This window comes from Pseudomonas sp. SA233 (assembly GCF_054792385.1).
In genome coordinates this window covers 4462501-4518849 of the sequence record NZ_CP096449.1, presented here as the reverse complement: position 1 = coordinate 4518849, position 56349 = coordinate 4462501, and the positions used below count along the sequence as shown (strand labels likewise).

The 56349-nt window shown below is 63.8% G+C and carries 53 protein-coding genes (2 of these 53 cut by a window edge); 25 read left to right on the top strand and 28 right to left on the bottom strand.

All coding sequences use genetic code 11. The features are described 5' to 3' along the window. Nucleotides 1-860: the 3' portion of an iron-sulfur cluster carrier protein ApbC gene (gene apbC / locus M1D87_RS20760; protein ID WP_015271554.1), read on the top strand. Its footprint begins 235 nt before the window's first position; only the last 860 of its 1095 coding nucleotides appear in the window; its start codon lies beyond the left edge, outside the window; its stop codon occupies nt 858-860. 185 nt (nt 861-1045) lie between these two features. On the opposite strand, the gene M1D87_RS20755 is transcribed toward apbC, so the two are convergent. Continuing rightward, on the bottom strand, nt 1046-1255 hold the full coding sequence (locus M1D87_RS20755) for a cold-shock protein (protein ID WP_003254922.1): 210 nt from the start codon (nt 1253-1255) through the stop codon (nt 1046-1048). 328 nt (nt 1256-1583) lie between these two features. Between M1D87_RS20755 and dcd the strand changes: the two genes are divergently transcribed. Both dcd and M1D87_RS20745 read left to right on the top strand, forming a co-directional pair. Beyond that, the gene (gene dcd, locus M1D87_RS20750) at nt 1584-2150 is read left to right on the top strand and encodes a dCTP deaminase (RefSeq protein WP_003258001.1); all 567 of its coding nucleotides are present in this window, start codon (nt 1584-1586) and stop codon (nt 2148-2150) included. A 93-nt stretch (nt 2151-2243) separates the two neighbouring features. Beyond that, nucleotides 2244-2471, top strand: a complete 228-nt coding sequence (locus M1D87_RS20745; protein ID WP_003254918.1) for a hypothetical protein — start codon at nt 2244-2246, stop codon at nt 2469-2471. A gap of 10 nt (nt 2472-2481) precedes the next feature. On the opposite strand, the gene pdeM is transcribed toward M1D87_RS20745, so the two are convergent. The 8 genes from pdeM to M1D87_RS20705 form a co-directional block, all read right to left on the bottom strand. Then, on the bottom strand, nt 2482-3135 hold the full coding sequence (gene pdeM / locus M1D87_RS20740) for a ligase-associated DNA damage response endonuclease PdeM (protein ID WP_024087661.1): 654 nt from the start codon (nt 3133-3135) through the stop codon (nt 2482-2484). After that, nucleotides 3132-5585, bottom strand: a complete 2454-nt coding sequence (locus M1D87_RS20735; protein ID WP_322264928.1) for a ligase-associated DNA damage response DEXH box helicase — start codon at nt 5583-5585, stop codon at nt 3132-3134. The genes pdeM and M1D87_RS20735 overlap by 4 nt, the downstream gene beginning before the upstream one ends. Nucleotides 5586-5652: 67 nt before the next feature. After that, nucleotides 5653-6768, bottom strand: coding sequence for a succinylglutamate desuccinylase/aspartoacylase family protein (locus M1D87_RS20730; protein WP_421091831.1), 1116 nt, complete (start codon nt 6766-6768; stop codon nt 5653-5655). A gap of 223 nt (nt 6769-6991) precedes the next feature. Further along, entirely contained in the window at nt 6992-8650 is a 1659-nt protein-coding gene (locus M1D87_RS20725; RefSeq protein WP_322264927.1) for an ATP-dependent DNA ligase, read from the bottom strand. Further along, entirely contained in the window at nt 8647-9663 is a 1017-nt protein-coding gene (locus M1D87_RS20720; protein WP_123084189.1) for a ligase-associated DNA damage response exonuclease, read from the bottom strand. Before M1D87_RS20720 ends, M1D87_RS20725 begins: the two co-directional genes overlap by 4 nt. Nucleotides 9664-9761: 98 nt before the next feature. Beyond that, the gene (locus tag M1D87_RS20715; RefSeq protein ID WP_123084190.1) at nt 9762-10103 is read right to left on the bottom strand and encodes a hypothetical protein; all 342 of its coding nucleotides are present in this window, start codon (nt 10101-10103) and stop codon (nt 9762-9764) included. A gap of 105 nt (nt 10104-10208) precedes the next feature. Further along, the gene (locus M1D87_RS20710; protein WP_421091832.1) at nt 10209-12650 is read right to left on the bottom strand and encodes a penicillin acylase family protein; all 2442 of its coding nucleotides are present in this window, start codon (nt 12648-12650) and stop codon (nt 10209-10211) included. A gap of 378 nt (nt 12651-13028) precedes the next feature. Further along, nucleotides 13029-14369, bottom strand: coding sequence for an aminotransferase-like domain-containing protein (locus M1D87_RS20705; protein WP_123084192.1), 1341 nt, complete (start codon nt 14367-14369; stop codon nt 13029-13031). 155 nt (nt 14370-14524) lie between these two features. On the opposite strand from M1D87_RS20705, the gene M1D87_RS20700 reads away from it, so the two are divergent. After that, the gene (locus M1D87_RS20700) at nt 14525-15721 is read left to right on the top strand and encodes an MFS transporter (protein WP_123084193.1); all 1197 of its coding nucleotides are present in this window, start codon (nt 14525-14527) and stop codon (nt 15719-15721) included. Between the two features lie 54 nt (nt 15722-15775). On the opposite strand, the gene M1D87_RS20695 is transcribed toward M1D87_RS20700, so the two are convergent. The 4 genes from M1D87_RS20695 to M1D87_RS20680 are packed head-to-tail and all read right to left on the bottom strand — an operon-like array spanning nt 15776 to nt 17442. Continuing rightward, nucleotides 15776-15973: an SEC-C metal-binding domain-containing protein gene (locus tag M1D87_RS20695; protein WP_003258907.1), complete on the bottom strand. Its 198-nt coding sequence runs from the start codon at nt 15971-15973 to the stop codon at nt 15776-15778. A 7-nt stretch (nt 15974-15980) separates the two neighbouring features. Then, nucleotides 15981-16466 (bottom strand): LEA/WHy family protein, encoded by a 486-nt coding sequence (locus M1D87_RS20690; RefSeq protein ID WP_025340373.1) that lies wholly within the window; start codon nt 16464-16466, stop codon nt 15981-15983. Between the two features lie 2 nt (nt 16467-16468). Next, on the bottom strand, nt 16469-16945 hold the full coding sequence (locus M1D87_RS20685) for a YchJ family protein (RefSeq protein WP_015271542.1): 477 nt from the start codon (nt 16943-16945) through the stop codon (nt 16469-16471). 2 nt (nt 16946-16947) lie between these two features. Continuing rightward, the gene (locus tag M1D87_RS20680; RefSeq protein WP_123084194.1) at nt 16948-17442 is read right to left on the bottom strand and encodes a DUF6231 family protein; all 495 of its coding nucleotides are present in this window, start codon (nt 17440-17442) and stop codon (nt 16948-16950) included. Nucleotides 17443-17601: 159 nt separating this feature from the next. Here M1D87_RS20680 and M1D87_RS20675 point away from each other — a divergent pair, with 159 nt between their 5' ends. The 4 genes from M1D87_RS20675 to M1D87_RS20660 all read left to right on the top strand — a co-directional run bounded on the left by M1D87_RS20675 (nt 17602) and on the right by M1D87_RS20660 (nt 20228). Further along, on the top strand, nt 17602-18294 hold the full coding sequence (locus M1D87_RS20675; protein WP_003258902.1) for an OmpA family protein: 693 nt from the start codon (nt 17602-17604) through the stop codon (nt 18292-18294). An 89-nt stretch (nt 18295-18383) separates the two neighbouring features. After that, the gene (locus M1D87_RS20670) at nt 18384-19103 is read left to right on the top strand and encodes an OmpA family protein (RefSeq protein WP_123084195.1); all 720 of its coding nucleotides are present in this window, start codon (nt 18384-18386) and stop codon (nt 19101-19103) included. Nucleotides 19104-19201: 98 nt separating this feature from the next. Then, complete coding sequence (locus tag M1D87_RS20665; protein WP_013973933.1) at nt 19202-19477, top strand: DUF1145 domain-containing protein; 276 nt, start codon at nt 19202-19204, stop codon at nt 19475-19477. Next, nucleotides 19470-20228, top strand: coding sequence for a hypothetical protein (locus M1D87_RS20660; RefSeq protein WP_024087646.1), 759 nt, complete (start codon nt 19470-19472; stop codon nt 20226-20228). Before M1D87_RS20665 ends, M1D87_RS20660 begins: the two co-directional genes overlap by 8 nt. A gap of 150 nt (nt 20229-20378) precedes the next feature. On the opposite strand, the gene M1D87_RS20655 is transcribed toward M1D87_RS20660, so the two are convergent. After that, entirely contained in the window at nt 20379-20843 is a 465-nt protein-coding gene (locus M1D87_RS20655) for a CopD family protein (protein WP_061550340.1), read from the bottom strand. Between the two features lie 98 nt (nt 20844-20941). On the opposite strand from M1D87_RS20655, the gene dinG reads away from it, so the two are divergent. The 5 genes from dinG to pdxH all read left to right on the top strand — a co-directional run bounded on the left by dinG (nt 20942) and on the right by pdxH (nt 28518). Continuing rightward, the gene (gene dinG / locus M1D87_RS20650; RefSeq protein WP_013973931.1) at nt 20942-23086 is read left to right on the top strand and encodes an ATP-dependent DNA helicase DinG; all 2145 of its coding nucleotides are present in this window, start codon (nt 20942-20944) and stop codon (nt 23084-23086) included. A gap of 81 nt (nt 23087-23167) precedes the next feature. Continuing rightward, entirely contained in the window at nt 23168-25402 is a 2235-nt protein-coding gene (locus tag M1D87_RS20645) for a beta-galactosidase (RefSeq protein WP_123084196.1), read from the top strand. A gap of 227 nt (nt 25403-25629) precedes the next feature. Continuing rightward, nucleotides 25630-26775, top strand: coding sequence for an EstA family serine hydrolase (locus tag M1D87_RS20640; protein ID WP_023660953.1), 1146 nt, complete (start codon nt 25630-25632; stop codon nt 26773-26775). Nucleotides 26776-26874: 99 nt separating this feature from the next. Then, entirely contained in the window at nt 26875-27852 is a 978-nt protein-coding gene (locus M1D87_RS20635) for an OmpA family protein (RefSeq protein ID WP_031324384.1), read from the top strand. A gap of 18 nt (nt 27853-27870) precedes the next feature. After that, nucleotides 27871-28518 (top strand): pyridoxamine 5'-phosphate oxidase, encoded by a 648-nt coding sequence (gene pdxH / locus M1D87_RS20630; protein WP_061304842.1) that lies wholly within the window; start codon nt 27871-27873, stop codon nt 28516-28518. A gap of 40 nt (nt 28519-28558) precedes the next feature. Here pdxH and M1D87_RS20625 read toward each other — a convergent pair whose 3' ends face one another. Then, complete coding sequence (locus tag M1D87_RS20625) at nt 28559-28792, bottom strand: hypothetical protein (RefSeq protein ID WP_123084197.1); 234 nt, start codon at nt 28790-28792, stop codon at nt 28559-28561. Nucleotides 28793-28938: 146 nt separating this feature from the next. Here M1D87_RS20625 and M1D87_RS20620 point away from each other — a divergent pair, with 146 nt between their 5' ends. Then, a complete protein-coding gene (locus tag M1D87_RS20620; protein WP_013973925.1) occupies nt 28939-29403 on the top strand; it encodes an outer membrane lipoprotein in 465 nt (154 codons plus the stop codon). 69 nt (nt 29404-29472) lie between these two features. Here M1D87_RS20620 and nhaA read toward each other — a convergent pair whose 3' ends face one another. The 8 genes from nhaA to M1D87_RS20580 all read right to left on the bottom strand — a co-directional run bounded on the left by nhaA (nt 29473) and on the right by M1D87_RS20580 (nt 38448). After that, a complete protein-coding gene (gene nhaA / locus M1D87_RS20615; protein ID WP_123084198.1) occupies nt 29473-30648 on the bottom strand; it encodes a Na+/H+ antiporter NhaA in 1176 nt (391 codons plus the stop codon). A gap of 311 nt (nt 30649-30959) precedes the next feature. After that, nucleotides 30960-32567 (bottom strand): NAD(P)/FAD-dependent oxidoreductase, encoded by a 1608-nt coding sequence (locus tag M1D87_RS20610; RefSeq protein ID WP_015271531.1) that lies wholly within the window; start codon nt 32565-32567, stop codon nt 30960-30962. A gap of 103 nt (nt 32568-32670) precedes the next feature. After that, nucleotides 32671-33345, bottom strand: a complete 675-nt coding sequence (locus M1D87_RS20605; RefSeq protein ID WP_123084199.1) for a COG3650 family protein — start codon at nt 33343-33345, stop codon at nt 32671-32673. Between the two features lie 159 nt (nt 33346-33504). Next, nucleotides 33505-34206: an ABC transporter ATP-binding protein gene (locus tag M1D87_RS20600; protein WP_013973921.1), complete on the bottom strand. Its 702-nt coding sequence runs from the start codon at nt 34204-34206 to the stop codon at nt 33505-33507. Then, the gene (gene livG / locus M1D87_RS20595; RefSeq protein WP_013973920.1) at nt 34207-34974 is read right to left on the bottom strand and encodes a high-affinity branched-chain amino acid ABC transporter ATP-binding protein LivG; all 768 of its coding nucleotides are present in this window, start codon (nt 34972-34974) and stop codon (nt 34207-34209) included. Beyond that, complete coding sequence (locus M1D87_RS20590; protein WP_013973919.1) at nt 34971-36227, bottom strand: high-affinity branched-chain amino acid ABC transporter permease LivM; 1257 nt, start codon at nt 36225-36227, stop codon at nt 34971-34973. The genes livG and M1D87_RS20590 overlap by 4 nt, the downstream gene beginning before the upstream one ends. Beyond that, complete coding sequence (gene livH, locus M1D87_RS20585; RefSeq protein WP_013973918.1) at nt 36224-37147, bottom strand: high-affinity branched-chain amino acid ABC transporter permease LivH; 924 nt, start codon at nt 37145-37147, stop codon at nt 36224-36226. Before livH ends, M1D87_RS20590 begins: the two co-directional genes overlap by 4 nt. A gap of 185 nt (nt 37148-37332) precedes the next feature. Next, the gene (locus M1D87_RS20580) at nt 37333-38448 is read right to left on the bottom strand and encodes a branched-chain amino acid ABC transporter substrate-binding protein (RefSeq protein WP_024087643.1); all 1116 of its coding nucleotides are present in this window, start codon (nt 38446-38448) and stop codon (nt 37333-37335) included. A gap of 359 nt (nt 38449-38807) precedes the next feature. Between M1D87_RS20580 and M1D87_RS20575 the strand changes: the two genes are divergently transcribed. Both M1D87_RS20575 and M1D87_RS20570 read left to right on the top strand, forming a co-directional pair. Then, entirely contained in the window at nt 38808-39119 is a 312-nt protein-coding gene (locus M1D87_RS20575) for a DUF2288 domain-containing protein (RefSeq protein WP_123084201.1), read from the top strand. A gap of 265 nt (nt 39120-39384) precedes the next feature. Next, nucleotides 39385-40272, top strand: coding sequence for an NAD(P)-dependent oxidoreductase (locus M1D87_RS20570; protein ID WP_003258940.1), 888 nt, complete (start codon nt 39385-39387; stop codon nt 40270-40272). Here M1D87_RS20570 and M1D87_RS20565 read toward each other — a convergent pair. Together M1D87_RS20565 and rapA are read right to left on the bottom strand one after the other, a co-directional pair. Then, on the bottom strand, nt 40172-42436 hold the full coding sequence (locus M1D87_RS20565) for a putative bifunctional diguanylate cyclase/phosphodiesterase (protein WP_123084202.1): 2265 nt from the start codon (nt 42434-42436) through the stop codon (nt 40172-40174). The two genes, M1D87_RS20570 and M1D87_RS20565, sit on opposite strands and share 101 nt — an antisense overlap. A gap of 292 nt (nt 42437-42728) precedes the next feature. Then, nucleotides 42729-45575, bottom strand: coding sequence for an RNA polymerase-associated protein RapA (rapA, locus tag M1D87_RS20560; RefSeq protein WP_421091833.1), 2847 nt, complete (start codon nt 45573-45575; stop codon nt 42729-42731). Nucleotides 45576-45736: 161 nt separating this feature from the next. On the opposite strand from rapA, the gene M1D87_RS20555 reads away from it, so the two are divergent. The 7 genes from M1D87_RS20555 (at nt 45737) to M1D87_RS20525 (ending at nt 50642) form a co-directional block, all read left to right on the top strand. After that, nucleotides 45737-46432, top strand: a complete 696-nt coding sequence (locus M1D87_RS20555) for a M949_RS01915 family surface polysaccharide biosynthesis protein (protein WP_039614774.1) — start codon at nt 45737-45739, stop codon at nt 46430-46432. A gap of 63 nt (nt 46433-46495) precedes the next feature. Further along, on the top strand, nt 46496-46825 hold the full coding sequence (locus M1D87_RS20550) for a hypothetical protein (protein WP_003258942.1): 330 nt from the start codon (nt 46496-46498) through the stop codon (nt 46823-46825). A 67-nt stretch (nt 46826-46892) separates the two neighbouring features. Beyond that, nucleotides 46893-47054 carry a hypothetical protein gene (locus M1D87_RS20545; RefSeq protein ID WP_003258944.1) on the top strand — a complete coding sequence of 54 codons (162 nt, stop codon included), beginning with the start codon at nt 46893-46895 and terminating at the stop codon, nt 47052-47054. 135 nt (nt 47055-47189) lie between these two features. Beyond that, nucleotides 47190-47306: a cytochrome c oxidase subunit CcoM gene (ccoM, locus tag M1D87_RS20540; RefSeq protein WP_421091834.1), complete on the top strand. Its 117-nt coding sequence runs from the start codon at nt 47190-47192 to the stop codon at nt 47304-47306. 272 nt (nt 47307-47578) lie between these two features. Next, entirely contained in the window at nt 47579-49567 is a 1989-nt protein-coding gene (locus M1D87_RS20535) for an FUSC family protein (protein WP_013973911.1), read from the top strand. Then, nucleotides 49554-49760, top strand: a complete 207-nt coding sequence (locus M1D87_RS20530) for a DUF1656 domain-containing protein (RefSeq protein WP_061304861.1) — start codon at nt 49554-49556, stop codon at nt 49758-49760. The genes M1D87_RS20535 and M1D87_RS20530 overlap by 14 nt, the downstream gene beginning before the upstream one ends. A 12-nt stretch (nt 49761-49772) precedes the next feature. Next, complete coding sequence (locus M1D87_RS20525) at nt 49773-50642, top strand: efflux RND transporter periplasmic adaptor subunit (RefSeq protein ID WP_015271522.1); 870 nt, start codon at nt 49773-49775, stop codon at nt 50640-50642. A gap of 142 nt (nt 50643-50784) precedes the next feature. Here M1D87_RS20525 and M1D87_RS20520 read toward each other — a convergent pair whose 3' ends face one another. Beyond that, on the bottom strand, nt 50785-51543 hold the full coding sequence (locus M1D87_RS20520) for an SDR family NAD(P)-dependent oxidoreductase (protein ID WP_013973908.1): 759 nt from the start codon (nt 51541-51543) through the stop codon (nt 50785-50787). 112 nt (nt 51544-51655) lie between these two features. On the opposite strand from M1D87_RS20520, the gene M1D87_RS20515 reads away from it, so the two are divergent. Next, entirely contained in the window at nt 51656-52564 is a 909-nt protein-coding gene (locus tag M1D87_RS20515; protein WP_061550328.1) for a LysR family transcriptional regulator, read from the top strand. Between the two features lie 123 nt (nt 52565-52687). Continuing rightward, nucleotides 52688-53017, top strand: coding sequence for a DUF2025 family protein (locus M1D87_RS20510; protein WP_015271519.1), 330 nt, complete (start codon nt 52688-52690; stop codon nt 53015-53017). A gap of 42 nt (nt 53018-53059) precedes the next feature. Here the strand turns inward: M1D87_RS20510 and M1D87_RS20505 are convergent, their stop codons facing one another. Together M1D87_RS20505 and M1D87_RS20500 are read right to left on the bottom strand one after the other, a co-directional pair. Then, the gene (locus tag M1D87_RS20505) at nt 53060-55645 is read right to left on the bottom strand and encodes a bifunctional diguanylate cyclase/phosphodiesterase (RefSeq protein ID WP_123084204.1); all 2586 of its coding nucleotides are present in this window, start codon (nt 55643-55645) and stop codon (nt 53060-53062) included. 51 nt (nt 55646-55696) lie between these two features. Then, nucleotides 55697-56349, bottom strand: the 3' portion of a protein-coding gene (locus M1D87_RS20500; RefSeq protein WP_421091835.1) for a diguanylate cyclase. It continues 421 nt past the right edge of the window; 653 of the gene's 1074 nt are visible here — the last part of the coding sequence; the start codon falls outside the window, past its right edge; its stop codon occupies nt 55697-55699.

Here is a 56349-nt window from a genome sequence, read left to right as displayed (position 1 = left end):
TCGACTGCGTGGTGGCTGCGCACAAGGCCCAGGCTCAGGTGCCGGCAATGGCCAACGTCAAGAACATCATCGCCGTGGCCTCGGGCAAGGGCGGTGTGGGCAAGTCGACCACCGCGGCCAACCTGGCCCTGGCGCTGGCTCGCGAGGGCGCGCGGGTGGGTATTCTCGATGCCGATATCTATGGCCCCAGCCAGGGCGTGATGTTCGGCATCGCCGAAGGCACCCGCCCGCAGATTCGCGAGCAGAAGTGGTTCGTGCCGATCAAGGCCCATGGCGTGGAAGTCATGTCCATGGCGTTCCTTACCGACGACAACACGCCGATGGTATGGCGTGGCCCTATGGTTTCCGGCGCGCTGCTGCAGCTGGTGACCCAGACTGCCTGGGACGACCTGGATTACCTGGTGATCGACATGCCGCCGGGCACCGGTGACATCCAGCTGACCCTGGCGCAGAAGGTACCGGTTGCCGGTTCGGTGATCGTCACCACCCCGCAGGACCTGGCCCTGCTGGATGCCAAGAAGGGCGTGGAGATGTTCCGCAAGGTCAATATCCCGGTGCTGGGCGTGGTGGAGAACATGGCCGTGCACATCTGCTCGAACTGCGGTCATGCCGAGCACCTGTTCGGCGAAGGCGGTGGCGAGAAGCTGGCGAGCCAGTATGGCGTCGACCTGTTGGCGTCGTTGCCGCTGTCGATGCTGATTCGCGAGCAGGCCGATAGTGGCAAGCCGACGGCGATCGCCGAGCCGGAAAGCCAGATTGCGATGGTCTATCAGGAGCTGGCCCGTCAGGTGGGCGCGCGGATCGTGCTGCAGGAAGCTGCTGCGCCGGCGATGCCTAGCATTACCATCAGCGAAGATTGACTGGCAGACCGAGTCGCCTGCTTCGCGGGTAAACCCGCTCCCACAGGTACAGCGCAGACTTCAAGTACCGCGCTGTCCCTGTGGGAGCGGGTTTACCCGCGAAGAGGCAGACTCGGTCTTTCGACCAGGCATAAAAAAACCCGCCGGAAGGCGGGTTTTTTGAAAGCTAGGAAGCTTCGATCGACTTAGGCGATCTGAACTTCTTCAGCCTGCATGCCTTTCTGGCCGCGGGTAGCGACGAAAGTAACAGCCTGGCCTTCTTTCAGGGTTTTGAAGCCGTCAGCTTGGATGGCTTTGAAGTGCACGAACAGGTCGTCGCCCGACTGAGGGGTGATGAAGCCGTAGCCTTTCTCATCGTTGAACCACTTAACAACACCGGATTGACGGTTGGACATTTTTCTGTCTCCTTGGACAATTTGATAACGGTCAGGAAAAACCCTGGCCGGGACTGAGCGCAAAGAGAGCAGAAAATTCAGCGATGGGCCGATCAGGATCGTGCATCAAACTAGAGATTCTCGGTGTCACGTGCAGCACAGTGGCGCCACCTTACCCCACTTTCCGCAACCTGCCAATGGTCAGAAGGCGCTTTACGCAAATTCGGATCGACGGCGGCTGAAGCCCCCGCCCGGCGCGGGATGAGGCATGGAACTTTAACCTGGGCGCCGGGACCGGTAAGATGCGCGTCTCGAATTTTCACCTCGCAACTCTTCAGGACACCCCGCCATGAGCATCAAATCGGACAAGTGGATTCGCCGCATGGCGCAGGAACACGGCATGATCGAACCGTTCGTCGAGCGCCAGGTGCGCGGCGAACAGGACAGCCGGGTGATCTCCTTCGGCGTCTCCAGCTACGGCTACGACGTGCGCTGCGCCGACGAATTCAAGGTGTTTACCAACATCAACTCGGCCACCGTCGACCCGAAGAACTTCGATGCAGGCAGTTTCGTCGACATCAAGAGCGACGTGTGCATCATCCCGCCGAACTCCTTCGCCCTGGCGCGTACCGTCGAGTATTTCCGCATTCCGCGTGATGTGTTGACCATCTGCCTGGGCAAGAGCACCTACGCCCGTTGCGGCATCATCGTCAATGTCACCCCGCTCGAGCCCGAGTGGGAAGGCCATGTGACACTGGAGTTCTCCAATACCACCACGCTGCCGGCGAAGATCTACGCCAACGAAGGTGTGGCCCAGATGCTGTTCCTGCAGTCCGACGAAGAATGCGAAGTGTCGTACAAGGACCGTGGCGGCAAGTACCAGGGCCAGCGCGGCGTCACCCTGCCGCGTACCTGAGCCGACAAGCGCGGGGAATTCCCCGCGCCTTTGGCACTCCAACTGGATAACGCCGGTACGCATGACGCGTAGCGGCCTTGCCAGGAGCAGCCAATGAAACTCCACCCCGCAATCAGTGCCAAGCTGGCAGGCCTGCAGCCCAACCACGTCGGGTTGCTACCATGGTCACTGCTGGCACACCCGCTGCCGATGCAGGCGGGGGGCGTGCCCCACCAGCCTGACCCGGATACCCCACAACCGCCGGAGCCCGGTGAAACACCACCCATGGAGCCGGGCGAGCCGACCCTGCCGGACGAGCCTCCACCGGCACCTGTAGCCTGAGTGATCTGGGCTAGAGCGGCCAGACGCGGTCTGCACCGGTCAGGAACACCCGGCTGGCGCCCGTGGGGGCAATTTCCCAACCCCCGGTAAATTCACCGAACGCCGGCAGCAGGCTGACCTGTCCATCGATCAGGAAGCATGGCAATCGCAGGCGTTGCCGGGCCTTGCCGCGCAGGACGAATACCGGGTGTACGTGCCCTGCCAACACCGGTTGGGTCGGGTGGGGGCGGGGTTCGTGCTGTAGCGCAAAGGGTCCCAACAGCCAGGGTTCGCTCACGACTTCGATACCGAGTGACGCGGGCGGGTCACCGGCGTTTCGATCATGATTGCCGCGGATCAGCACGATTTTCAGGGTTCTGTGGCGCTCTCGCCAGGCCTGCAGCGTTGCCAAAGTTGCCGGTGCCTGCGCTGCGCGCGCATGCAGAAAATCGCCAAGAATGATCAGTTGCTCGCAATCATGCCTTGCCAGCAATGCATCCAGGCGAGCGAGTGTCGCCTCGGTGGTGCCGCGCGGTACCGGTTGGTGCAAGGCGCGATAGCTTGCTGCCTTGCCGATGTGCAGGTCGGCCACCAGCAGGGCATGACGGGCTGGCCAGTAAATGGCCTTGTCCGAAAGCAGCCAGAGCACTTGGCCATGGTGTTCGATGGGTAAAAGGTTGGTCATTCCGTAGCGTCCGCCGCACTGTTCAGCTCCGCGACCATCCTCGCAATCCGGTCCGCCAGTCTCTCGGTGCTCAACGTTTCGCGCATGCCTTCCACCAGCAAGGCAAATGCCAACGGTCCGGGCCGTTTGAGTGGTCGCAGTTCCAGCTGTAACTTGCCCATCTTCAGCAATTGCCGGTGCAACCGCTCGATCTCCAGTTCCTCATTCAGCACCTCGTCCCGTGCCTGGGCCAGCAGCAGGTTGCCGGTGTCATGCTTGCGAAATACCTCATAAAACAAGCCGCTGGAGGCCTGGATCTGCCTGAGGCTTTTCTGCGCCGCCGGATACCCGCCAAACACCAACCCGGCAATCTGTGCGATCTCGCGAAAACGACGCAACGCCATTTCTCCTGCGTTGAGGCTGGCCAGTACATCATCCAGCAGGTGTTCGGTACCAAGTGCCTGCGGAAGGTGTGTGGCCCAGTCCACGTTGCCCGGGCTGAGCAGTTCGAACCCGTAGTCATTGACCGCAATCGAAACCGAAAGCGGCTGCACGCGGCTCACCCGCCAGGCGATCAGGTTGGCCAGGCCAAGGTTGGCCATGCGCCCGGCGAACGGATACAGGAACAGGTGCCAACCCTGGCGCGACTTGAAGGTTTCTGCCAGCAGCGTTTCGGGGGTGGGCAGCGCCGACCATTGCGCCTGCAAGGCAAGCAGGGGGCGTACTGCACGCATCTCCGGGCTTTGAAAGCGCCCTTGGGATGCTGCGCCGAGCTGCTCGACCAGTGCGTCGGCCAGTTCGCTGGAGAGCGGCATGCGGCCACCATTCCAGCGTGCAACCGCTGCCTTGCGCGCGGTACTGCGGCGTACGTAGGCCGTCATGTTTTCCACGCGCACCAGTTCCAGCACTCGCCCGGCGAACACCAAGGTGTCGCCAGGGCGCAAACGGGCAATGAACGCCTCTTCGACGCTGCCCAGCGCCTTGCCCCCACCGCCCTTGCTCCAGTACTTGAGCTGCAGGCTGGCGTCGCTGACGATGGTACCGATACTCATGCGGTGGCGACGTGCCAAACGTTCGCTGGCAACCTTGTAAGTGCCGTCGGGCTGGCGCTCGACGCGCTGGTAGTCTGGGTAGGCGCTGAGTGAGCTGCCGCCATGGCAGACGAAGTCCAGCGCCCATTGCCACTGGCTGTCGCGCAATTCGCTGAAGGCCCAGGTACTGCGCACTTCGGCCAGCAACTGCTGCGGGTGAAAGCCGCTGCCCAAAGCCATGCTTACCAAGTGTTGCACCAGCACGTCCATGCACAAGCGTGGCGAATGCCGGGCTTCGATGTGCCCGGCTGCCAGGGCGTGCCTGGCGGCGGCTGCTTCCACCAGTTCCAGGCTGTGGGTGGGCACCAGAGTAACCCGGGAGCGCCGCCCCGGCGCATGGCCGGAGCGCCCGGCCCGTTGCACGAGACGGGCAATGCCCTTGGCGGAACCGATCTGCAGTACTCGCTCCACGGGAAGGAAGTCCACCCCCAGGTCCAGGCTGGAGGTGCAGATCACTGCCTTCAGGTTGCCTTGCTTGAGGCTGCGCTCGACCCAGTCACGGGTATCGCGGGCCAGTGAGGCATGGTGCAAGGCAATCAGCCCGGCCCACTCGGGGCGTACCTCGAGCAGGGCCTGGTACCAGAGTTCGGCCTGCGCCCGAGTGTTGGTGAAGACAAGGCAACTAGTGCTGGCATCTATCTCCCGGCTGACCTGATCGAGCATCTTCAAACCCATGTGCCCAGCCCAGGGGAAGCGCTCGATGGCCGTTGGCAGCAGGGTATCGATCTGCAACTGCTTGTCCTGTCGGCCTTGTACCAGCAGGCCGCCTTGTGGCTGCAATACGTCCAGCGCATATTGGAGATTGCCGAGGGTCGCGGACAGGCCCCAGGTCGGCAGGCTCGAGTGCCAGTGGCGCAGGCGGGCCAAAGCCAGTTGCAGTTGTACCCCACGCTTGTTGCCCAGTAGTTCGTGCCATTCGTCCACCACTACCAGGCGCAGTGTGGCGAAGTCTTCGCGAGCTTGTGCCCGGGTCAACAGCAGCGTAAGGCTTTCAGGTGTAGTGATCAGTACACTGGGCAGGCGCCGTGCTTGCCGGGCACGTTCGGCACTGCCGGTGTCGCCGCTGCGAATGCCCACGCTCCAGGGCAGGCCCAGGTCGTCCAGCGGCATTTGCAGTGCGCGGGCGGTGTCGGCGGCCAAGGCTCGCATGGGGGTAACCCACACCACCTGCAAGGGTGCAGCATGACGTCCTTGGGCTTCGGCCTTGAAGGCCCTCAGTGCGGCGAGCCATACCGCGTAGGTCTTGCCGGCACCGGTACTGGCATGCAGCAAGCCGGATTCGCCCCGTTCCACGGCGGCCCAGACACGGCGCTGGAAAGCGAAAGGTTTCCAGCCACGCTTGGCGAACCAGGCCTTGGCAAGGTCGGTGGCGGCTGGCATGGGGCATAGGGTCCTTCGGTGGCTGTGTTTCTACAGACAACCAGCCAGGCGCAATGGTTTTACCGGATCAGTTTGCCAGCAGATAGCCGCTGCGGCACACCTGCTCGCCTGCGACGTGGGCGATGACCATGCCTGCGGTAGCCATGCGCCGTACGTTACGTGCATACAGCAGGCCGGGCTGGCTGTTGCGGATGGCCGTCACCCGGTCGTTGAGCGGGTCGATGACTTCAGCGATCAGCTGGCCCGCTTCCAAGTGCTGGCCTGGCCGGGCGTGGTACACCAGCAACCCGCCCAGTGGCGTTATCACCGGTTCTACTGCGGCCAGTGGCGTGGCCGGGCAGCGGTAGGCGGGCAGGGCCGGGCTTGCGCCTTCGATGACCCCCGCATGGGTAAGGAAGTCGAGGATCGCCTGGCAGTCCTTGCTGGCCAGGTCGTGGCTAACATCGGCCTGGCCGCGCAACTCGACGGTGACCGAGCAGCAGCCCAGCGGAATCGGGAAACGTTTGCCGAAGCGTTGTTGCAGCTGCCACCAGACCAGGCTGAAGCATTCATCGAACGACTGCCCGCCAGAGTCGGTGGCAAGCAGGCTGGCTTGGGCACCCAGGTAGCGGGCCAGAGGTTCGATCTGCGGCCAGGCGTCTGGCGTGGTGTACAGGTGCTCGACCGCCTCGAAGTCGCAGTGCAGGTCCAGCACCATGTCGGCATCGCAGGCAAGGCGCTGCAATATCAGGCGTTGGGCCTGCAGCGGTGTGCGCGCCGGGTGTGCGTCCAGCCCCCGCCGCAGGTATTCGCGGATCAGCGCGAGGTTGTGTGCCGGGTCTTCGGTCAGGTGTTCTTCGATCTGGTCGCCGATGCTGTCGGAAAGATCGACGAAGTTACGGTTGAAGTTCTCGCCGCTTTGCAGTTCGAAACGCCCCAGCGGCGCGTCCAGCAGCACTTGTTCCAGGCCGACCGGGTTGGCCACCGGCACCAGGATGATCTCGCGCTGCAGGCGGTCTTGCTGTTCCAGTTCACCCAGGCGGCGCTTGAGGTGCCAGGCCACCAGCATGCCGGGCAGTTCGTCGGCATGCAGCGAGGCCTGGATATAGACTTTGCCGCCACCGCGAGGTCCGAAGTGGAAGCTGTGCAACTGGCGGGTGATGCCCGGAACGGGCGAGAGCAGGTCGTGAGTTGAGTGGTGCATGGTGGTCCTGGGTGCGTGGCGAAAACGGTCTGCGACACGGGGCGGCACACAGATAGAAGCACAGTTTTTGGCCTTGCGCCTGCATCGGTGCCCTCCTGGCCACCGTGCTGGCTTCTTCGCGGGTAAACCCGCTCCCACAGGGATCGCACAAAACTCAGCTTTTGTGCATGACCTGTGGGAGCGGGTTTACCCGCGAAGAAGCCAGCACGGTCCAGAAATTGTTTCAGGCCAGCAGCGCCTGCAATGTAGCCAGGTCATCCGCTTCTTCCACTGGCTTGTCCAGCCGCCAGCGCAGCATCCGCGGAAAGCGCACGGCAATGCCGCTCTTGTGCCTCCTGGACAGGGCGATGCCCTCGAAGCCCAACTCGAACACCAGCGTCGGCGTCACGCTGCGCACCGGCCCGAAGGTTTCAACCGTGGTCTTGCGGATGATGGCGTCGACCTTGCGCATTTCTTCGTCACTGAGCCCTGAATAGGCCTTGGCAAAGGGGACCAGTGCCCGACCCGGCGTACCGGCTGGCGCGTCCCACACGGCGAAGGTGTAGTCGCTGTACAAACTGGCCCGCCGGCCGTGGCCGCGCTGGGCATAGATCAGCACGGCATCGACGCTGAACGGGTCGATCTTCCACTTCCACCAGGTGCCCATGTCCTTGGTGCGCCCCACGCCATACAACGCCTCTCGCTGTTTCAGCATCAGCCCTTCCACCCCCAGGCTGCGGGACTGTTCGCGCTGGTGGGCAAGGTCGGCCCAGTCCTGGCCTTCGAGCAGAGGCGAGAGCAATACCGGGGCCAATGGGTGCTGCTCAAGTACCTGCTCCAGCTGCTGGCGGCGTGCATGCTGCGGGCGGCTGCGCCAGTCCTCGCCTTGCCATTCCAGCAGGTCGTAGGCCTGCAGCACGACCGGTGCGTCGCTCAGCAGCTTCTTGCCCAAGGTCTTGCGTCCCAGGCGCTGCTGCAACAGGGCAAATGGCTGCACAGCCAGCTCAGCCGCTGAGCCACCAGGTTTCCAAACCAGGATCTCGCCATCGAGCACGACACCGTCGGGTAATGTCTGCGCCAGGCTGTGCAATTCGGGGAAGCGTTCGGTGACCAGTTCCTCACCGCGCGACCAGACCCACAGCTGGCCTTCGCGCTTGACCACCTGGGCACGAATGCCGTCCCATTTCCACTCGATTTGCCATTCGCTCGGCGGCCCGAGCAGTGTATCGAGCTGTTCGGTTGATACCTGCAGGGGGTGGGCCAGGAAAAACGGGTAGGGCTGGCCGCCACGCAAGCTATGTTCATCGTCTGATTCCGGGGCTATCAGCCGTTGATAGCTGGCTGCCGTCGGGCGGTGGCTGATGTCGGTGTAGCCAACCAGGCGCTGGGCCACGCGTTTGGCATCCAGCCCGGCCAGTTGCGCGAGTGCGCGAGTGACCAACAGTTTCGATACGCCCACGCGAAAGCTGCCAGTGATGAGCTTCAGGCAGAGCATCAGGCTGGGGCGGTCCAGCTGGGCCCAAAGAGGCGGCAGGCGTTGCTGGATCTCCTCGACTGGCAGGCCGCGCAATGGCAGCAGATGGGCTTCGACCCAGCGGGCGAGGCCGTCGTCGCCAGGGTGGTGGCTTTCCGGTACCAGCAGGGAAATGGTTTCGGCCAGGTCGCCAACGGCCTGGTAGCATTCCTCGAACAGCCAGTCAGGCAGCCCCGCCAACCTGCCGGCCAGCTCCCGCAGCACGCGTGTAGGCACCAGTTGGCGAGGGCGGCCACCTGCCAGGAAGTACACCGCCCAGGCGGCATCCCCAGCCGGGGCGGTGCTGAAATATTCGCGTAGCGCCGTGAGCTTTGCAGTGCTGGAGGTAGTCGCATCCAGCCTCAGGTACAGCTCGGCGAATGCTTTCATGCGTCTGGCTCCGCGGCTACCACGTCATCTTCCTCGCCGTACTCGGTCACGAAGGCGCGGGCATCAAGGCCTTGTTCGATGAGGTAGCGCACCAGCACATTGACCGAGCCATGGGTGACCATCACGCGTTCTGCGCCAGTCTGGCCGATGGCCCAGAGCAACCCCGGCCAATCGGCATGGTCCGAGAGCACGAAGCCTCGGTCTACCCCGCGCCGGCGGCGGGTGCCGCGCAACAGCATCCAGCCACTGGCGAAGGCATCGCTGTAGTCGCCGAAACGGCGCATCCAGCTGCTGCCACCCGCCGAAGGCGGTGCCAGGACCAGTGCCTGGCGCAGCAGCGGGTCGTTGCGTGGGATATCGCCCACATAGCGGGTTTGCGGAAGGTAGACGCCAGCGTCCCGGTAAACCCGGTTGAGCGGTTCGACAGCGCCATGCACGAGGACTGGGCCAATGTTGGCGTCCAGCCCGTGGAGGATTCGCTGGGCCTTGCCGAAGGCATAGCAGAACAGCACGCTGGCTTTGCCCTGTTCGCAATTGGCGCGCCACCAGGCATTGATGCCGGTGAAAATCTCGCCCTGGCTGGGCCAACGATAGATGGGCAGGCCGAAGGTCGATTCGGTTATGAACGTGTGGCAGCGCACCGGTTCGAACGGCGTGCAGGTGCCGTCGGGTTCCACTTTGTAGTCGCCAGAGGCGACCCAGACCTCGCCCTGGTACTCCAGGCGCACTTGCGCCGAGCCCAGTACATGCCCGGCCGGGTGCAGGCTCAGGGTTACGCCATGGTGCAGCAGGCGTTCGCCGTACGGCAGGGTCTGCAGGTCGATGTCCTGGCCCAGGCGGCTGCGCAGGATGCCGGCGCCTGGGGCGGCGGTGAGATAATGGCGGTTGCCTACGCGGGCATGGTCGCCGTGACCATGGGTAATAACAGCGCGGTCTACGGGGCGCCACGGGTCGATGTAGAAATCACCGGGCGGGCAGTACAGGCCTTCGGGGCGGGCGATGACGAGGTCCATGGCTCAACGTCTGGAGTAGGGCTTGCTAGGTCAGAGTGTCGAGGCCTGCGACAAGTTCTATGTGTGAGGCAGCCCTCTCGAGGGCTGCCAGACCCGCGTCAGGAAATAGCGACCTTCCAGCCCGATTTTCGGGCTTCTTCGATGCTGATCTTGGCGACGCGGGCGATGTTCAGGCGTTTGCCGCCATGCATCAGATATGGCGAAGCACGGAAGTGATCCCAAGTGGTATCGACGCTGTCGGGCAGCAGGTCCTCGGTGTCATAAGCGATTTCCAGGGTGACAGGTGAAGAAACCGCAGGGGCGCTGGCATCTCCGTCGCTGATCATGCGGTAGTCGGCGATTGCGGTTCCCACCCAAAGTTGTGCATTGATGGTAGCGCCAGCTGGAACTTTGAGCGTATCAGGCCAGGAAATTTCAATTTTCAGGGTTTCTGTAGCCATGTTCATCATCCTCTTGATGGAAAGTGCGCCGCACCTGTCCGGGAACAGTGCGGCACCGAGGATGCTAGGTAGCTGGGCGGCTGCCGGTAAGCAGGAAAGGCTCCACTAGCGCCCAGGCACCAACGTCAAACGCTGGTTGCCATACGCCCGCCCGAAGTTCTGCTGCTGCAGTGGCAGGCTCATGAAGCGCCCTTGGAACCAGGCATCCAGCCCATCGCTGTAATGCGTGCTGGCCGGGTTGCCGGACTGCCCGCTGCTGGTCAGCACCTGCAACGGCTCGGCCTGGCCGAAGTCGACGATCATCCGTGCCGAGGCCGGCAGGCGGGTGTCGAATTCGCTGCCCCAGGCATATGGCGTCAGGGCCAGGGTGGTGAAGTCGCCACCGGCAGCCAGCGGCGGGCGACCGAGGGCATCGCCCAGGCCATGGTAGGCCGGTGCAGGCCAGCGGTACTGGTGCAGCTTGCCCCACTGCCAGGCGCGGCGGTCGGCGCCCAGTTGCGCGGTGCCGGCATCCACAGCGCCCGCCAGGCTGCGGGCGAGAATGGCCGGCTTGTCTTCTTTCTGCGGGGTATTGCGGTCATCCCAGAACGGGCTGTCGTCGCGGCCCAGCAGGTGGTCGGCCTGCGCCGAGAACGACAACCGCGCATTGCTGACGAAGGCCTGCCAGGCCGGGCCGGATTCCGGGCCCAGGTCGTCGAGGAAGGTTTGCCGGGCCATTTCCTGGAGGAACAGTTCGTACAGTGCGGCATCGGCCGACACCGGGCTCAGGCGGCCATCGAAGGCCTTGAGCCGGGCCAGCGCGTCGCGGGCCTTGTCACGCTGTGCGGCGGGCAGGGCATCGATCGCCTGCTTGAGCGGCTGGGCCATGCCCGGGGCGTCGAACATCTGCTTGAGCTTATCAGCCAGCAGGGTGGTCTGGTCGTTCTGCAGGGCCATCAGGCTGCGGCTGTCGTGGCGGCCATTGCCGGCCTTCTGGGCCAGGCGCTCGGCGCGTTCTGGGTAGTACCAGGTGCTGGACAGCTGCATGCCATAGCCGCGCGGCAGGCTGCGCTGGTTGGCGTGGCCGATCCAGCCGGCGGGCGGGTCCTGGTCGTAAGGGTGCAGCATCGGGTCGGCATAGCCGTCCCAGTCGTAGCGCCCGTCCCAGCCCGGCGAGGGCAGCAGGCCCTGGCCTTCGCGGCGGTTGGGGTAGCGGCCACTGACTTGCCAGCCGATGTGCTCGGGTTCGGCGAAGATGAAGTTGAGGGCGGCGGCGGTCACTTCACGGGTGCTGTCGAAGGCACGCTCCACGCTCTTGGCACGGGTCAGGTCGAACAGCGCATCCAGGCTGCGGTCGCCCTTGAACTGTGGCAGGTTCAGCGCCAGGCCCAGGCTGGCATTGCCTGGCTGGGCCAGCAGGGTGCCGTGGCGGGTGTCGTACATCACCTCGCGCAGCGGGCGCTGGCCGCGGACGAAGAAGGTTTCGCTACGGGCACGGGCCGGCAGCCATTTGCCGTCGGCGAGGTAGCTCAGTTGGCTGCCCTGGTAGCGCAGTTGCTCCAGATACAAATCCTGGTTGTCGGCCATGACCGCGCTGCTGCTCCAGGCCAGCTTGCCGTTGTAGCCGGCCAGCACGATCGGCAGGCCAGGCAACGACAGGCCGGCGACCTGGTACTTGCCGGTGTGGATCTGCACCGGGCTCAGGGCCCAGGCGGCTCGGCTGTCGCTGGCCAGCAAGCTTTTGCCGCTGCGGCTGCGCTGCGGCGCCAGGGCCAGGTTGGCCGAGCCCGGGCTGCCCAGAAGGTCGAGGTCGGCCAGCTTCTGGCTGGCGGCTGCCAGGGCTGGCAGCCCCGGCAACTGGCTGGCCAGGTTCAGGCCCTTGAGCTTGTCCACTTCGGCTTCGGCCAACGGCTCGTCCGGGGCGCCGGGTAGCAGCCAGGCCAGCTTGTCGCTGCCGGCTTTTTGCGCCAGGGTCAGGGCGCTCAGTTCTTCCTGCAGGTTCACCGACTGGCTGAACGCATACAGGGTGAAGATCAGTGCCGAGTCCTCGGGCTTCCAGTATTCGGGGCGGTAGCCACTGCTGGCCAGGCCGGCGGGCAGCTTGTCGCGGTAGCGGAACAGGTAGGCGTTGACCCCGCGTGCATACACTTCGAAGAAGCGCTTGAGCCGTGGCGACGCGTCGGCGTACTGCTGGGCGGCGCTTTGCTTGAGGTTGGCCGCGCGCATCAGGCGGTCGATGTCCAGCGCGTCGCTGCCGGCCAGTTCTGCCAGGCGGCCCTGGGCCAGCAGGCGCATGGCGACCATCTGCTCGATGCGGTCGCCGGCATGCACATAGCCCAGGCTGAACAGGGCGTCATGGAAGCTGCTGCTTTCGATCAGTGGTGCGCCCATCGCGTTGCGCCGTACCGAGACGTTCTGCGCCAGGCCCTTGAGTGGCTGCACACCGCTGGTCGGCGGCACGCTGTCCTGGTAGCCGCCCGTCTGGCAGCCGGCCAGCACGAGCATGCCGAGCAGCGTGGCAGTGGTTGCGAACCGCGGGCGGAATGGAGGAAAGGCGGAGGCGGCCATGACAAGGGCTCCTGCAAGGCGTGGCGGGTTTCGAAAGGCGCTAAGGTAGTGAGCGCGCAGGCGCCGTGCAAGGTCCCTGGGCGGTTTATTTTTTGTGCTTGGCGTGGGGTGTGTGGTGCCTGTGAGATCGAGCGCCGCCCGCGCGGCGCTTCGCAGCGCAAGGCTGCTCCTACATCTATTTCGGGCCAATTATTCCTGTGAGGTTTGTGCGCGAACGCTTTGGCGCATGGCTCGATATCGCGTTGTACGAACAAGGCGGTCGCGTGCACTGGCATAGGCATTACTGGCCCGAAACAGATGTAGGAGCAGCCTTGTGCTGCGAAGCGCCGCGCGGGCGGCGCTCGATTTGCGCGCCACCTCAAAAATCAAGACATGCACTCAAACCTTGAAATGTTCGGCCACGGCGTCGGAAAAGTGCGTGCAATTGATGCGAGCAAGGCGTTGATAGTCACGGCTGACGGCGAAGGCCGAGCCCGGCATCAATAGCACTTTGTGCTGTTCCAGGCGACGCATGAAGGGCTGCAGGTCGGCCAGTTCGGGGTGGTAGACCCACAGGAACATGCCACCTTGGGGCGTTATGTCGAATTGCCAGCCACGCGCCCGCAACAACTGCTGGGTCTGCGCCTGCTGCCGGATCAGGCGCTGCTGCAGGTCTTGCATGTGCCGGGCATAGGTGCCGTCGGACAAGATGGTGTTGACGAAGCGCTCGCAAAACGCCGGTACCGCCACGCAGGTCAGCAGCTTCAGGCGTGTCAGCGGCTCCATCAGCTCTGCCGAGCATGCGATGTAGCCCACGCGCAATGAGGCGGACAGGCATTTCGAGAAGCTGCCGATGTAGATGACCCGCTCAAGGTCGTCCAGTTCGGCAAAGGTCTGGCGCACACCCGGACTGAAGTCGCCGTAGACATCGTCCTCGACCACGAAGAAGTCGTGTTCCACCGCCAGGCGCAGGACGCTAAAGGCATTGTGCGGGCTGATGTTGCCGCCGGTCGGGTTGTGGAAGGTACTGTTGCAGAAGAATGCCTTGACCTTGTGCCTGGCCAGGTGCTCCTTCATGTCTTCCACGCTCGGTCCGTCCTGGGTTCGGCGCACCCCGACCACATGGCCCCCGGCCAACTGGATCAGCTTGATCAGGTTGCCATTGCCGGGCTCGTCGACGAACACGTGATCGCCTGGCTTGATCAACAACCGCGCCACCAGGTCCAGCGCTTGTGTGGCGCCCAGCGTAGTCAGCAACTGAGTTGGCCGGGCATCGACACGGGTCAGGCGTTTCAGGTGCACGCACAACTGCTTGCGCATGGGCAGGTAGCCCTGGATGTCGCCATATTCTGCCAGCGAACTCTGCTCCAGGCGTGCCGTGCGCCGAATTGCCCTGGCCAGCAGTTCGGTGTCTCGCCAGGCGGGTGGTAGCCAGCCGCTGCCCAGTTTGGTGTAGTGCTGGCCCCCCTGCAGCAACTTGAACAGCGGGTCGTCGGCCATGCCTGCGGGCGTATCCACTGTGCCGGTTTGCCGTGTGTGGCTGGCGACGAAGTAGCCGCGGCCAGGAATGGCGGTCAACACACCTTCGCTTACCAATCGGGCATAGCTGGAGACGACATCGTGGTAGCTGCAGCCAACCGCCGCCGTCAACTTGCGGATGGACGGCATGCGCTGGCCAGGCAGCCATTCGCCGGCTTCGAGGCGCTGTTTCAACTGGTCATGAAGGCTGTGCGGGCGCATGGCGGGTCCAGCAGCTGTTAGAAAAAACAGCCTAACAGTTAACCGGAAAGCGCGTCGACTGTTCGAGCTTCAGGGCGCGGCAGATGCGACCATGCACCTGTCGGCATCTTTCCCAATACCGAAATCGACCCGTCCACCAACCGTGAGCACACGCTATGTCGAGCACACTCCCGCGGCGCACGTACCTGTATTTCACCGCGCAATCGATCAACCTGACGACTGCGGTCATGTCCGTGACCATGGCGGCTATTGTCGGGGCGGCGCTGGCGCCTGCCGCCACATGGTCCACTGTGCCCTATGGGTTCCAGTTCCTCTGCCTGATGCTGGCTACCTATCCGGTCTCCAGGCTGATGAGCCGCATTGGCCGCAAGCGCGCCTTCATGCTGGGCTCGGTCCCCTTGGCGGTGTCTGGCATCAGTGGTTACCTGGCGGTGCAGTACCAGCACTTCCCGACGCTGGTGATCAGCCATTCGGCATTGGGCATCTACATTGCGTTTGCCAACTTCAATCGCTTCGCGGCCACCGACAATCTGGCCCAGAACCTGAAGCCCAAGGCGCTTTCCCTAGTGGTGGCCGGTGGTGTGATCGCTGCCGTGGTCGGGCCGGCGCTCACCGAGTGGCTGAGGGACGTTGGTGGGTATCCGCTGTTTTCGCTGTGCTACGCCGCTTTTGTCGGCCTGGCGGTGATGTCGTTGCTGACAGCGGCCTGCCTGCCCGGCGATACCGGCACCGCCAGTAACGACCGTGCAGCGAAACCGGCTGGCACGACCGCCGAGCCGCTGAGCCCGGTGGTTGCCGTGGCCATGGCCGTGGCCGCGCTGGGTTACGGGATCATGAATTTGCTGATGATCCAGGCGTCCATGCACATGAAACACATGCATGAGGACTTTTCCGACGTTCGCCTGGCGATTCAATGGCATGTGATTGCCATGTTTGCGCCGTCGTTCTTCACCGGCGCCATCATCCAAAAGCTCGGCATCAGGGCCACCATCTGTCTCGGCCTGTGCCTGCTGATCGGTTGCACGGCCATGAACATGTGGTCGCACAGCTACGCGATGATGACCTTGTCGCTGATAGCCCTGGGCCTGGGTTGGAACCTGACCTACGTGGGCGGTGGGGCGCTGTTGGCGCAGACGCTGCAAAACAGCCCGGCAGCGATGCAGATGCAAGGGAAGAACGATCTGGCCATTGCGGTGTTCGCGACCGTTGGTGCATTCAGCCCATCGCTGTTGCTGGGTACGGTCGGCTGGGATGGCACCAATGCCATTTGCATGGCCCTCTGCATCGTGCTGCTCATGGCCACCGCAGGGTTGCTGCAGCGCAAGGTTTCAGGGCCTGCCAGGGCCAGTTAGACCCCGGCTACCCTCCGCGCGGCCCGCAGCAGGGACGCGCGAGTGCTGTTCAGGTCAGGCGCCGTGGCACTTCTTGAACTTCTTCTGGCTACCGCACGGGCATGGGTCGTTACGGCCAACGTCCTTCAGGGCGTTGCGTACCGGCTCCTGGTGGCCGTGGTTGCAGTGCGGGCCGTGTACATGGCCATGATCGTGGTGGTGATCATGATCGTGGTTGCAGTCAGGGCCATGAACGTGGGGTTGCTGGGACATTGCAGGGTCACTCCGGTTTGTAATCGCCGGGGATTATCTCACCACTGCGCGACAAGTGCAGGTCCCGATGGATGAGCAACCCGGTCGCCAGCTCGCCCTGCAGGCTGTAATGCAGTGGTTGTTCGCTTTTCAGCAGCTTGGCCAGCGGTTTCAGGTGCTGCCACAGGTTGGTCCGTGCGGTGATCTTGAAAGTACGCCGGGCATGCCCGCCGACACTGCGCCACACGCTGGTTTCATCCTGCACCAGCAACAGGTCGTTGAGGCGTATGGCATACGACAGGTTGCGGATGAACAGGCGGCTGTCATTGGGGTTGTCGATTCGCAGATGCAGCACGAACTCCTGCTCCAGCAACCTGGCCTTGACCGTCTCCACCTCGACCAGGTGTACCTCGGGTTCGCGCCAGTCGTCACTGCCCCAGCTGGCGCAGCCCGCCAGCAGTGCGAGCCATGCCATCAGGGTGGCGAGCAGCAGCGGGCGGGTGCGGGCGATCATGGTCAGCTACCCACGTAACTGGCGCAGCATTTCTTGAACTTCTGGCCGCTGGCGCAGGGGCAGGGGTCGTTGCGCCCGGCCTTGAGCCCGACCGTGGGGTCGATGAAGTACCAGCGCCCGGCGTGCTGGACGAATGCCGAGCGCTCGCGGTGCTGATGGTCGCCCTCCTGGTCGTGCCAGCGTGCAGTGAAGGTGACAAAACCGTGCTCCGGCTGGCCGCCCAGCACCTCAGCGCTTTCCACCTCCAGGCCCAGCCAGGTGCTCTGGGCGCTCCAGGCGGCCATGGCGGCACGGTCCAGGCCGGCTTGCTGGGCCGGCAGGGTGGTGGCCACCAGGTAGTCGACCAGGCCCAGCACGTAGGCACTGTAGCGTGAGCGCATCAGCGCCTGGGCATCCGGCGCCGGGGTACCGGCGTGGTAATGCCCGCAGCAGGCGTCGAGCAGGTTGCCACTGCCACAAGGGCAGACCGAGACACTCATCATCACCACCAGTACTTGCCGAAATTTTCAGGGTTGGCCCAGAACTTGGCATTCAGCCAGTCCGGTACCTGCTTGTAGTCATGTAGATCATAGGTGAACAGGCTCAATACCTGCTGGTCACGGCAGAATTTCTCGCTGGCCGACAGGGCAAGGGCAAAGAAATCGGTGTCCTGCCAGCCACAGGCGGCCAGGTCGGCCAGCACCGCGACCCGGCTGGCATTGAGGTTGCGAATGCCACCGAGCAATTCCAGGCCGGTGCGTTTTGGCAGGTGCTCCAGGCAGTCCACCAGTACCGCAAGGTCAAAGCGCTGGGCTGCCAGTTCTGCCGGCAGCGGGCCTGGGGCGGCCGTGGCGATGGTTACCTGTGGGTGCGCCTGGGCGAAGGCGTCCAGCGCCGGGAAGCGCGTGCCCACCAGCAGCAGGCGTTGCGGAGTGAAGCGCTCGAGCAGGGCCGCCAAGGCCTGCTGCGGGGTGCGCTGGGAAAAACCGTCGGTCATTGCCAATCCTCGTTGAAGTCATCCAAGACTAGCGGGCCGCAGCGTGCGGGCAAAGAGGCATGTCACTGTGTCGTGGCTTATTGGTGGCAGGGATCAGATGCTCGGTCTTTACTCCCTGAAATCGGCCTTATGCCGATTCCCCCTAGGAGAAGCAATGAAATGAGCATAGTACGCACAGCGATACCCCTGGTTCTGCTCACCAGTGTGTTGACTGGTTGTGCAGGTTTGCAAAAGACCGACTGGCCGAAATGTGCCGCCGTCGGGGGTGTAAGCGGCGCTGCCCTGGGCGCCATCGAGAGCTCCAGCTGGGCTGGTTGGGGCGCGTTGCTGGGCGGTGGCCTGGCGGCGGGCTATTGCTGGGCCCATGGCGATGGCGACGAGGATGGTGACGGTGTGCCGGACAGCCGTGACAAGTGCCCAGGCACCCCGCGCGGTGTGCAGGTCGATGCCAACGGCTGCCCGCCGGAGCCGGCCGCGGTGGTCGAGGAAGTGGTGGTGCAGAAGGAAGAAGTCATCGTCATCCGCGATGTGCACTTCGAGTTCGACTCTGCGCGCCTGACCGCCAGCGACAAGGAGCGCCTCAACACTATTGCCACGCGGCTGAAACAGGAGGCACCGTCCGCCCGCCTGAGCGTCAGCGGCCATACCGACAGCGTCGGCTCCGACAGCTACAACCAGAAACTGTCCGAGCGCCGTGCCCACTCGGTGACCGATTACCTGGTCGAGAGCGGTGTGCCGCGCAGCAGCTTCGTGTCGGTGGTCGGTGCTGGTGAAACCCAGCCGGTGGCAGACAACGCCACGGCCGAGGGGCGTGCCATGAACCGCCGTACCGAGATCAAGATCCAGCGGTAGACCGGCGTGCGCCCGTGCCTTGAGCAGTGGCACGGGCGCGTCTTCACGGCGGTCAGCCGCCCGTGGCCAATGACACAGGAGCATTCAGCATGAGTGTGACGTCGAAGGCGGGGCTGCCGCTGTTGGTGGCTGCCAGCCTGCTAGCGGGCTGCGCTACCCACAGCGATGGCAGCGCGCCGCTCAACCAGAGGACCTGGCCCATCTGCAGCCTGCTCGGCGGCCTGGTCGGTGGTGGCCTTGGCGCCATCGAAAGTTCGAGTTGGGCGGCTGGCGGCGGTGCCCTTGGCGCCATTGCCGGGGGCCTGATCTGTTACGCCCAGGATGGCGACGAAGATGGTGACGGTATTTTCGACCGTCGCGATCGTTGCCCAGATACCCCCGCCAACACTGCGGTCGACCACATGGGTTGCCCGTTGAAGGTGTACCCCGCATCACCGCCTGCCACTGAACCTGAACCCTCGCCGGAGGTGATCATTCTGGATGACAACGGCGCGGTGATGTTCGCCTTCGATTCCGCCGAGCTGACCCCTGCGGCCCAGCAGCGCCTGCAAGGCCTGGTGGCAAAACTCGACTCACCGACGGTGGCCAAGGTAAGCGTGATCGGGCATACCGATAACGTCGGCTCCGACAGCTACAACCAGGCACTTTCCGAACGCCGCGCCAGCAGCGTGGCCGTTTACCTGATCGGCCAGGGGCTGGAGGCGGGCAAGGTCACCAGCCAGGGGCGCGGCGAGAGTGAGCCGCTTACCGACAACGAAAGCGAGGAGGGCCGTGCCCGCAACCGACGGGTGGAACTGCACCTCAACTGAGTGGTGCTGGCGCCTGTCCGGGCATTGCAGTTAATGTTGGTCGCACGGCCCGCTCGAACGGGCCGTCTCGACATAACAACAATCCATGGGGGCGGGATATGAAGTTCATCCTGGGCTTGGGCAAGGTCCTGACTGTCGCTTTCTGGGGGGTGGTGCTGTTCAATCAGTTCATGCCACAACCCTTGCCCTTCAACCTGCTGATCAACGCCGCCGGCATCACCTTGCTGGGCCTGCACCTGCTTGAAGTGCTGTTCTTCAATGGCAGCTTGCGCGGCCGCAGCCACCGCTGGTTCGATCGTTTGCAGATCCTGTTGACGGGTATCTTCCATGTCATGTCCATCCCCCGTGTGCAGGAGGCGCCGCGAAATGCGTAATCTGATGTTATTGGCCATGTTGGCCGCTCCCCTGGCCCAGGCCGAAAGCCTGGAGGTCGCTGCCAATTCCATGCTGCGCCTGCCCGACAAGTCTGCCAGCGTGCACCTGGCACAGTTGCGTGTCGCCGATGCCGCAACCCTGCTGCTGCCTGCCACGCTCGCGGAATTGAAGGTTGACCAGCTGGAGCTGGGGCGCGATGCGCGTATCGCCATTGCACCTTCCGATAGCCCGTTGCTGATCGAGGCGCGCAGTGCGCGGCTGGGTGAGGGTAGCGAATTCAGTGCGCCGGGAGCGGCGGGTACTTACCAGCGGGGAGCCCGGTCAGGCCGCAGCCTGGACCTGAAACTGGCTGAAGTGGATGCCGAGCGCCTGGCCATCGATGCCCGTGGCGGTGCCGGTGCGCCGGGGTACGTGGGGCTGGATGGCGCCAACGGCCAGGCCGGTGGCTGCACCTGGGGCCAGGCCAGCCGCGGTGCCAACGGCGATGACGGCGGCAACGGGCACGATGGCGCGCCGGGTGGACGCATCCGCCTGAGCGTGCCGCAGGGCTTTCCGCAGGAACGCATCGTGGTGCGCCTGGACGGCGGCGCACCGGGCAAGGCCGGGGCTGCTGGCAAGGCCGGCAAGGGCGGCGCTAGCAAGGGTTGCCTGGTGTACCGCACAGACGCCGGCGCCAACGGCCGGCCGGGGCAGCCGGGCCAACCTGGGTTGGCCGGCGCTGCAGGTGAGCTGATTCTGCAGCGCCTCTGAAGCCTTGCCGCGCCCCCTGTAGGAGCGGCCTTGTGTCGCGATGGGCTGCGCAGCAGCCCCAGGATTTCAGCGCCTTCGCACAAATTGCCGGGGCTGCTGCGCAGCCCATCGCGACTCAAGGCCGCTCCTACAGGGGCCGAGCAGATCCTGTCAGAGCATCAGCCGCGAACTGGCCACGACTACCACCGCAAGACCGAGCAGCAGGTTGATCCCCACCATCCGCCGAATCCGTCCCAGCACTGCCGCACCTGCCGGCCAGTCCTCGGCCTGCACCGCCGCCCTCAACTCCGGCAGCAGCAGCGCCTGGATGCGCATGAACAGGGCAAACATGGCGATGCCCCCACCGATCATCACCTGCACATACTTCGGTGCAGTCTCGAAGCCGCTGAAGCGCATGTGCAACATGCCGATACCACTTATCGCCAAAATCGCCACGGCCAGCCAGACCCAACCGAAGAAGCGTCGGAAAACTTCCACCCACAAGCGCAGCCGGGCAGGCCCTTCAAGGGCTGCAACCGTTGCCGGGCGCAGCACCAGCCAGGCGAAGAACATGCCGCCGACCCACACCAGGGCGGCCAGGACATGCAGTGTGTAGGGCAGGGCAAAGGCAAGCATCCGGATCTCCATGCGGCATAAAGGGCAATAGCGGGGTATGATAGCCGCCCCATGCGAAACACTGAAAATATATCCAGCCCTCCGGGCGCCTGCAGACCATGATCAGCAACGAACTCAAAGCCACCATCCAGGGCGCCTATACGCGTTTTCTCGAAGCCAAGAGCCTCAAGCCGCGCTATGGCCAGCGCCTGATGATCGCCGAAGTGGCCAAGGTGCTCGGCGACATCGCCTGCGACGAAGAAGGCCGCCGTGCCGGCGAGCCTGCCGTGGTGGCAGTGGAGGCGGGCACCGGTACCGGCAAGACGGTGGCCTACAGCCTGGCTGCCATTCCGGCCGCCAAGGCCGCCGGCAAGCGTTTGGTGATCGCCACCGCCACCGTGGCGCTGCAGGAGCAGATCGTCTTCAAGGACCTGCCCGACCTGATGCGCAGCAGCGGGCTGAACTTCAGCTTCGCCCTGGCCAAGGGCCGTGGCCGCTACCTGTGCCTGTCCAAGCTCGACATCCTGCTGCAGGAGGGCCACGCCCAGTCGGCCACCGCCCAGCTGTTCGAGGAAGAAGGCTTCCACATCGAAGTCGACGAGCGCAGCCAGAAGCTGTTCAACAGCATGATCGAGAAGCTTGCCGGCAACCGCTGGGACGGTGACCGCGACAGCTGGCCCGAAGCCCTGGAAGACCAGGACTGGGCGCGCCTGACCACCGACCACAGCCAGTGTACCGGCCGTCATTGCCCGAACTTCCAGCAGTGCGTGTTCTACAAGGCCCGCGAAGGCATGGGCAAGGTCGACGTGATCGTCACCAACCACGACATGGTGCTGGCCGACCTGGCCCTGGGCGGCGGTGCGGTATTGCCCGACCCGCGCGACACCATGTACGTGTTCGACGAAGGCCACCACCTGCCGGACAAGGCTATCGGCCATTTCGCCCACTATTCGCGCCTGCGCTCTACTGCCGACTGGCTGGAGCAGACCGCCAAGAACCTGACCAAGCTGCTGGCCCAGCACCCGCTGCCCGGTGACCTGGGCAAGTACATCGAGCAGGTGCCGGAGCTTGCGCGGGAAGTGCGCACCCAGCAGCAGTTCATGTTCACCCTGTGCGAGCAGGTTGCCGACTTCCGCCCCAGCGAGGACAACGAAGGCCGTGAGCGCCCGCGCTACCGCTTCGAAGGCGGCGTGGTGCCGGAGCAGATTCGCGAAGTGGGCATCGAACTGAAAAAAGGCTTTGCCCGCCTCAACGACCTGTTCACCCGCTTGGCCGACCTGCTCAAGGAAGGCATGGACGGTGAGGTCAACATCGGCATCGCCAGCCACCAGGCCGAGGAGTGGTATCCGCTGTTCGGTAGCCTGGTCACCCGTGCCCAGGGCAACTGGGAACTGTGGACGGCCTTTACCGCCGAAGATCCGGAAGACAGCCCACCCATGGCCCGTTGGCTGACCCTGGCCGAGAGCGGTGCGCTGTTCGACATCGAAGTCAATGCCAGCCCCATCCTGGCCGCCGAAATGCTTCGCCGCAGCCTGTGGAGCGTGGCACATGGCGCACTGGTGACCTCGGCGACGCTGACTGCGCTGGGCAAGTTCGACCGCTTCCGCATGCGCTCGGGGTTGCCCCGTGACGCGGTCACTTGCGTGGTGCCCAGCCCGTTCGTGCATGGCGATGCCGGCCTGCTGCGGGTCCCCGACCTAAAGGCCGACCCGCGCGATGCGGCGGCGCATACCGCAGCGATCATCCGCGAACTGCCGAACATCGTCGAAGATGCCCGTGGCGCGCTGGTGCTGTTCTCCTCGCGCAAGCAGATGCAGGACGTGTTCGATGGCCTGGACCGTGACTGGCGCAAGCTAGTGCTGATCCAGGGCAACCTGTCCAAGCAGGAAACCCTGAACAAGCACAAGGCACGGGTCGACGACGGCCAGCACAGCGTGCTGTTCGGCCTGGCCAGCTTTGCCGAGGGTGTCGACCTGCCGGGTGCCTACTGCGAGCACGTGGTGATCGCCAAGATTCCTTTTGCCGTGCCTGATGATCCGGTCGAAGCGGCGTTGGCCGAGTGGATCGAGGCTCGCGGCGGCAACCCGTTCATGGAAATTGCCGTGCCCGACGCCTCGCTGCGGCTGATCCAGGCCTGTGGCCGCCTGCTGCGAACCGAACAGGATCGCGGTGTCATCACCTTGCTTGACCGGCGCCTGGTCACCCAGCGCTACGGCAAGGCTATTCTCAATGCGCTGCCGCCGTTCCGGCGGGAGATTTCCTGACCGCCGGAGCACACTTGCTCCGGCGCGTTGTCCATTACTCAGTCGTGGGCCATGAGGGCCCTGAAGGAGAGCCCCAGCCTTATGGTCCGCCGTACCCTGCCCGCCGTTTTTGCCCTGTTGTTCAGCTCGCCGTTGCTGGCTGGGCAGCAGACGCTTTTCAGCTTCGTGCGCCCGGCCTCGGTGGTCAATGTGGCGACCGAGGATGCCGGCATGCCGCAGTACAACGCGGAGCAGACGGCCGAAGGCGAAGTGTTGCGGCGCGTGGTGTTCAACCCGGCCCTGCGGCCGACCCTGCGCCTGAGCCCGCAAAGCGGTGTGTGGGACTGGTCCGGCGGTCAGTTCCTGACCTTGCGCCTGCAAAGCGCGATGGATTGGGCGCTGACCGTGGACGTGTTGGTGCAGGGCAGTGATGGGCGCACGTTGACCAGCCGCATCGACCTTCCGGCCGGTCCTGCACAAACCGTGATGGTACCGCTGACGGCCAGTTCGCCGTTGAGCCAAGGCATGCGCGCCGGCCCGCCCATGCCCTGGAACCATGGCGGCCAGCGCCTGCTGCTGACCAGCAGCGCCGGTGCGGTCGACCTCAAGCAGGTGACGTCGGTCAGCCTGAGTATCCCCAACCCCAAGGTGGCGCAGAACCTGCTGATCGAGCGGGTGGGCATTCAGGATGACGACCAGGCATACAAGGCGGCCTACCAGGAGCTGATCGATGCCTATGGCCAGTCCACCCGCGGCCATTGGCCAGAAAAGGTTACCAATGACGAGCAGCTCAAGGCGGCCGATGTACGCGAGCAGCAACAGCTCAAAGGCTGGCTGGCAGAGCGTGGCAAGCAGCAGCTGGACGCGTACGGCGGCCTGCTGGCCGGGCCGGCGTTCGAGGCCAAAGGCTTCTTCCGCACCGAAAAGCGTGACGGCCGCTGGTACCTGGTAACGCCCGAGGGGCATCCGTTCTATTCCCTGGGGGTGAATGCCGTCGCCGCGGATGGCGGGCGTACCTATGTCGCCGGGCGTGAGGGGATGTTCAAGGGGTTGCCGGGTGAGGAGGATGCACTGGCCGCATTCTATGGTGATGGCAACAACGACGATGGCAACCCCTCGTCGCAAGGGCGCAACTTCAAACAGGGGCGCTGGTTCGATTTCTATGCCGCCAACCTGCAGCGCACCTATGGCAAACCCTGCCCGCCCGCGGTAGAGGGGCAGCCGGCAAGCTGCCCACCATTGGCGCTGGATACCGCCCGCTGGCAGGCGCATGCGCTCGACCGCCTGCAGGCCTGGGGTTTCAACACGGTCGGCAACTGGAGCGAGCCGGCCCTGGGCCAGGCCAGGCGCATGCCGTACACCTTGCCGCTATCGATCGTGGGGGATTACGCCAGCATCAGCACCGGCATGGACTGGTGGGGCCGCATGCCCGACCCGTTCGACCCGCGTTTTGCCATGGCCACCGAGCGCGCCGTGGCCATTGCCGCCCGCGATCACCGTGACGACCCCTGGCTGATCGGCTATTTCGCCGACAACGAACTGTCCTGGGCCGCCCCCGGTAGCGACCCGAAGGCGCGTTACGGCCTGGCCTACGGAACCTTGCGTCTGACTACCGATGTACCGGCCAAGCGCGCCTTCCTCAAGCAGTTGCGTGACAAGTACCGCAACCAGGAAGGGTTGTCCAAGGCCTGGGGCATCGAGCTGAGCGCCTGGGAACTGATGGAGGACCCGGGCTTCGAGGCACCGTTGCCGAACCCGGAGCACCCGGAAATCGAGCGTGATTACCAGCACTTCCAGCAGGTGTTCGCCGAAACCTACTTCAGGACCATTGCCGACTCGTTGAAGTGGCATGCGCCCAATCACCTGCTGCTGGGTGGCCGCTATGCCGTCAGCACGCCGGAGGCGGTCAAGGCCTGCGCCGAGTTCTGCGATGTGCTCAGCTTCAACTTTTATACGCTCAAGCCGCAGGACGGCTACGACTTCACCCGCCTGGCCGAGCTGGACAAGCCGGTGTTGGTGTCCGAGTTCCAGTTCGGCTCGCGCGATCGCGGGCCGTTCTGGCCGGGGCCGCTGGAAGTGGCGCGGGAAGAAGACCGTGGCCCGGCCTACGGCAACTTCCTCAAGGCGGCCCTGGCGCAGCCGATGATCGTTGGCGCGCACTGGTTCCAGTACCTCGACCAGCCGGCCAGCGGCCGCCTGCTCGATGGCGAGAACGGTCACCTAGGGTTGGTGGCGATCACCGATATGCCATACCCGGGGTTTGTCGATGCCGTGCGCAAGAGCAACTTCCAGGCAATGAGCCAGCTGCGCGTCCAACTGGAAAAACCGGCGCCCTAGCCAAGGACGACGCGGTCTTTTTGTGGGAGCGGCCTTGCGTCGCGAAAGGACTGCGAAGCAGTCCCCTGAATTCAGCGGCGCTGCATAAATTGCCGGGGCTGCTGCGCAGCCCATCGCGACACAAGGCCGCTCCCACAGTGACCACCCAGCCCAAGCCAGTTTGCAAAACACCAAACTACTGAAACAATGCACACCATTTTCGGAATTGGTCGTACGGAGAACAGCGGGTGCAGATCCAGGGTCACTATGAGCTGAAGTTCGAAGCAGTGCGCGAAGCCTTCGCCGCGCTGTTCGAAGATCCCCAGGAGCGTGGCGCGGCGCTGTGCATCCAGGTTGGTGGCGAAACCGTGGTCGACCTGTGGGCCGGCAGTGCCGACAAGGACGGCCAGCAGGCCTGGCACAGCGATACCATTGCCAACCTGTTCTCCTGCACCAAGACCTTCACCGCTGTCACCGCCCTGCAACTGGTCGGCGAGGGCAAGCTGGCCCTTGATGCGCCTGTGGCCAACTACTGGCCCGAGTTCGCCCAGGCAGGCAAACAGGCGATTACCCTGCGCCAGCTGCTCAGCCACCGCGCCGGCTTGCCGGCCATCCGTGAGCTGCTGCCGGCCGAGGCACTGTATGACTGGCAGGCCATGGTCGATGCGCTGGCTGCCGAAACGCCCTGGTGGACACCCGGCACCGAGCATGGCTATGCCGCCATTACCTACGGCTGGCTGATCGGCGAGCTGATCCGCCGTGCCGACGGCCGTGGCCCCGGCGACTCGATCGTGGCCCGTACCGCTCGGCCGTTGGGGCTGGATTTTCATATCGGCCTGGCGGACGATGAGTTTCATCGCGTAGCGCATATCGCCCGTGGCAAGGGCAACGCCGGGGACGCTGCAGCTCAGCGCCTGCTGCAGGTGACCATGCGCGAGCCCGAGGCCCTGTCGACCCGCGCCTTCACCAACCCGCCGGCGATCCTGACCAGTACCAACAAGCCGGAGTGGCGGCGCATGCAGCAGCCAGCCGCCAACGGCCATGGCAATGCGCGCAGCCTGGCGGGCTTCTATGCCGGGCTGCTGGACGGTAGCCTGCTCGAATCAGAGCTGCTCGACGAACTCACCCGTGAGCACAGCCTCGGCCAGGATCGTACTCTGCTCACCCAGACCCGTTTTGGCCTGGGCTGCATGCTCGACCAGCCCGACGTGGCCAATGCCACGTTCGGCCTCGGGGCCCGCGCCTTCGGCCACCCAGGCGCCGGCGGCTCGGTTGGTTTCGCTGACCCGGAACACGATGTGGCCTTCGGTTTCGTGGTCAATACCCTTGGCCCTTATGTGCTCATGGACCCGCGAGCCCAGAAACTGGTACGCGTCCTTGCCAGTTGCCTTTGATCGGGTAATGCGGGTATTGCCCCAGCCCTTTGACTATCCTCAATGCCAACGCCTGAAGGGCGTAAGCAAAATTTCTTTCTATTTCATGGTGTATCGCTGATGTCTTCACACAAAACCTTAGCACTCGCCCTGTGCCTGACCGCCGTTACCGGCTGCGCCAGTCACCCCCAGGACGGCTCGAAGGACAGCGCCTCGAGCTGGTGGCCCTTCGGTTCGGACAAGGTTGCCGAGCAGGAAGTGAAGCAAGCCGTCACGGAAAATGTGGCCAAGGCCGACGCCAAGTCCGACAACGCCAGCCGTTGGTGGTGGCCGTTCGGCGGTGAAGAGAAGCAGGCCAAGGGGCCGGTGGTGCCGAAGGTCGACCAGAAGGCCACCCAGGCCTGGCTGGACGAGTACGAGCCAAAGCTGCGTGAGGCGATCAAGGGCAGCAAGCTGGAGCTGGAGCGTCGTGACAACGTGCTGGCCGTAACCATCCCGGTGGACAGTTCGTACAACCCCGATCGCCCGAACATGCTGCTGCCGATGACCCTGGGCCCTATCACCCGTGTGGCCAAGACTGTCGAAGGCGATGCCAAGACCGCCGTGCTGGTACTCGGCCATGCCGACAGTAGCGGTGTCGCTGCCGCCAACCAGAAGCTCAGCCTGGAGCGCGCCGCTTCGGTGTCGGCCATCTTCCGCCTCAGCGGCCTGCAGCGTGATCGCCTGAACCTCAAGGGCATGGGCTCGGAAATGCCGCGCGCCGCCAACGACAGCGCCGAGGGCCGTGCCCTGAACCGCCGTGTGGAAATGCTGTTGACCCCGCAGAACACCATGGTCGCCCTGCTGGCCAAGTACCAGCAAGCCGCCCCGGCCCGCGCCCCGATGGTGGCGGTGCAAGATGTCAAAGCACCTGCTGCCAAGCCTGCCGACAGCAAGCCGGCCACCAAGGCTGCGGCGAAGAAGCCTGTGACCAAAGCCAAGGCCAAGGCGCCAGCCAAGACCACGGCCAAGAAAAAAGCTGCGCCGGCCAAGCCGGTTGCCAAGAAAGCTACCACTGAAAAGAAAGTAGCTGCCAACAGCCCTGCGAAGACCAACTGATCGTCAAGGAACGCAGCAATGACCCAATCCCTGGCCGATATGCGCCGCGACTACACCCGTGATGGCCTGGCCGAATCCCAGGCCCCGGGAGAGCCGTTCGCCCTGTTCCACCAGTGGTTCGCCGAAGCGGTGAAAACCGAGCAGGTGCCGGTGGAAGCCAACGCCATGACCTTGGCCACTGTCGACGGTGAAGGCCGCCCGCACTGCCGTATCTTGTTGCTGAAGGGGCTCGATGAGCGTGGCTTCACTTTCTTCACCAACTACGATAGTGCCAAGGGCCAGCAACTGCTGATCAACCCTTTCGCCGCCATGACCTTCTTCTGGCCGGCGCTGGAGCGCCAGGTGCGCATCGAAGGGCGGGTGGAAAAGGTCACCCCCCAGGAGTCTGACGCCTACTACCAGGTGCGCCCGCTGGGTAGCCGCCTGGGTGCTTGGGCTTCGCCACAGAGCCAGGTGATTGCCGGTCGTGAGGAGCTGGAGGGGCTGGTCAAGGCCACTGAGGCGCGCTTTTCCGACACCCAGCCGCATTGTCCGGAGCATTGGGGTGGGTATCGTTTGCTACCTGAGCGCATCGAGTTCTGGCAGGGGCGGGCCAGCCGCCTGCATGACCGACTGAACTACCGGCTGGTGGACGGGCAATGGCTGCGGGAGCGGTTGGCGCCCTGAGTTTGTCGGGGCCGCTTTGCGGCCCCGGCGCTCCATCAGGCTACCCCGGATACCCCGCAGCTTCCCGCTCCAGCCACCTCGCCAACTGCTTGCGCCCCACCTTCTCCACCCGCGCCTGCTCCAGCCTTTGCAGCATATACGCGCGTTTTTCAGGGTCCGACCCTGCCAGCGACAACGCCAGGTCACGGTCCATCCAGCAGCGCATGCGCACATACAGCCACCAGTGGAAATACAGCCCTGCAACGGTGGTGACCACGACGATGAAGTAATCCATGGCTATCCTTGGTCTCACTTGAAAGGCCTCGACACAGCCGTGCAGGCTGTCCCTTGGCTGAATGAAAACAATTTTATTACGTTTGTACCGTGACAGCCGTCAACGTGCAGCGTCTAATGAGCACCTGACTTATGGAGACCTTACCCATGCGTAAATCCGCTTTGCTGGTGGCGACCTTTACCACCATGTCGCTGTTGCTGGGTGGCTGTGCCTCGAGCCTGACCGGTGACAGCTACTCCCGTGATGAGGCCCGCCGCGTGCAAACCGTGCGCATGGGCACTATCGAGTCCCTGCGTCCGGTCAAGATCGAAGGCACCAAGACCCCGATCGGTGGCGGTGCTGGCGCCATCGTCGGTGGCGTGGCCGGGAGCGCCGTGGGTGGTGGCCGTGGCAGCATCGTCGCCGCCGTGATCGGTGCCGTTGCCGGTGGCCTGGCCGGTTCCGCCGCCGAAGAGGGCCTGACCCGTACCCAGGGTGTCGAAATTACCGTGCGTGAGGACGATGGCAGCATGCGTGCCTATGTGCAGGCCGTGCAGCAGAACGAGATCTTCCGCGTTGGCGACCGCGTGCGCATCATGACCGTCGATGGCACCAGCCGCGTCACGCACTGACCGTAGCCCAACAAGACAAAACCCCGACATGGCGCTCGCCAGTCGGGGTTTTGTCTTGTTGGGCTACGGTCAGCCGACGTTGGACTTGCGGCTGGCCATGGCGGTTACCGCATAGCCGATCACGGCGGCGAAGAACGAGCCGGTGAGAATACCCATGCGGTCCATCCCGGCGTAATCACTGCTGCCAGGCACAAAGGCGAGCGAGCCGACGAACAGGCTCATGGTGAAGCCGATACCGCAAAGTATCGCCACACCCAGCAATTGCCCCCAACTGGCGCCTGCAGGCAGCGCGGCCAGGCGCAGCTTGACCGCGACCCAGGTCAGGCCGAAGACACCCACGGTCTTGCCCAGCAGCAGCCCCACGGCGATGCCCAGTGGCACCGGGTGGGTGAAGCTTTCTACGGTCATGCCTGCCAGCGATACACCGGCGTTGGCGAAAGCGAACAGCGGCAGGATGGCGTAGGCAACCCAAGGATGCAGGGCGTGTTCCAGGGCGAGCAGTGGTGAGCGTTCGGCATGGCGCGTGCGCAGCGGGATGCACAGGGCCAGGGCGACGCCGGCCAGGGTGGCATGCACGCCGCTCTTGAGCACGCAGACCCACAGGATCAGGCCAACGACCATGTACGGCCCAAGCTTGACCACGCCAAGCCGATTCATCGACACCAGCAATACCAGGCAGGCGGCAGCCAGCAGCAGCGACATGCTCGACAGGGTGCCCGAATAGAACAGGGCAATGACGATGATCGCACCCAGGTCGTCGATGATCGCCAGGGTCATCAGGAACAGTTTCAGCGACACCGGCACGCGCTTGCCCAGCAGGGCCAGTACGCCGAGGGCGAAGGCGATGTCGGTGGCTGTGGGGATAGCCCAGCCGGCTATGGCGGCAGGGTTGTCACGGTTGATGAACCAGTAGATCAGTGCCGGTATCACCATGCCGCCCACGGCGGCGGTGGCTGGCAGGATCACCTGGGAGGGCTTGGACAGGTGGCCGTCGACCACCTCGCGCTTGACCTCCAGGCCGATCAGCAGGAAGAACAGGGCCATCAGGCCGTCGTTGATCCAAAGTAACAGCGGTTTGGCGATGTGCAGCGCACCGACCTGAACGGCGACGGGAACGTCGAGCAGGCCGCTGTACAGGTAGGACAGCGGCGAGTTATTGATGACCAGGGCCAGGATGGCCGCAGCGATCAGCAACAGGCCACTGGCGGCTTCGAGCTGGAAGAAGCGGGTGAACAGTCTACGCACGGGTTATAGGCTCTCCATGAGCAGTTGACAATGGAACGGGCGTACACCCTAGCCTTTGGCAATATGCTTTCAAACAAAAAACCATATTCGTTTTTGTTATATGGTATTGCCGACTGGGCTGCGGGAAAGCCTAGACGCAGATGGGGAAGGAGTGGGGAGGGGAAGTCTGATGTTTGTTGTGGATTTTTCTGATGTCTGCAGTGGCCCTTTCGCGGGTAAACCCGCTCCCACAGGTACTTCACAGTCTTCAATACTGTGCAGTACCTGTGGGAGCGGGTTTACCCGCGAAGAGGCCCTGGCATGTAAAAGGCTCAGAGGCCGAGCATATCCCGCGCCACCGCCTCGGCGATGCGAATCCCATCGACACCCGCCGACAGGATCCCGCCCGCATACCCGGCCCCTTCACCCGCCGGGAACAGCCCCTTGAGGTTCAGGCTCTGGAAGTCCTCACCGCGAGTAATGCGCAGCGGCGAGGAGGTGCGGGTCTCGATCCCGGTCAGCACTGCATCATGCAGGTTGTAACCCTTGATCTGCCGGTCGAACGCTGGCAGCGCCTCGCGAATGGCTTCGATGGCGAAGTCCGGCAGGCTCGGCGCCAGGTCGCCCAAGGTCACGCCCGGTTTGTAGGACGGCTCGACACTGCCCAGTGCAGTCGACGGCCGGCCGGCGACGAAGTCACCCACCAGCTGTGCCGGGGCCTGGTAGTTGCTGCCGCCCATCACGTAGGCGTGGGCTTCCAGGCGTTCCTGCAGCTCGATGCCGGCCAGCGGGCCGCCCGGGTAATCACGCTCGGGGTCGATGCCGACGACGATGCCGGAGTTGGCATTGCGCTCGTTACGCGAGTACTGGCTCATGCCGTTGGTAACCACCCGGCCTGGCTCGCTGGTTGCTGCGACCACGGTGCCGCCCGGGCACATGCAGAAGCTGTACACCGAGCGGCCATTCTTGGCGTGGTACACCAGTTTGTAGTCGGCGGCACCGAGTTTCGGGTGACCGGCGTACTTGCCCAGGCGAGCCTTGTCGATCAGCGTTTGCGGGTGCTCGATACGGAAGCCCACCGAGAACGGCTTGGCTTCCATGTACACGCCTTTGGCGTGCAGCATGCGGAAGGTGTCGCGAGCACTGTGGCCCAGCGCCAGCACCACATGGCGCGAGTGCAGCTGTTCGCCGCTCTCCAGCACCACGCCGGTCAGTTGCCCATCCTCGATCAGCAGGTCGGTGACCTTCTGCTGGAAGCGCACTTCGGCGCCGAGGGCAATCATGTCCTGACGCATCTGCTCGACCATGCCGGTGAGGCGGAAGGTGCCGATGTGCGGTTTGTTGATGTACAGGATCTCGTCCGGCGCACCGGCCTTGACGAACTCTTCCAGCACCTTGCGGCCGTGGTGCTGCGGGTCCTTGATCTGGCTGTACAGCTTGCCGTCGGAGAAGGTACCGGCGCCGCCTTCGCCGAACTGCACGTTGGACTCGGGGTTGAGCACGCTCTTGCGCCACAGGCCCCAGGTGTCCTTGGTGCGCTGACGTACTTCCTTGCCGCGCTCGAGGATGATCGGTTTGAAGCCCATCTGTGCCAGCAACAGGCCGGCGAAGATGCCGCACGGGCCGAAGCCGACCACGATCGGGCGCTCCTGCAGATCGGCAGGGGCCTTGCCGACGAACTTGTAGGTTACGTCTGGCGCCGGGCCGATATTGCGATCGTCGGCGAACTTGCTGAGCAGCTCGGCTTCGTTGCTGGCTTCCAGGTCGATGGTGTAGATGAACAGCAGTTCGCTGTTCTTCTTGCGCGCATCGTAGCTGCGCTTGAACAGGTTGAAGCTGAGCAGTTGCTCGTCGCGGATGCCCAGGCGCTGGACGATCGCTTCACGCAGGGCTTCGTCGGGATGGTCCAGGGGCAGCTTCAGTTCGGTGATTCGTAGCATGGCAGGGTCCAGTATCCCGGCCATGGGCGGCCGGCGGCTTTACACAAACCGCCAAGTATAAGCTGTTCGCCGCCCCGACTGGCAGGATAAAAGCGCCCGGCGATCAGTTGTCGCGTGCACCGCCATAGTAACCGCAGCCCAGCAGGGTCTTGCCGTCGATGCGCAGTTCGGCACGCAAGTGGTGGATGGCACCGGTGGCGGTGTCTACACAGCGTTGTGGCGCGACCCACAGCTCCACGTGCTGGCCGTTGGCTTCGCTGGTCAGGGTCAGGCCGCCGCCGGGCACTTCTTCTTCCAGAAAGGGCAGGGGCAGGGGGGGCTGGCCGACGCGGTTGAGCACCATGCCTTTGCCGCTGGCCTTGATGTCCCATTCCGGCTCATGGCCGTTGGCGCGCAGGGTCAGCTGCTTGAAGTTGGGGTCTTCACAGGCGCGGGTGGAAGGTTCCAGGCGGTACAGGCGGCGAACTTCAAGCTGGCCGTCGTTGTTGGCCTGTCTGCTGCCGGTGAGGCGGCCACGGACGTCGGCGAACAGTTTGTCGTTGGCGTCCTTGGCGAGGTTGGCGGCTTCCTGCAGGATGCCGGTTGCGGCGACGTCGCTGATCACGAAAGTGCGGTTTTCGCTGCACGGCTTGAACAGCAGCTGACCACCGCCGGCACGCAGCTCGCCCTGCATGCGCGTAGTGCCGATGTTCGGGTCGCTGGGGGCGTCAGCCATGAGCTGGCAGCCGGCGAACAGGGGCAGCAGGGCGGTGAGCAGCAGGGTGGGGGTGAGGCGCATGGGGCGGGCTCCGGGGATCTTTGCCGTGAAAGCAGGCCACGTTACTCAGGCTGGCGCTGGATCACAAGTTAATGGTTGCCTGTGCCGGCGATAGGGCCAGTACAGGCAATACATTTCTGACAGGTAGAAAAAAGGGCCAGTAGATGGCCCTTTTCCCGGTCAACCCCCCAGGTACGCGTCGCGCACCTTCGGGTCGGTCAACAGTGCTTCCCCAGTACCCTGCATCACCACCCGGCCGTTCTCCAGCACATACGCCCGGTCAGCGATCTTCAGCGCCTGGTTGGCGTTCTGTTCCACCAGGAACACCGTCACGCCATCACGGCGCAGCTGTTCGATGATGTCGAAGATCTGCTGGATGATGATTGGCGCCAGACCCAGCGATGGCTCGTCGAGCAGCAGCAGCTTGGGCTTGCTCATCAGCGCCCGGCCAATGGCGAGCATCTGCTGCTCGCCACCGGACATGGTGCCGCCACGCTGGATATAACGCTCCTTCAGGCGCGGGAACAGCTGCAACACCTTGTCCAGCTGCTCCTGGTAATCGCCCTTGTCGGTGAAGAAACCACCCATCGCCAGGTTTTCCTCGACGGTCAGGCGGGAGAACACGCGGCGGCCTTCCGGTACCACCGCGATGCTCTTGCGCATGATGTGCGAGGATGGCTGGCCAACCAGTTCTTCACCCAGGTACTTGATGCTGCCGCTGTGCGCCTGCGGCGAGCCGCAGAGGGTCATCAGCAAGGTCGACTTGCCGGCGCCGTTGGCGCCGATCAGGGTGACGATCTCGCCCTGGTTGATCTCCACATTGACGCTGTGCAGCGCCTGGATCTTGCCGTAGAAGGTGGAAACGTTCTCGAACTTCAGCATTTACGCTTCCCCCAGGTAGGCTTTGATCACATCAGGGTTGTCGCGGATCTCTTCCGGTGTGCCGTGGGCCAGGGGTGTGCCCTGGTTGATCACCACGATATGGTCGGAAATGCTCATCACCAGCTTCATGTCGTGCTCGATCAGCAGCACGGTGACGTTGTGCGACTCACGCAGGTAGGCGATCAGCGCCTTGAGGTCTTCGGTTTCCTTCGGGTTCAGGCCCGCAGCCGGTTCGTCGAGCATGATGATGCGCGGTTGGGTCATCATGCAGCGGGCGATTTCCAGGCGGCGCTGCTGCCCGTAGGCGAGGGTGCCGGCGGTACGGTTGGCGAACTCGGTCAGGTTGACCTTCTCCAGCCAGTACTGCGCGCGCTCCATGGCCTCCTTCTCGCTGCGGCGGAAGCTTGGAGTCTTGAACAGGCCGGCGAAGAAGTTGGTGTTGAGGTGGCGGTGCTGGGCGATCAGCAGGTTTTCCAGCGCGGTCATTTCCTTGAACAGGCGCACGTTCTGGAATGTCCGCACCACGCCCTTGCGGGCGATCTGATGCCCGGCCAGGCCCTGGATCGGCTGGCCATCGAGCAGGATGGTGCCGCCGCTGGGCTTGTAGAAGCCGGTCAGGCAGTTGAACACGGTGGTCTTGCCGGCGCCGTTCGGGCCGATCAGTGCCACCACCTGTTTTTCCTTGACGGTCAGGCCCACGCCGTTGACCGCCAACAAGCCGCCGAAGCGCATGCTCAGGCCGCTGACTTGCAGAATTTCGCGGCTCATCGACGCAGCTCCATGTGTGGACGTTGCATAGGCAGCAGGCCTTGCGGACGCCAGATCATCATCAACACCATCAGCGCACCGAACATCAGCATCCGGTATTCGCTGAACTCACGCATCAGCTCGGGCAGCAGGATCATCACGATGGCCGCGAGGATCACGCCCAGTTGTGAGCCCATGCCGCCGAGCACGACGATGGCGAGGATGATCGCCGACTCGATGAAGGTGAACGACTCCGGCGTCACCAGGCCCTGGCGCGCAGCGAAGAAGCTGCCGGCGAAACCGGCGAAGCAGGCGCCCAGGGTGAATGCCGACAGTTTGATCACGGTCGGGTTCAGGCCCAGAGCACGGCAGGCGATCTCGTCTTCGCGCAGGGCTTCCCAGGCGCGGCCGATCGGCATGCGCAGCAGGCGGTTGATCACGAACAGCGCCAGCAGGGCCAGCAGCAGGGCCACCAGATAGAGGAAGATGACCTTGTTGATCGAGTTGTATTCCAGCCCGAAGAACTCATGGAAGGTCTGCATGCCTTCGGCGGCACGGCGTTCGAAGGTCAGGCCGAAGAACTCCGGCTTGGGAATGTTGCTGATGCCGTTGGGGCCGCCGGTCCAGTCGGTGAGGTTACGCAGGAACAGGCGGATGATCTCGCCGAAGCCGAGGGTCACGATCGCCAGGTAGTCACCGCGCAGGCGCAGCACCGGGAAGCCGAGCAGGAATCCGAAGGTAGCGGCCATGAGGCCGGCGATCGGCAGGCATACCCAGAAGCTCCAGCCCAGGTAGTGCGAGAGCATGGCGTAGCTGTAGGCACCGACGGCGTAGAAGCCGACGTAACCGAGGTCGAGCAGGCCTGCCAAACCGACCACGATGTTCAGGCCCAGGCCCAGCAACACGTAGATCAGGATCAGCGTGGCAATGTCGACCGCGCCGCGCGAGCCGAAGAACGGCCACACCAGTGCCGCGACGATCAGGCCCATGATCACGTAGCGCTGGGTTTTCGGCAGGGTCAGGTAGTTGCTGACCGCCGGCGGGATCAGCTTGCGATCCGAACGGCGGCCCATTACCGAGTTCCACTGCTTGTCGAACAGCACGCGCAGGAACATCAGCACCGAACACACGGCGATGATGCCGATGGTGAACGAACCCTGGCTGTGCACTACCAGGCTGATGCCATCGATGCTCAGTTTCAGGCCCAGTACCGGGAAGGCCACGGCCCATACCAGCAAGGCGCTGAAGAACGCCTGTTTGAGATTTCTGTTCATACTTTTTCAACCTCCGGGCGGCCCAGGATGCCGGTCGGCCGGAATAGCAGGACAAGAACCAACAAGCCGAATGCCACAACGTCCTTGTACTGGTCGCCGAAGATATCGGCACCGAACGCTTCGGCCACGCCCAGCACCAGCCCGCCGAGCATGGCGCCCGGAATGCTGCCGATGCCACCCAGCACCGCCGCGGTGAAGGCCTTCAGGCCCACCAGGAAACCGGCGTTGGGGTTGATCACCCCGTACTGCATGCTCAGCAGCACGGCCGCCACCGCCGCCAGGGCGGCACCGATGACGAAGGTGAGGGCGATGATGTTGTTGGTGTTGATGCCCAGCAGGTTGGCCATCTTGATGTCCTCGGCGCAGGCGCGGCAGGCGCGGCCCAGGCGGGAACGGGAGATGAACAGGGTGAGGCAGGTCATGGCCACCAGGGTGACCACGAACACCAGGATCTGCATGTAGCTGATCAGTACTTCCTCCGCGCCGCCTGGCCCGAACGAGAAGCTTCCGGGGATCAGGTTGGGGATGGACTTGTCCTTGGAATCTTGCGACAGCAGGACGGTGTTCTGCAGGAAGATCGACATGCCGATGGCGGAAATCAGCGGGATCAGGCGGTTGCTGTTGCGCAGGGGGCGGTAGGCAACCCGTTCGATGCTGTAGCCATAGGCACTGGTGACGAAGATCGTCGCGACAAAGGCGACGGTCATCAGGACAGGCAGCGAATGGATACCCATCATGGCCAGGCCCGCCAGGGCGATGAAGGCCACGTAGGAACCGATCATGTACACCTCGCCGTGGGCGAAGTTGATCATGCCAATGATGCCGTACACCATCGTGTAGCCGATGGCGATCAAGGCATAGGTGCTGCCGATGGTCAATCCATTAACCAGTTGTTGGAAGAAATGGTAGATCTCAGGCATTACAGCGCTCCTAAAAACCTGATTTGCATTTCGCTGGCGGGGGTAGGCCAGGAAACCGCGGGTGACGGTTTTAAGATTTTCAGGTGAGCCCGCCCCCGGATCGCGGAGATCAGGCCCATGAACCTCGTAAAACAAAGCCCACTGCTCGCACAGTGGGCTTCTACGGTCAGCTATTAGTCACGCAGTTACTGAGGGGAGACTTCGGTCTTCGGCTTGCCGAAGTGCCATTCGTAGACCACGAATTTGAAGTCTTTCAGGTCGCCTTTGTCGTCGAACGACAGGTCACCGGTCGGGGTCTTGAAGGTACCTTTGTGGATGGCGGCTGCCACCTTGTCGGCATCTTCGGACTTGGCTTCCTTGATGCCCTGGGCGATCAGCTCGACAGCCGAGTAGGCCGGGAACACGAACGGGCCGCTTGGGTCCTTGCCGTCAGCCTTGATGGCGTCGACGATCTTCTTGTTCGCAGGGTCCGCGTCGAACGACTTCGGCAGGGTCACCAGCAGGCCTTCGGAGGCGTTCTGGGCGATCTGCGAGATGGAGTCGTTGCCCACGCCTTCCGGGCCCATGAACTTGGCTTTCAGGCCCTTTTCCTGAGCCTGGCGCAGGATCAGGCCCAGCTCTGGGTGGTAGCCGCCGTAGTAGACGAAGTCGACGTTGTTCTGCTTGAGCTTCTGGATGATCGAGGAGAAGTCCTTGTCACCGGCGTTCAGGCCTTCGAACACGGCAACCTTGGTGCCTTTACCTTCCAGGGTCTGCTTGACCGCGGTGGCGATGCCTTCACCGTACTGCTGCTTGTCGTGCAGGACGGCGACAACCTTCGGCTTGACGTGGTCGGCGATGTAGTTGCCGGCAGCCGGGCCCTGGGCGCTGTCCAGACCGATGGTGCGGAAGATCAGCTTGTAGCCACGTGCGGTGATTTCCGGGGAGGTCGCGGCCGGGGTGATCATGATCACGCCTTCGTCTTCGTAGATGTCGGACGCAGGCTGGGTGGAGCTGGAGCACAGGTGACCGATGACGAACTTGACGCCGTCGTTGACCACTTTGTTGGCGACTGCAACGGCCTGTTTAGGGTCGCAGGCGTCGTCGTATTCCTTGGCTTCGAGCATCTTGCCATCCACGCCGCCCGCGGCGTTGATATCCTTGATGGCTTGCTTTGCGCCGATGAACTGCATGTCGCCGTACTGGGTCACAGGGCCGGTCTTGGGACCTGCAATCCCGATCTTGATGGTATCGGCGGCAAACGAATGGCTGGCTACCCCTGCCAGAACCATTGCGGCGAACAGCTTGGAAATCTTGATCATAGTGCTCCACTCATTCTGTTGTAATTCTTATAGTCCTGGCGGCCAGGGCTACAGACCGGGCGGGATTTGCGGCGTGGCCATGCCAACGCGCAAGCCCACCTTCCCCCGGAACATGTCCCGGAACTGTACCGGTACAGTGTAGAGCGCTGGTCGAGCGCTTGAAAAGCGGTCGAAAAGTGCCTGCTTCCTGGGTTGTCGCATGGTCGACACAAAGATACAGAAAGGCGCCATCAAACTGCCTGCATCTGCGACCCCGCCCCACAAGTTCGGGATCAATCGACCAAATTACATATTTGAAACCGGGTTTTTCTGCAAAAATGCCGACCTTTTTTATTGGCCGATTTTTGCGGAAACCACCCATGACTGATCAAACAAGCACCCTCTATGCCAAATTGCTTGGCGAGACGGCAATCATCGAGTGGAGAGCACTGGAGCGTTTCTGGGCCAAGGGTGACCTGATTTGGGTCGACCCAAGCCTCGACCTGATTGCCGTTGCCGAGGCGATGGCCGAGAATCGCAGCGAGATCTTCGCCAAGTGGCGTAGTGATGGCACTGTTGGTCCGGTAACCGCCGAGCAAGCCCTGGACCTGCAAAGCCGCGATCCAGAGATCTGGGCGGTGGTGGTTTCGCCGTTCATCGTGATTCAGGCAAAGCGCCCGACAGAGGCATGATCGTTTTTGGTGCGCGAAAATGCGCAGCAGCCCCGTTTTGGTGCTTGAAGGCGCTCAAGGCGGGTAGAGGGAAGTAACAATTCGGCGTGGCGGTAACAGTTTACGGGATGCGTAATGGGGGGCTGCCTTGCAGCCCTTCGCGGGCATGCCCGCTCCCACAGGTCAGATGCAGCTCTTCAGACCAGCGCTGGTGCTGTGGGAGAGGGCGCGCCCGCGAAGGCCGCAAAGCGGCCCGGATCGATATCGAATTTGTCCGGAGTCATTGATGAACTCAAAACTACCTTCGCTTGGATTCGCCGGCATCGGCCTGATGGGCCTGCCCATGTGTCGGCGCCTGCTGGCAGCGGGTTACCCGCTGACGGTATGGAACCGCAGCCCGGACAAGTGCGCTGCACTGGTCGCGGCTGGCGCGCGCCTGGCCAGCAGCCCTGCCGAACTGTGCCGCGACAGCGACATGGTGTTGCTGTGCCTGGCCGACACGGCCGTGGTCCGCGAGGTGGTATTCGGCGAGCAAGGTATTGCCCAGGGCGGACGCAGCGGCCAGTTACTGGTCGATTTCTCCAGCCTGGAGCCAACCGCCACTCGTGAAATGGCCGCCGAACTGGCAGCGCTGTGCGGCATGGCCTGGCTGGACGCGCCAGTGTCCGGGGGCACCCCCGGGGCCGAAGCCGGCACCCTGGCGATCATGGTCGGTGGCGAGGCAGCCGACCTGGAGCGTGCGCGCCCGGTACTGCAGGTACTTGGCCAGCGCGTGACGCATATGGGCGCGGTGGGCGCAGGCCAGGTGACCAAGGCCTGCAACCAGATGATCGTGGCCTGCAATGCTCTGGTAATCGCCGAAGTGGTTGCCTTGGCTGAACAGTCTGGTGTCGACGCGACGCTGATCGCCGAAGCGCTGGCGGGCGGTTTTGCCGACTCCAGACCGTTACAGATCCTCGCTCCGCAAATGGCCGAGAGCCGCTTCGAGCCGATCAAGTGGCATGTGCGCACGCTGCTCAAGGACCTCGATGGCGCGGTCAAATTCTCCCGCGAGCAAGGCTCGGCGACGCCGCTCAGTGGCCTTGCCGCACAATTGATGCGCCTGCACGCAAGCCAGGGGTACCTGCAAAAGGATCCGGCGACCCTGGTTGAGCTGTATCGCAGCAAGGGCTGAACACGCCGCCCTTGTGCCGAACCCGCTCCAGTAGCGAGCGTAGTTCGGCCAGCGGCTCCGGGCGGCCCAGCAGGTAGCCCTGCAGGTAGTCGCAGCCGTGGGCTTGGAGAAACGCCAGCTGTTCGGCGGTTTCCACGCCCTCGCTGACCACCTGCAGATGCAGGGTATGCGCCATGACGATGATCGCCTGGACAATTTCGCGATCCTTCTGGCTGCCCGGCACATCCTGCAGGAAGCTGCGGTCGACCTTAAGCACGTCCAGCGGCAGGCGCTTGAGGTAGGCCAGCGACGAGTAGCCGGTGCCGAAGTCATCGATCGACAGCGCCACGCCCAGGGCGCGTATGCGCGTGAGCAGGTTTACCGTGCGCTGGATGTCACCCATCAAGGCGTTCTCGGTCACTTCCAGTTCCAGCTGTCGGGGTGCGAGCCCGGCGTGGAACAGCGCCTTTTCCACTTCGTTGGGCAGTTCGTCGTGGCTGAGGGTGACGGCCGAACAATTGACCGTGACCTTGAGGTTTCCATGACCGTGGCGCTGCAGATAGGCCAGGTCGGCGCAGGCGTGGCGCAGCACCCACAGATCGAGGTCGATGATCAGCCCGTTGGCCTCTGCGATGGCGACAAAACGATCAGGCCCGAGCAGGCCGTGTTGCGGGTGTTGCCAGCGCACCAGGGCCTCCAGTTTGGCCACTTGCCTGCTGCGCAGGTCGAAGATCGGCTGGTAGTGCACGCATAGCCCATGCTCCTCGAGCAGCGCCACCCGCAGTTCCTCTTCCAGTTGCAGGGCAATCGAGGCCTGGGTCTTCAGGCTGTCGTTGAAGAAGTTCAGGCTGTTGCGCCCGTTACCCTTGGACTGGTACAGCGCAAGGTCTGCATGCTTGAGCAGCTCTTCGGCGGTGGTGCCGTCGTCGGGGAAGATGCTGATGCCGATGCTGGTGGTCATGACCATGCGCCGGCCGCCCAGGTTTATGGGCTCTTTCATCCTCTGCATGATGCGCTGGGCCAGGTGGCGGGCTTCGTCGCGGTTGGTGAGGCTGGTGACCACGCAGAACTCGTCGCCGCCCAGACGTGCGACCAGGTCGCGGTTTCGGGTGGCGGCCTTGATGTGTCCGGCGATCACCTTGAGCAGTTCGTCGCCGGCGTCGTGACCGAGGCTGTCGTTTATGCGCTTGAAATGGTCGATGTCGAGGAACATCACCGCCAGGTGGCTTTCCGTGGCCTGGTGCTCGGCCAGGCGTTCGGCGAACACCTGGTTGAAACCGCGGCGGTTGACCAGGTTGGTCAGGGCGTCGTAGTGCGCGGCCTGCTGCAGCGAAGCGCGGGCCTGGTCCAGTTGGCTGAGCAGCACGCTGACCCGGCGCAGGTCGTGCTCCTTGCTTTGCAGCTTCTTGTCGGCCAGTGCGGTACTGATGCTGGCAGCACTGATCAGCATGGTGATGAAGCCGATGCCCAGCGCCAGTTGCAGGCTGTTGTCGCCAGAGGGCAGGCGCAGGGCGGTGTCGGCCGGGATGACCAGGGTCATGGCCGACATCGCGGTGAAGTGGGTGGCAACGATACCACCAGCCATCAGCAGGCTGGCTCCGTATTTCATGGCCTGGTGCAAGGTACCGCTGCCCTGCCGGAAGTAGCGGGCCAGGTATAGCGCGGTCAGGCTGGTGAGCAGGGCAATGGTGGCAGAGGCCAGCAGCAGGCCGGTCTGGTAGTACTGGCGGGCACCGGTTTCCAGGGCGGCCATGCCTACGAAGTGCATCAGGATGATGCCCAGGCCGATCAGTACTGCACTTCGCAGGTAATGGATTGCGCGCATCTGGCTGCGGTCGAGGCTGTGCATGGCCAGCCAGGCGACGGCCAGTGCGATGAGCAGCGAAAGGATGGTCAGGGACGCGTCGTAGTGCATTTCTACTGGCGCCTGGAAGGCCAGCATGCTGATGAAATGCATGGCCCAGATACCTCCTGCCAGGCAGCAGGCACCAAGCATGTTCCATTGTCGGTGGGCGGTGGGGTCTTCGCTGTGGGATTGTCGCTCGGCCATGTCCAGCGTGGCGAAGCAGGCCGCACAGGCGACGAGGTAGGCAAGCAGAACCAGGAACGGTTCATGCCGGCAATCGATGACGATGCGCCCGGTTGCCGGCAGGTCGGCGAACAGTTGCAGCCCCAGCCATTCCATGGAATGCCTCATGATCGAGTTTTCACTCGTCTGCGCTAAACCCTGTGCAGACTGTCCAGAGGCAGTATAGGAAGAGGTGTTTAAGCCTTCCTGACTAATGGCATATTGATTCCTACGATTTGGTTATGGAATCAATCGCCGCCAAGAATATTGGCTCGCATTTTGTAGGAGCGGCCTTGTGTCGCGATGGGCTGCGCAGCAGCCCCAGATTTCTGCACTACCGCAAAAATGCTGGGGCTGCTGCGCAGCCCATCGCGACACAAGGCCGCTCCTACACGGGTGCGGGGAAAGACTAGCCAGCCACCAGCACGCGAATGGCTTCCAGGCGCAAGGCGGCCTTTTCCAGCATCGCCAAGCCCTCTTCACGCTGCTTGCGCAGCGCTTCGATCTCGCTGTCGCGCACGCTCGGGTTGACCGCTTGCAGGGCGATCAGACGGGCCAGTTCTTCGTCGGCCTCCGCTGTAAGGCGGCGCTGGGCCTCGGCCACGCGCTCGACGTGGGCCGGCATGACCTTGGCCTCGCCGCTGCCGATGCGCTGGGCCAGCACGTCACGCTGGGCCTGGACGAACTTGTTGGCGCTGGCGCGTGGAACGCTTTCCAGCTGGTCGTTGAGGGTTTCGAAGGCCACGCGGGACGCCAGGTCGTTGCCGTTGGCATCTAGCAGGCAGCGCAATGCCGCCGGTGGCAGGTAACGCCCCAGTTGCAGGCTGCGCGGTGCCACCACCTCGCTGACGAACAGCAGTTCAAGCAGCACGGTCCCAGGTTTGAGCGCCTTGTTCTTGATCAGCGCCACAGCGGTGTTGCCCATCGAGCCGGACAGCACCAGGTCCATGCCGCCTTGTACCATCGGGTGTTCCCAGGTGAGGAACTGCATGTCCTCGCGCGACAGCGCCTGGCCACGGTCGTAGGTGATGGTAACGCCTTCGTCGTCACCCAGCGGGAAGCTGGCGTCGAGCATCTTTTCGCTCGGCTTGAGGATCAGGGCGTTCTCGGAATGGTCTTCGCTGTCGATGCCGAAGGCGTCGAACAGGGTTTCCATGTAGATCGGCAGGGCGAACTGGTCGTCCTGTTCGAGAATGTCCTCGACCAGCGCCTGGCCTTCGCCGGCACCGCCGGAGTTGAGCTCCAGCAGACGGTCACGGCCGGTATGCAGTTCGGCTTCCAGGCGTTCGCGTTCGCTGCGGGCGTCGGCCACCAGGGCTTCCCAGGCCTTGCTTTCGCCACCTTCAAGCAGTGGCAGCAGGCGCGGGCCGAACTGGTGCTGCAGGGCGTTGCCGGTAGGGCAGGTGTTGAGGAAGGCGTTGAGGCCTTCGTGGTACCACTGGAACAGGCGCTCTTGCGGGCTGTCCTGCAGGTACGGGATATGCAGCTGAATGGTGTGCTTCTGGCCGATACGGTCGAGGCGGCCGATGCGCTGTTCGAGCAGGTCGGGGTGCGCTGGCAGGTCGAACATCACCAGATGGTGGGCAAACTGGAAGTTGCGGCCTTCACTGCCGATCTCGGAGCAGATCAGCACCTGCGCGCCGAACTCTTCGTCAGCGAAGTAGGCGGCGGCGCGGTCGCGTTCGAGGATGCTCATGCCCTCATGGAACACCGAGGCCGGGATGCCGGAGCGCACGCGCAGGGCGTCCTCCAGGTCCATCGCGGTTTCGGCATGGGCGCAGATCACCAGCACCTTGGTACGCTTTAGCATCTTCAGGGTGTCGATCAGCCAGTCGACGCGCGGGTCGAAACGCCACCAGCGCTCGTCATCGGCCACCTCGCCCTGGGCCTGGAAGGCGACTTCCGGGTACAGCTCGGCATGTTCGCCAGCTGGCAGGTCGCGGTACTGCTCGGGCGTTGCCAGTGGGTAAGGGTGCAGCTGGCGCTCAGGGAAGCCCTGGATCGCCGCGCGGGTGTTACGGAACAGCACGCGGCCGGTGCCGTGGCGGTCGAGCAGCTCACGGATCAGGCGCGCGCTGGCCTGGGTATCGCCGTCGCTGACCGCAGCCAGCAAGGCTTCGCCTTCGGCACCCAGGAAGCCCTGGATGGTGGCGTGGGCCTTGGGCGACAGGCGGCCTTCGTCGAGCAGTTCCTGTACGGCTTCGGCCACCGGGCGATAGTGCTCACTCTCGGCGCGGAAGGCGGCCAGGTCGTGGAAACGGTTGGGGTCGAGCAGACGCAGGCGGGCGAAGTGACTGTCCTGGCCGAGCTGCTCGGGGGTGGCGGTGAGCAGCAGCACGCCCGGGATCACCTGGGCCAGCTGTTCGACCAGGCCGTATTCGGCGCTGACCTGGTCTTCGTGCCAGACCAGGTGGTGAGCTTCGTCCACCACCATCAGGTCCCAGCCAGCGGCGAACAGCGCGTCCTGGGCCTTTTCGTCTTCTACCAGCCACTCCAGGGCCACCAGCGCCAGCTGGGCATCCTCGAACGGGTTGCTGGCATCGCTTTCGATGAAACGCTCAGCGTCGAACAAGGCCACCTGCAGGTTGAAGCGGCGGCGAATTTCCACCAGCCACTGGTGCTGGAGGTTTTCCGGTACCAGGATCAGTACGCGGCTGGCGCGGCCAGACAGCAGCTGGCGGTGGATCACCAGGCCGGCTTCGATGGTTTTGCCCAGGCCCACTTCGTCGGCCAGCAAGACGCGCGGCGCGCTTCGGTCGGCGACTTCGCGGGCGATGTGCAACTGGTGGGCGATGGGTTGGGCACGGCAGCCGCCCAGGCCCCACAGCGCCGACTGCATCTGCTTGCTGGTGTGCTGCAGGGTGTTGTAGCGCAGGCTGAACCACGACAGCGGGTCGATCTGCCCGGCGAACAGGCGGTCGCTGGCCAGGCGGAACTGGATGAAGTTCGACAACTGGGTTTCCGGCAGGGTGCGCGGCTGGTTCTGCCCGTCCAGGCCGTGGTAGACCATCAGCCCGTCGATGTCCTCGACCTCGCGCACGGTCAGCTTCCAGCCTTCGAAGTGGGTGATCTGGTCACCTGGCGAGAAGCGCACGCGGGTCAGCGGCGCATTGCGCAGGGAATACTGGCGGGTGTCGCCAGTGGCCGGGTAGAGCACGGTCAACAGGCGGCCATCCTGCGCCAGGATGGTACCCAGGCCGAGCTCGGCTTCGCTGTCGCTGATCCAGCGTTGCCCCGGTTGATACTGCTGCGCCATACTGCCTGAACTCCCGCGATGAAAAAGCCGGTTATGTTAACGGATCGGCCGGTCAGACCAAAGTGCCGAGCGCATCGAAAGGTGCCGAAGTGCGATAGGTAGCAACAGTCTAGCCGCTTCATCGTCCCCCACCGTGCTGCCGACGAGGGCTCCGGATCAACATGTCTGCCAAGCACCGCTGGATCAGCGCTTCGATGGCCGTGGGCAGCTTGTTGCTGCTGGCCGCCTGCGAGCAGAAAAACTTCGAGACCTTGCCCGCCATCCCGATCGAACAGCTCGAGGTGCTGGGCGTGCAGACGCCGATCAAGAGCGTGCACTTTCGTGACCGCGACGGTGAAGGCCTGCTGGTGTTGAGCCGCAGCGATGGCCAGGCCAGCGACCCGGAAAGCGAGCAGGAAGTTGACAAGGTGGTGCTCAAGGCCACGCTGTACGGGCGCAAGGCCGAAAACGACGCTTTCAAGGCGCGCTGGCAGATCGAACAGGAAACCACCTGCCCGGGCCTGGACCTGGATGTGGACTTCTATAACGACGTCAGCGATGTCGGCGACCTGAACAAGGACGGCATCGCCGAGGTGACGGTTGCCAGCCACGCATTCTGTGGCGGTGGCATCGACCCGCATGACATCGCCATCGAGATGCGCGAAGGGCAGGCCAGCTACAGCATCACCGGCCAGTCGCTGATCACCCCGGCAGGTGAAGAGCCGATCGGCGGTGAGCGCGAGGACAGCGCCTCGCTAAAGGCCGCGCCGCAGGTGCTGCGCGAGCACATGGACGCGGTCTGGCAGCAGGTGTACAAGCGGCCCTGGAGCGAGGCCAGCCCACCTAGCGACGATAACCCTGACGACGAAGCCGAATAAGTGTTGTGCATGCCATCAAGGTAAACCCGCGCCTGCCGATACAGGGGGCATAGGAGAACGTCCATGCTGCCACCGATCATTCCGCTCAGTGCCGCCCCGGTGACCTCGCAACAGGACCCGGTCAAGCCGACACCCGACATCAAGCCGGTGGTGCCGACCCAGCCTGCATCCGGTGAAAGTGCCATCGACCTCAAGCAGCAGCGTGACCCGCAGGAGCAGGCGCTGCTGCTGCGCGACGAGCAGCGCCGCCAGCAGCAACGTCGGCAGAAGGGCGACGACGAACGCTACAGTGCAATGCCGGGTGACGAGGTCAACGCCGACAATACCGTGCCGGTGGCGCCGTTGATGGGCGAGCATGTACGCCAGGGGCTGCTGGTGGACATCGAAGTCTGACGCGGGGCTGGTCAGCGCCAGCGCCTGGCTTCATCATGCAAGTCTCAGTTGATCGTCGAGCCCACCCATGAGCCAAGACAACCTCATCGATTTCGATGCCGAACGCGCCAAGCGCGTCCACGACCTCAAGGAAAAGCGCCTGAACGAAATGCGCAATGCGTTCGAGCAAGCCCTGCCGTTGAACAGTGCCAAGAAAAAGAAGCCCAAGGGCAAGCCGAAGAAGCGCTGAAACTTGACGCAGGTCAACCCTGCACCCGCCTCGCGTGCCCGGCCCCGGGCACCATTGACACCGATCAATTTTCCCCGCCCTCACATTGGTTAACTTGCACCCATCGGACAACGGCAAACGAATGGGGAGGCCAGCATGTTCTTCGACAACGTGGTTATCGCCGGAGTGGTAACGGTCGGGTTGATGGTCGTCTTCTTTGCCGGTCTGGGCATTCTCATCTGGAAGGACTCGAACAAGCGCAAACCGCGCTGACCTTCCGGGTACACGAGCACGCAAGGCATTTAGGGCGACTTCGGTCGCCCATTTTTTTGCCTGCAATTTTTGTGTTGCCTGTCCCGGCCCTTTCGCAGCACAAGGCTGCTCCTACACAGTATCTGTAGGAGCAGCCTTGTGCTGCGAAAGGGCCGGGACAGGAAGATCTGCACCTCCTGTAAAGATGATTAGCTAGCTAATTAATCGTTTCCGCTTTATCCTTCCCACCATTGTCTATCTTTCTACAAGACCATCCCCTCAAGGTCCGTCTCGTGCCCATCACCTTCCAGGCCCTGTTCGCTCCCAGCAGCCTCGCCCTCAAGTTCGCCATCAAGACCCTGCTCGGTGGCGGCCTGGCCCTGTGGCTGGCGATGCGCTGGGGCCTGGAGCAACCGTCCTGGGCCCTGATGACCGCTTTCATCGTCGCCCAGCCGTTGTCAGGCATGGTGGTGCAGAAGGGCCTGGCGCGGCTGGCCGGCACCCTGGTCGGCACGTTTATGTCGGTGCTGTTCATCGGTCTGTTTGCCCAGACCCCCGGTCTGTTCCTGCTCACCTTGGCCCTGTGGCTGGCCCTGTGTACCGCTGCCTCCACACAGTTGCGCAGCGCCTGGGCCTATGCCTTCGTGTTGGCAGGCTACACGGCGGCGATCATTGCCCTGCCGGCCATCGATCACCCACTGCAGGTGTTCGACCAGGCCGTGGCGCGCTGTACCGAGATCTGCCTGGGTATCTTCTGTGCCACCGCCAGTAGCGCCTTGCTCTGGCCCATGCGGGTAGAGCAGCAACTGGGCGGGCAGGCCCGTCAGGCCTGGCAGAACGGCCTGCAGGCCGCCAGTGCCATGCTGGGCGGTGAAGACGAGGCACGCAAAGGCCTGCTGGAGAGCCTGGGGCGTATCGTTGCCATCGACAGCCAACGCGAACACGCCTGGTTCGAAGGCAACCGCGGGCGCCAGCGCGCTCGTGCCATTCGCGGCCTGAGCCAGAAACTGATGGTGCTGCTGCGCATTTCCCGTTCGGTGCGCCGCCAGTGGCGGCAACTTGATGAGGGCGAGGCCGAACGCCTGGCGCCCTGGCTGGAGGAGGTGCGCGCACTGCTGGGCAAGCCCGATCAGCCGAGCCTTTTGCTTCTGCGCCAGCGCATCTGGGATGCTGCCCACGATGATCAGATCAGCCCGGCGGAGCACTTTTGCCTGGCACGCATGGCACTGCTGCTGGATTACGCCATGGCTGCCAGCCAGGCGCTGGAGGATGTGGAGGCGGGCAGGGCGCCCAAGGATGTGTCTCAGGGCCTGGCCGCGCACCGCGACTGGTCGCTGGCTTTGCTGTTCGGCTCACGCAGTGCGCTGGCGTTTCTGGTGATGAGTGGTTTCTGGCTGGCCACCGCCTGGCCTTCGGCACCGGGTGGCCTGGTGCTGACCTGTGTGGTCTGCAGCCTGTTCGCCAGCCGCGAGAATGGCGCACAGATCGGCCTGAGTTTTTTGCGCGGGATCCTCCTGGCAATACCGGCGGCGTTTCTGGTCGGGCAAATTCTGCTGCCGCAATGGAGCAGCTTCGCCATGCTCTGCCTGGGTATGGGGGTACCGCTGTTTCTTGGTGCGCTGGGCATGGCTCACCCGCGGACCGGGGCCACGGCTACTTCTTATTGCCTGCATTTCATCGTGCTGGTGTCGCCGCTCAACGCCATGCAGTTCGGCGTGGCCACCATGCTCAACAGTGCCTTGGCCATGCTGGTGGGTGTGTCGGCGGCGGTGATGGCCTTCCGCTTGTTGGTGTTTCGCCACCCGGCCTGGCTGGGCCAGCGCCTGCGCGCGGCGACCCAGAATGACCTGGTGCGCCTGACCCGGCGCGACCTGCGCGGGGCCGACAGCTGGTTTGGCGGGCGCATGGCCGACCGCCTGATGCAACTGGCGCGGCATGCCGGCGACCTGCCCGAGAGCGAACGCAAGCGCTGGGACGACGGCCTGCACGGCCTGGATATCGGCGACGAACTGGTGCATTTGCGCATGTGCCTGGCGGTCGCCAAGGCCCCGTTGGGACGGGCCGAGCGCGAATACCTGCAGCAAGTAGAGGCAGTGCTGGCCAAAGGGCCGGCGCCAGGGCGTGGACAGAGCCTGGATGCCGCAAGCGAACAGTTCATTGGCGCCTTGCGCCGTCTACCCTCCAGCGATCCGCTGCGGTTGGCCGAAGGGGCGGTGCTGCAACTGCAAAAAAGCTGGGGCAAGTGGTGCCGTTGGCAGGAGGAATCCCATGGGGTTGCGTGAGTGGGAATTGGGCGGCGTGCTGTTCAGCCCTTTCCTGGTTTATGTGTTGGTGGCGCTGGTGCTTACCGGCGTGTTGCGTCTGGTGGTGCAGGCCACGCCGTTGGGGCGCTGGATCTGGCATGAAGCGCTGTTCGATGCGGCGTTGTTCGTTTGTGTGTTGTTCCTGGTAGTGCGACTGCTGGGAGCTTTATAAAGGAGTGTTTCGATGCGTGCGGCCGTACGTACCCTGGTCACCTTGTGTGTGGTGGCCCTTGCCGTCTTCGCCGGCTATCAGCTGTGGCAGTACTACATGCTCACCCCCTGGACCCGCGATGCCCGTGTGCGCGCCGATGTGGTGGTGATCGCCCCCGATGTGTCCGGCTGGGTGCGCGAGCTGAAGGCCCGTGACAATCAGCAGGTCAAGGCCGGCGACCTGCTGATGAGCATCGACCGCGAACGCTTCCAGGCGGCTTTCGACCAAGCCAGTGCGGTGACCGAAACCCGCAGCCAGCAGCTGCGCCTGCGCGAACGTGAAGCGGCCCGGCGTACCGCACTTGGGCCGGAGGCGATCAGTGCCGAATTGCGGGAAAACGCCCAGATCAATGCGGCCATCGCCCGCGGTGAGCTGCATGAAGCCGAGGCACAATTGCAGGTCGCCAAAATCAACCTGGCGCGCAGTGAAGTGCGGGCGCCGCGCAGCGGGCATATCACCAACCTGCGCCTGGCCGAGGGCAACTATGTGAATACCGGGGAGGCGGTGATGGCCCTGGTGGACGATTCAACCTTCTATATCCAGGCCTATTTCGAGGAAACCAAGCTGCCACGCATTCGTGTGGGGGATGCGGTGAAGGTCTGGCTGATGGGCGCGGGCGAACCGATGCAAGGGCATGTGGAAAGCATCAGCCGTGGTATCACCGACCGCAACAGCAACCCGGACAGCCAGTTGCTGCCGGAGGTTGAGCCGACCTTCAACTGGGTGCGACTGGCGCAGCGGATACCGGTGAGGATCCGCCTGGACCAGGTGCCGGAGGGGGTGACCCTGAGTGCGGGAATGACGGCCAGTGTGCAGGTGCATGAGGAGCAGAGTCGGCCGTGAGGGCCAAAGGGGCTGCTGAGCAGCCCATCGCGACACAAGGCCGCTCCTACAGGCGATCGCGTATTCCCCGTGCGATTGCGCATTCTTGTAGGAGCGGCCTTGCGTCGCGATGGGCCGCAAAGCGGCCCCAGAAAAACAGAATTCAGAGGAACATCCCGCCCGAAACCTCCAGCCGTTGCCCGTTGATCCAGCCGTTGCCATCTTCCAGCAACAGCGCAATCGCTGCCCCGATATCATCCGGCAAGCCCACCCGCCCCAGCGCCGTGTTGCCGGCAATGTATTCATTAACCTGTCGGTTATCCCGTACCACGCCGCCGCCAAAATCGGTCTCGATCGCCCCCGGCGCCAGAATGTTCACACGAATCCCACGTGCTCCCAGTTCCTTGGCCTGATAGCGGGTCAGCACCTCCATCGCCCCCTTCATCGCGGCATAGGCGGCATACCCCGGTAGCGCAAAGCGCGCCAGGCCAGTGGAAATGTTGACGATGCGGCCATTGTCGACCAGCAACGGCAGCAGGCGCTGGGTAAGGAAGAACGGACCTTTCAGCTGGATGTTCAGCAACTGGTCGAACTGTGCCTCGCTGGTTTCGGTGTATGGCACGTTCAATCCGATCCCGGCATTGTTCACCAGAAAGTCGAAGCGCTCGCGGCCGAAGTGTTGCTGCAGGGTTGCGCCGAGGCATTCGGCGAAACCGGCAAAGCTGGCGCTGTCGCTGACGTCCAGTTGCAGCATGATGGCCTTGACCCCGGCCTGCTCCAGCCGGGCGGCGACGGCATGGGCTTCCTCCGCCTTGCTGTGGTAAGTGCCGATGACATCGATGCCGCGTGCGGCCAGGTGTTCTGCGGTGTTGCGGCCCAGGCCGCGGCTGGCGCCAGTGATCAGGGCAATCTTGCGGGTCATGGTGAAAACCTCATGGTGGGCTGATGAGCACAGGTTATTGGTCGGTGTGGTGCTGTTAAATCCAGCGAATATGGAAATACTGTTCGGTAAAACCGGATAGACGAGGGCTGAATTGAACAAGCTGGAGTTGTTGCGCACCTTTGTTCGGGTCTGCGAGGTCAGCAGTTTCACCCTGGCTGCAGAGAGCTTGGGGCTGCCCCGTTCGACTGTGTCGGAGCAGGTCAGGGCGCTCGAGCGTTTACTGGGTACGCAGCTGTTCAACCGCACCACCCGCCGGGTACAGGCGACCCAGGATGGCGTCTTGCTGTACGAGCGCAGCAAGGACCTGCTGTCGGGCATGGACGAAATCGAGGGCTTGTTCCGCGCCGACGATGCCGAGCTGGCCGGGCGCCTGCGCGTCGATCTGCCGACAATGATGGCCCGGCGGGTCATCATCCCGGCGTTGCCGCAGTTTTTGCAGCGCTTCCCGCGCCTGGAGGTGGAGCTCAGTTGTACCGACCGCCAGGTCGACCTGCTGCGTGAAGGCTTCGATTGCGTGATGCGCATTGGTGCCCTGCATGACCTGGATGTGGTGGCGCGCCCGGTCGGCCAACTAAGCATGCGCAACTGTGCCAGCCCTGCCTACCTTGCACGCTACGGTGTGCCGCGCACGCTGCAGGACCTGGCCGAGCATCACTTGGTGCATTACGTGCGCACCCTGGGGGGGCGTAGTGCCGGTTTCGAATTTCTGCAGGACGGTGAACTGCATTTCCAGGCCATGGCCGGCGTGGTCACAGTGAACAATGCCGAGGCCTACTCGGCGGCCTGCCTGGCCGGGCTGGGGCTGATCCAGGTGCCGGCGGTGGGCGTGGCCGAGCACCTGCAGCGCGGTGAGCTGGTTTCGGTACTGGAAGGCTGGCAGGCGCCGGCCATGCCCGTATCACTGCTTTATGCCCGGCAACGGCACGTGCCACGCCGGGTGCAGGCCTTCATGCAATGGTTGGGCGAGGTGCTGCATTCACAGGTTGACGGTGGTTGCTGATCGATGAAAACCGTGGCGCCTGTGTGATGGCTTGCGTTAGGCTGCCAGTCACGAGTTGCCCGGCAGAGGCAACCCTTTCCCGCCTGGCGTGCGTATCTTCCGATTTCATTGCGAGGTTACGTCATGGCCATCACTTCACAGGACATCTGCAACGCTGCCGACCAGCTCAAGGGCTTCGTCGGTTTTCATGGCAAGCGCGGCGTGCATATCGTGCGTTTTTCCGAAGATTCTTTCGGCATGGACGTGGCCGATGCCAGCATCACGCCCTGCAGCGAGTTTGTCTGGCGGCCCGAGCAAGGGCAGCGCATGGCTCTTTGCCGCGAACGGCTGGCGCTGTTGCTGGAGCAGCATGTGGATGACCGTTTGAACATCGGTGAACCGCTGCGCACCTACCTGCGCCGGCGCGACCTGCCGGAAATCGTGGCTGAGCGCAGCTTGCGGCAGCTGTGCTGAAAATCCCTGTGGGAGCGGGCTGCGCAAGCTTTCAAACTTACGCTACAGGTAGGGCGCCGAGCGCTGGGATGCCTGCTGCAACAACGCCTCGAGCCCCGCACTGTTCAGAGGCCTGCTCAGGTAATAGCCTTGCACTTCATGGCAACGGTCCTTCTGCAGTGCCCTGAGCTGCTGCTCGCTTTCCACTCCTTCGGCCGTCACCGTCAGCCCCATCGCTTCACCCAGGTTGATGATGGCCTGGACCACCGCGCGGTCGCTGCCAGCGGTGTTGTTCAGCCCGCCGATGAAGCGTTTGTCGATCTTGATGCTGTCGAACGGGTAGGTGCGCAGGTAGCCCAACGACGAGTAGCCGGTGCCGAAGTCGTCCATGTTCAGGCGCACGCCCAGCTCCTTGAGCGACAGCATGGTGCCCAGCGCGCCTTCGATGTCATTGAGCATCACGTTCTCGGTAATTTCCAGCTCCAGGCGCTGGGCAGGGAAGGCGGTTTCCAGCAGGATCTCGCGTACATCCGCCACCACATCGCTGCGCTGGAACTGCGCAGGTGACAGGTTCACAGAGACCAGAACATCGGCGGGCCAGTCATGGGCAGTGCGGCAGGCTTCGCGCAACACCCAGCGGCCCAGCGCGACAATGATGTCACTCTGTTCGGCCAAGGGAATGAAGGTGTCCGGCCCCAGCAACCCTTCCTGCGGATGCTGCCAGCGCAGCAAGGCCTCGACTGCGACGATGCGCAGGTCGCTGAGGCGGTAGCGCGGCTGGTAGTGCAGCTCGAATTCCTGGTTGCGCAGGGCTCGCCGCATGTCGTTCTCCAGTTGGCGGCGGTACTGGATCTGCTGGTTCATTTCGGCAGCGAAATAGCGCCAGGTGCTCTTGCCGTCGGCCTTGGCCTGGTACAGGGCGATATCGGCGCAGCGGATCAGCTCGCCGGCATCGAAGCCCTGGGTACGGGTCTGGGCGACTCCGATGCTGGCGCCAACATGGAGGGTCTGGCTATCGAAGGCGATCGGTTGCTGCAGCAGGCTGATCAGGCGCGCACAGAAACGGTCGATCTCGCTGCGGTTGTCCATGCCGCTGAGCACCAGGAGGAACTCGTCGCCGCCCAAACGCGCGACCAGGTCGCAGTCGCGGGTAGTGTCGCGCAGGCGGTTCGCTACCTCCTGCAGCACCGCGTCACCGGCGGCATGGCCGAGAGAGTCGTTGATCGGCTTGAAGTTGTCCAGGTCCAGCAGCAGCAAGGTCAGTGGTGGCGAGTCGCTCCCACGTAACAGCGCCTGTTCCAGGTGGCGGGCTAGCTTGTTGCGGTTGGCCAGGCCGGTCAGCGGGTCGTGCAGCGACAGGTGCTGGATGCGTGCATGGGCATCGACTTCGTCGGTGATGTCACTGGCGGTGCCACGAAAACCGACGGGCTTGTCGTCGTACCAGATGGCGCGGGCCGAAATGCGGCAGTAGCGGTTCTGGCCATTCTGGTCGCGGTAGGTGCAGCGCAGGTTGGCCAGCTGTTGCGGGTCGGCCGCGGCCAGGGCATCCAGCCACGGAGAGAGCGGCGTGGTATCGCAGGCCAGCAACTGATTGAGCGGGTGGCCGAGCCAGTCGCCCACAGGGTAACCGGTAACGTTGACAAAACGTTGTGACAGATAGGTGAGGCGTTGCTGCCGATCGGTTTCCCAGATCCAGTCGGATGCCGACTCAGCCACCGCGCGAAAACGCTGTTCGCTGGCCTCCAGGGCCTGGTTGCTCTGCTGAAGATGGGCGAGCGTGAGGTCGATCGCGCGCGAACTGCGCAAGGCATGACGGAACAGGTAGAGCATGACCAGGCCAAGTATCAGCAAGGCTCCCGACAGCGGGGGCAACACAGCACGCAGCAACTGGTGCCCTGGCAGCGGGCTGCTCCAGGACAGGTGGTAGCCGGTATCGCCGAGGTCGATGCGCAGGTGGCCGTGCTCGCCCACATCATTTTTCTCCACGTGCATACCGGTCAGGCCGGCACCGCTGCTCAGTTGCGCCAGCTTGTCCTCGGTGAGCTGGTCGACAAACAGCATTACCGGCGCCTGGCTGACCTCGCTCTCGGTGACATCCCGGTCCGGGCGCACCGCCGCAGCACTGAGCACGGCCGGCCAACCGTTGAACAGGACGAAACGGGTGATCTGTTCACGTGGGATGGCCGCTGCCCGGGCCTGGTCGATGATTGGCTGCAGCGCTGCATCGATATAGGTATTGGCCGCCGCCTGGGTAGGCTGGCCTCTGAACAAGGCGTAGGTGGTGCGTGCGTCCTCCACCACGAACACTCCCTCATAGCCGCTGGCGCTGTACAGCGACTCGCCCACGTTCTTTTCTTCGTAGGCCCATTTCCAGTCGGCCTGCCCCGCCAGGTGTTCGAAGGCAGCATCCCATACGGCGTAGCTGGACAGGAATTGGCGCGATGCGAGCAACCGTTGCTCCAGCGCCTTGGATGCTTGCGAGGCGCTGCGCTGGCGCTCCTGATGGTCAAGAGTACCCGCGATATTGAACAGGGCGCCGACGATGACCAGGCAAGCCAGGCCGAAAACTGCGCTGAAGCCGGCAATCAAGCGACGCACCTGAAAGCGCGGGGTGGGGCTGGAGGTTGGAAGGTTGGCGGTCCTGGCCATGCGCGAGCGGCTCCTTCAGACAGCCTCCCGCCAGTTAGTCAGGAAGGAGGTTCAATCAGGATAGGCCAGCCTGAGCGTTGCAGCGTCGCTGCGGGCAAAATTGACCTGGTCGCGCCCGGCATGCTTGGCGGTATACAGCGCTTTGTCCGCCTGTTCGAGCCAGTGCTCGGGTGACTCCAGGTCGGCCTCGAATGCCGAAAGGCCGATGCTCAGGCTGATGCGCAGGTGCGGCAACTGCGGGTTGCGGTAGCTGGCGACCCGCTCGCGCAGGCGCTCCATGGCCAGGCACGCTTCGGCTTCGCTGGTATCCGGCAAGATTACGCAGAATTCGTCACCGCCGTAGCGCCCGGCCTGGTCGCCTTCGCGTAGGTTGTGCCGCAGCTCGGCGCCGAGTTGGCGCAGCACACAGTCGCCGACAACGTGACCGAACGTGTCGTTGATGGTCTTGAAGTGGTCGATGTCGATCAGGGCAATCACCGCGTGCCCCTTTTGCTGCTGGCAGGCCTGGAACTTCAGCAGCAGCAGGTCTTTCCAGGCACCGTGGTTGAGCAGGCCGGTCAGGCTGTCGGTGAGGCTCAGTGTACTCAGTCGGCGCTTGTGGTCGGCCAGCTTGATCGCCAGCTGGTAGCAGACCCAGCCCAGCGCCAGTGGGTAGAGCGTCAGCATCGGCAGGCAGGCATAGACCTGCAGGGGCGTGGCGTTCA

Coding starts and splice junctions, on each gene's coding strand:
- M1D87_RS20755 (WP_003254922.1), bottom strand. CDS start 1,255: ATGTCCAACCGTCAATCCGGTGTTGTTAAGTGGTTCAACGATGAGAAA.
- dcd (WP_003258001.1), top strand. CDS start 1,584: ATGAGCATCAAATCGGACAAGTGGATTCGCCGCATGGCGCAGGAACAC.
- M1D87_RS20745 (WP_003254918.1), top strand. CDS start 2,244: ATGAAACTCCACCCCGCAATCAGTGCCAAGCTGGCAGGCCTGCAGCCC.
- pdeM (WP_024087661.1), bottom strand. CDS start 3,135: ATGACCAACCTTTTACCCATCGAACACCATGGCCAAGTGCTCTGGCTG.
- M1D87_RS20735 (WP_322264928.1), bottom strand. CDS start 5,585: ATGCCAGCCGCCACCGACCTTGCCAAGGCCTGGTTCGCCAAGCGTGGC.
- M1D87_RS20730 (WP_421091831.1), bottom strand. CDS start 6,768: ATGCACCACTCAACTCACGACCTGCTCTCGCCCGTTCCGGGCATCACC.
- M1D87_RS20725 (WP_322264927.1), bottom strand. CDS start 8,650: ATGAAAGCATTCGCCGAGCTGTACCTGAGGCTGGATGCGACTACCTCC.
- M1D87_RS20720 (WP_123084189.1), bottom strand. CDS start 9,663: ATGGACCTCGTCATCGCCCGCCCCGAAGGCCTGTACTGCCCGCCCGGT.
- M1D87_RS20715 (WP_123084190.1), bottom strand. CDS start 10,103: ATGGCTACAGAAACCCTGAAAATTGAAATTTCCTGGCCTGATACGCTC.
- M1D87_RS20710 (WP_421091832.1), bottom strand. CDS start 12,650: ATGGCCGCCTCCGCCTTTCCTCCATTCCGCCCGCGGTTCGCAACCACT.
- M1D87_RS20705 (WP_123084192.1), bottom strand. CDS start 14,369: ATGCGCCCGCACAGCCTTCATGACCAGTTGAAACAGCGCCTCGAAGCC.
- M1D87_RS20700 (WP_123084193.1), top strand. CDS start 14,525: ATGTCGAGCACACTCCCGCGGCGCACGTACCTGTATTTCACCGCGCAA.
- M1D87_RS20695 (WP_003258907.1), bottom strand. CDS start 15,973: ATGTCCCAGCAACCCCACGTTCATGGCCCTGACTGCAACCACGATCAT.
- M1D87_RS20690 (WP_025340373.1), bottom strand. CDS start 16,466: ATGATCGCCCGCACCCGCCCGCTGCTGCTCGCCACCCTGATGGCATGG.
- M1D87_RS20685 (WP_015271542.1), bottom strand. CDS start 16,945: ATGAGTGTCTCGGTCTGCCCTTGTGGCAGTGGCAACCTGCTCGACGCC.
- M1D87_RS20680 (WP_123084194.1), bottom strand. CDS start 17,442: ATGACCGACGGTTTTTCCCAGCGCACCCCGCAGCAGGCCTTGGCGGCC.
- M1D87_RS20675 (WP_003258902.1), top strand. CDS start 17,602: ATGAGCATAGTACGCACAGCGATACCCCTGGTTCTGCTCACCAGTGTG.
- M1D87_RS20670 (WP_123084195.1), top strand. CDS start 18,384: ATGAGTGTGACGTCGAAGGCGGGGCTGCCGCTGTTGGTGGCTGCCAGC.
- M1D87_RS20665 (WP_013973933.1), top strand. CDS start 19,202: ATGAAGTTCATCCTGGGCTTGGGCAAGGTCCTGACTGTCGCTTTCTGG.
- M1D87_RS20660 (WP_024087646.1), top strand. CDS start 19,470: ATGCGTAATCTGATGTTATTGGCCATGTTGGCCGCTCCCCTGGCCCAG.
- M1D87_RS20655 (WP_061550340.1), bottom strand. CDS start 20,843: ATGCTTGCCTTTGCCCTGCCCTACACACTGCATGTCCTGGCCGCCCTG.
- dinG (WP_013973931.1), top strand. CDS start 20,942: ATGATCAGCAACGAACTCAAAGCCACCATCCAGGGCGCCTATACGCGT.
- M1D87_RS20645 (WP_123084196.1), top strand. CDS start 23,168: ATGGTCCGCCGTACCCTGCCCGCCGTTTTTGCCCTGTTGTTCAGCTCG.
- M1D87_RS20635 (WP_031324384.1), top strand. CDS start 26,875: ATGTCTTCACACAAAACCTTAGCACTCGCCCTGTGCCTGACCGCCGTT.
- pdxH (WP_061304842.1), top strand. CDS start 27,871: ATGACCCAATCCCTGGCCGATATGCGCCGCGACTACACCCGTGATGGC.
- M1D87_RS20625 (WP_123084197.1), bottom strand. CDS start 28,792: ATGGATTACTTCATCGTCGTGGTCACCACCGTTGCAGGGCTGTATTTC.
- M1D87_RS20620 (WP_013973925.1), top strand. CDS start 28,939: ATGCGTAAATCCGCTTTGCTGGTGGCGACCTTTACCACCATGTCGCTG.
- M1D87_RS20610 (WP_015271531.1), bottom strand. CDS start 32,567: ATGCTACGAATCACCGAACTGAAGCTGCCCCTGGACCATCCCGACGAA.
- M1D87_RS20605 (WP_123084199.1), bottom strand. CDS start 33,345: ATGCGCCTCACCCCCACCCTGCTGCTCACCGCCCTGCTGCCCCTGTTC.
- M1D87_RS20600 (WP_013973921.1), bottom strand. CDS start 34,206: ATGCTGAAGTTCGAGAACGTTTCCACCTTCTACGGCAAGATCCAGGCG.
- livG (WP_013973920.1), bottom strand. CDS start 34,974: ATGAGCCGCGAAATTCTGCAAGTCAGCGGCCTGAGCATGCGCTTCGGC.
- M1D87_RS20590 (WP_013973919.1), bottom strand. CDS start 36,227: ATGAACAGAAATCTCAAACAGGCGTTCTTCAGCGCCTTGCTGGTATGG.
- livH (WP_013973918.1), bottom strand. CDS start 37,147: ATGCCTGAGATCTACCATTTCTTCCAACAACTGGTTAATGGATTGACC.
- M1D87_RS20580 (WP_024087643.1), bottom strand. CDS start 38,448: ATGATCAAGATTTCCAAGCTGTTCGCCGCAATGGTTCTGGCAGGGGTA.
- M1D87_RS20575 (WP_123084201.1), top strand. CDS start 38,808: ATGACTGATCAAACAAGCACCCTCTATGCCAAATTGCTTGGCGAGACG.
- M1D87_RS20570 (WP_003258940.1), top strand. CDS start 39,385: ATGAACTCAAAACTACCTTCGCTTGGATTCGCCGGCATCGGCCTGATG.
- M1D87_RS20565 (WP_123084202.1), bottom strand. CDS start 42,436: ATGGAATGGCTGGGGCTGCAACTGTTCGCCGACCTGCCGGCAACCGGG.
- rapA (WP_421091833.1), bottom strand. CDS start 45,575: ATGGCGCAGCAGTATCAACCGGGGCAACGCTGGATCAGCGACAGCGAA.
- M1D87_RS20555 (WP_039614774.1), top strand. CDS start 45,737: ATGTCTGCCAAGCACCGCTGGATCAGCGCTTCGATGGCCGTGGGCAGC.
- M1D87_RS20550 (WP_003258942.1), top strand. CDS start 46,496: ATGCTGCCACCGATCATTCCGCTCAGTGCCGCCCCGGTGACCTCGCAA.
- M1D87_RS20545 (WP_003258944.1), top strand. CDS start 46,893: ATGAGCCAAGACAACCTCATCGATTTCGATGCCGAACGCGCCAAGCGC.
- ccoM (WP_421091834.1), top strand. CDS start 47,190: ATGTTCTTCGACAACGTGGTTATCGCCGGAGTGGTAACGGTCGGGTTG.
- M1D87_RS20530 (WP_061304861.1), top strand. CDS start 49,554: ATGGGGTTGCGTGAGTGGGAATTGGGCGGCGTGCTGTTCAGCCCTTTC.
- M1D87_RS20525 (WP_015271522.1), top strand. CDS start 49,773: ATGCGTGCGGCCGTACGTACCCTGGTCACCTTGTGTGTGGTGGCCCTT.
- M1D87_RS20520 (WP_013973908.1), bottom strand. CDS start 51,543: ATGACCCGCAAGATTGCCCTGATCACTGGCGCCAGCCGCGGCCTGGGC.
- M1D87_RS20510 (WP_015271519.1), top strand. CDS start 52,688: ATGGCCATCACTTCACAGGACATCTGCAACGCTGCCGACCAGCTCAAG.
- M1D87_RS20505 (WP_123084204.1), bottom strand. CDS start 55,645: ATGGCCAGGACCGCCAACCTTCCAACCTCCAGCCCCACCCCGCGCTTT.